Below are 56,328 nucleotides of genomic sequence, written 5' to 3' on the forward strand. Positions count from 1 at the left end.
GCTTACATTTTCTAAGATCCTCGACTCCTTTTCCAGCCGGTCAGATTTTTTCTACACCCTTAAATGCGAAGAGCCCAATTACTTCCCAAGTCAAGCATTGACTCCTGAAAATATTGAAGGGCACAACTCTTCGGAGCTTGAGCTGTTCAAATTGGTCAACGACCGGGAACTGATGGTTCTCAAGCTCTTCGCCCAAGGCAAAACAAACAAGGAAATCGCCACGGGTATGTTTCTTAGCAATAAAACCGTGAGTACTTATAAAAAACGGCTCATGCAAAAACTTAAAGCCAATTCTTTGGTCGACCTCATTGAATTGGCTAAACGCAACGCCCTAGTGTGAGAAACAGGATGCCCATGCGGTTAACGTATTACCTTTATCTGCTCGCAGGACTGCTCCTGTGCGCACCCGTGTTTGCCGAGTTACCCAAACCCGAAAGCTTTCCCCTGCTCAGCCGCTCGGGCACCTATCACATGGAAGTCCCGCTGGATAAACAACAGCGTTACTGGTTACACGAAAAACGTGAATTACAGTTGGGGGCCTCCGCCCCCGATTACCCACCGTTTGACATGACCGTCAGCGGTCAGGATTTCGAAGGCCTGACCGCTGATTACGCAGGCATCCTCGCTAAAGCACTGAATGTATCGATCAAAGTCAAACGCTTCGCGTCTCGCGATGCAGCCATCCAGGCACTGGAAGACGGCAGCATCGACGTGCTGGGCACGTCGAATGGTTTTGAAGCGGCCAATCAAAACCTGCTGCTTTCAGCCCCCTATGCCATCGACCAGCCGGTACTGGTCACCCGTGAGGGGGAGACCCGCTCTCTCTCTGACGGCCTGGCGGGCCTGCGGCTGAGCATGGTCTACCACTATTTGCCACTGGATGAGGTCAAGGCGCTTTACCCCAACGCCATCATCCAGTCTTACCCCTCTACGCAAAACGCCATTAACTCGGTGGCGTTCGATCAGGCCGACGTGTTTTTGGGTGACACCATCTCTACCCATTACATGATCAACAAGGGCTATTTGAAGAACATCAAAATGGCCAATTTTGGCAAGCATGAAGCCCACGGCTTCAGCTTTGCCGTACGCCGCGACAATCCGCAATTGCTCGACATGATCAACGCCACCCTGTTGGCCGTGCCCAACAGCGAACGTGAAAGCATTGCCAAACGCTGGAGCGCAGGCAGCGACCTGCTGCTTACCGATCAAAAACTGCAACTCACTGAGCGCGAAGAGCGTTGGCTGGTCAAGCACCCGGTGGTCAAAGTGGCGGTCAATGAAACCTTGGCCCCCCTGACTTTTTTTGATGCCGACGGCAATTTCCGCGGCATTACCGCTGACCTCCTGGAAGTGGTGCGCCTGCGCACCGGGTTGCGCTTCGAAATCCAGCGCGAGCGCAGCCTCAGCACCATGATGCACATGGTTCAGCAACACGATACCGACATCATTTCGGCCATCAGCCCCTCCGCTTCGCGAGAAAGCGCATTGGCCTTCAGTCGTCCCTATCTCGAAAACTCATTTGTGTTGCTCAGCCGCAAAGGTGCGGAGCAACCCACCAGCCTCGATCAACTGGCCGGCAAGCGTCTGGCATTGACCCACGGCAACCCGTTGACCGACTACCTGGTTGCCGAGTACCCGCAGATCACCCTGGTCGAGACCGATGACATCTACCAGGCCACTGAATTACTGGCCGAAGGCAAAGCTGATGGCGCCGTCAATACGCTGGTCATTGCCAACTACCTGCTCGCCTCGCAACTGTTCCAGGACCGCTTGCAGATCAGCACAACCCTGGGCACCCAACCGGCCATGTTCTCCCTCGCCACAGCCCGGGATGCCACCGAACTCGGCTCCATACTCAATAAAGCCCTGCTAAGCATTGGCCCCGACGAGTTGGGCGTAATCAACAGCCGCTGGCGCGGCTATGTGCCGGCGTCCGACAGTTACTGGCGCAATTACCATCGCCTGATTTATCAGATCATTATTGGCACCAGCCTGCTGCTGTTGCTGTCATTGGTCTGGAATGCGTACATGCGCCGCCAGATCAATCAGCGAAAAAAAGCCGAGCGCGCGCTCAGCGACCAGTTTGAGTTCATGAGTGCGCTGGTCAATGGCACCCCGCACCCCATTTATGTGCGCGACCGCGCCGGCATTCTGCAAACCTGCAACGACAGCTATTTGCAGGCTTTCTCGGCCCGTCGCGAAGACGTGATCGGCAAAAACGTGATGCAAACCCAAAGCCTGCTCAACAATCAGCATGAAGCCCATGACTACGAGGCGGATTACCAGCGCGTAATGCGCGAAGGCACGCCGAAGATCGTTGACCGACCGCTGCATATCGGTGGCAAGACGCAAACCATTTACCACTGGATCCTGCCGTATCGGGACTCCTTGGGCGAAGTCCAGGGCATTATCGGTGGCTGGATTGATATCAGCGACCGACGCCAATTGATGGATGAACTGCGCGCCGCCAAAGAACAGGCAGATGACGCCAACCGCGCCAAAAGCACCTTTCTGGCGACTATGAGTCATGAAATCCGCACACCGATGAACGCCGTCATCGGCATGCTTGAACTCACCTTGAAGCGCGCCGATCAGGGCTATCTGGAACGCCCCTCCATTGAGGTCGCCTACAACTCGGCCAAAGACTTGCTGGAGTTGATCGGCGACATCCTCGACATCGCCCGCATCGAGTCCGGGCGACTCAACCTGAGCACGGAGCGGGTGAACCTGCGCGAGCTGGCCAACTCGGTGGTAAGGGTGTTTGATGGCCTGGCCCGGCAAAAGAACCTCAGCCTGGTGCTGATCTTCGCCCCCGAAGACAATGCCCCCGATGTGCTGCTCGACCCCCTGCGCTTCAAGCAAATCATGACCAACCTGGTCAGCAATGCGATCAAGTTCACCGAGCGCGGCCAGGTCACGCTTGAACTGAAGATGCTGGCGACCGGCATTGCTGACGAGGTGGAGTTGCAGTTAAACGTCATCGATACCGGGATTGGCATCAGCACCTTCGATCAGGCCCGCTTGTTTGAACCCTTTGCCCAGGCAGAAAACTGCGGCCAATTGGCGCTCAGCGGTGCGGGGCTGGGCCTGGTGATTTGCCGCAGCCTGTGCCAGATGATGGGCGGCACTTTGAACTTGAACAGCCAGCCCGACATCGGTACGCAGATCCACATCAAACTCACCGTCAAGACCCTCGCACCGTGCGCCAAAACCGAGGCACAAGAACCGGCCATTGCACCCGCCGTTCGGCAATTGAATGTGCTGGTGGTGGATGACCATCCGGCCAATCGCTTACTGATGTGCCAGCAATTGAGTTACCTGGGGCACCAGTTCACCACGGCGCATAATGGCGCAGCCGGGCTGGAACTGTGGACAGGCGGCGCTTTCGACCTGGTGATTGCCGACTGCAACATGCCCGTCATGAACGGCTACGACCTCACACGTGCTATTCGCCGCCACGAACACGCCGCACAGCACGTGCCTTGCACCATCCTGGGCTTTACCGCCAACGCGCAACCCGAAGAGCGCCAGCGCTGCCTTGAAGCGGGCATGAATGACTGCCTGTTCAAACCCATCAGCCTGACCTTGCTGAGCCAGCGATTAACCGCCCTTGAGCCACTGACCTGCGCAACGGACGTCTTCAACATTGATAATCTCTACGCGCTGTCCGGCCAGGATGACAAGCGGATAAAGCTGCTGCTCGAAGAGCTGTTGCGCACTAACCAGCAGGACCTCAGCACCCTGAGCAAACTGACTGTTGAGGACGGTCTGGAACCGTTTGCCGCCATTGCGCACCGGATCAAAGGCGCAGCACGTATCGTCGGGGCCGTGCAACTGATCAACCAGTGTGAACGTCTCGAACACGCCAGCCAGGCCACTCTCCAGGATTGCAGTCTGGGCGTACAACACGCCATGAGGACGCTTGAGCTGACATTGCTGCGCGAGCTGGCCCAGCGCGCCGCAGCCACCTGACTATTTGTTTGCACAAAACGGCCAATCCACAGGCAGATTGGCCACGGCTTACTATGCTTACAGGCATCAGCGCCCTGATGCCTGCGGAGACATGTCATGCCTTTTACCGTGCCCGCTCATCAGCGGCAGTTTCCGCTGCATATTCATATCAGCGTGGTGTTCACCTTATTGCTGCTCCTGATGGGCGTCGCACTGGGTGTTTTCAACTACCTGCAAAATACCCGCATCATCCTCGATAGCAGCCAGAAGCTGTTCGACCAGATCGAGCAGGATGTGCAACTGGATCTGCTGAACACCTATCAGCCGCTGCGCAACACCTTGAACTTGCTGGCGCGCAACCCGGCGGTGCAGACCGATCAATTTGACGCCCGGATGGAGCTGCTCCCCACCTTCGTCCAGGCACTGGATGACAACCCGGCGTTGTCAGCGTTGTACATGGGCGACAATCAGGGCAATTTTTTCCAGGTCCGCCCTTTGCGCACAGAGGCGATCAAAAATCGGCAAAAAGCCCCCGCCCAAGCCGCTTATGAGGTGTGGTCCGTGCAACGCTCGGGCAAAACCCAGGGCACCGAATCGACCAGGCTTTTTTATGACGAATCGTTGACGCTGCTGGCACAGCGCACCGCCATTAATGACAGCTACGACCCGCGCAAGCGCAGTTGGTATATCCCAAGCCACGCCAGTAACGATCAATCCACTACCAGCCCGTACTTGTTTTTCTCGACCGGTGAAATCGGGACCACCCTGTCCAAGCGCAGCTCGGCCAAGACGGTGATCGCCGCCGACCTGACGCTGTCCGAGCTGTCCAGTACCCTCGCCAAACACTTGATCACCCCCAACACACAAATCGTCCTGTTCGATGAGAGCGGTCAGGCGGTGGCGTACCCGGACACCGCCAAGCTGTTTAGCGCAGAAAGCCCCACGCAGTTGGCCAAGGTCACGTCCCTCAATCCGGCCCTGGAGCGTTTGATCAACCAGGGTGCAGACGCCAATCACCACCTTGATGACGGCCAGCGCCAATGGATCGTGTCGTCGGCCAAGGTGCAGGATGGCGGTTCCAACGGCCTGCAACTGGCGCTCATGGTGCCGGAAGACGAGTTGCTGGCCGACGCCTATCGGCTGCGCTGGCAAGGCACGCTGGTGGCGTTTGCAATGTTGCTGCTGTGCCTGCCATTGGGCTGGATGACCTCACGCTTGTTGGTCAAACCACTGAAAGGCCTGGTGCAGGAGGCGAACGCGATTCGCAGCTTCGATTTCAATTACCCGCTGCAACAGCAGTCCCCCGTGTTGGAGATCCATCAACTGGCCGTGTCGATGCGGCGAATGAAAGAAACCCTCGCCAGTTTCTTTGAGATCACCGCCAGCCTTTCGGCGCACACCCGCTTTGAGCCACTTCTGCAGTCGGTGATGGTTGAAATGATCAAGATTGGCCAGGCTCAGGCAGGCTTGATCTACCTGACTGAAAACGACAGTGCCGACCTGGAACTTAAAGGCCTGATAATCAATGACCAACCGTACGATCTCGCCACCCTGTCCCATGCCGTGATCAACCCGCAAAGCGATCTAACCCCGCAATGGTTGCGCACCCTGAGTCAAGGTCAGGACAGCGTGGTGTGCACCCTGGACCTCGAACACGCGGGGGAACTGGCACCGGTGATGCGCGAGCTCGACAGCCAAAACATCCATGTGATCGGGATTCGGCTGCATAACCGTCACCGCGAAACCGTGGGGGTGCTGGCCTTGATCCTCAACAACAGCGCCCCCCATACCGAACAGGAGCCGCTCAGCGCAGAACGCATTGCCTTTATCAAAGCGGTGTCCGGGGCGGCGGCGGTGTCGATCGAGAGCCAGCGCCTGCAAGAGCGCCAAAAGCAGTTGCTCAATGCCTTTATTCAACTGGTGGCGGGGGCGATTGACGCCAAGAGCCCGTACACCGGCGGGCATTGCCAGCGGGTTCCGGAATTGACCTTTATGTTGGCCAAAGCCGCTGAACAGGACCAAGGCCCGCAGTTTGCCCACTACAACCCTACCGAGGAAGAGTGGGAAGCCCTGCACATTGCCGCCTGGCTTCATGATTGCGGCAAAGTCACGACCCCCGAATACGTGGTCGACAAAGCCACCAAACTTGAAACCCTGTACGACCGCATACATGAAATTCGCACCCGATTTGAGGTGCTCAAGCGCGACGCGTGGATCACCTACTGGCAAGCACTGGCCAACGGCGGTGACGAGCCGCCGTTAGCACAACAGCGTGACGCCCGCCTGGCCGAGCTGGATGATGATTTTGCCTTTGTCGCCCGCAGCAATGTCGGCGGTGAAGCCATGGCCGAGGCCGATTTGCAGCGTTTGGACAGCATTGCCCGGCAAACCTGGACCCGCACCCTGGATGACCGGCTGGGCGTGTCATGGGAGGAAAACAAACGCCAGGCGACCCGCGAAGAGCAGAGTTTGCCGTTGACTGAAAGGCTGCTGGCCGACAAGCCTGAGCACCTGTTCACCCGCAATGAGTCAGAACTGATTGCCAGCGACAACCCGTGGGGCTTCAAGCTGGAGGTGCCGCAGTACAAGTTCAATCGCGGCGAGCTCTACAACCTGAGCATCACCCGGGGCACGCTGACCGCTGAAGAGCGCTACATCATCAACAATCACATTGTGCAAACCATCCTCATGCTCAGCCGCCTGCCCTTCCCCAGCTATCTGGGCAACATTGCCGAGATAGCCGGTGGGCACCATGAACGGATGGACGGCAAGGGTTACCCCAAACGCTTGAACCGTGACGAGATGAGCCTGGCGGCACGAATGATGGCGATTGCCGATATTTTCGAGGCCCTTACAGCCTCGGACCGGCCTTACAAGCGGGGCAAAACCTTGAGTGAGGCGCTTAAAATCATGGCGGGCATGTGCCTTGACGGGCACATAGATCCGCCCTTGTTTGAGCTGTTTATGCGCGAAAAGGTGTTTATGCAGTACGCCCGCCGCTACCTTGAACCGCAGCAAATCGACCCGGTCAATGTCGACGAACTGCTGCTCAAGGCGGGGATCAGCTGACGGATGTTGCGCTGATCAGCAGTCGCTCAAACGCAAGAATATCGCCGCCAACGCTTCAATGCCCTGTTGATCCTGCTCGGTGAAGCGGCCGATGCTCGGGCTATCCAGGTCCAGCACACCGATCAGGCGGCCGTCCTTGATCAACGGCACGACCAATTCGCTGTTCGAAGCGCTGTCACACGCGATGTGCCCGGCAAATGCGTGCACATCTTCAACGCGCTGAGTCAGCCGGGTGGCCGCGGCGGTGCCACACACACCACGGCCAAACGGAATACGCACGCAGGCGATCTGCCCCTGGAACGGCCCCAGCACCAGCTCTTCGTTGCGATTGAGGTAAAACCCGGCCCAGTTCAAGTCTTCAAGCTGGTTAAACAAAAACGCCGAAAACTGTGAAGCGTTGGCAATAAAGTCCCGCTCATCGGCCAGCAAAGACTCCAGTTGCGCCTTCAGCAGTGCGTAGCCGTCCAGACCCTCGCCGGTGGCGTTTAAATCAATCATTCGTCTGCTCCAACAATTTCAAACCAACCCAGTAGCGCGCGAACTGATAAGCACAGCGGCCATTACGATTGCCGCGCCCGGTTGCCCAGCGCACGGCCAAAATATCCAGCGCCTGATCGCGTTGCCACTGCAGCCCGGCCTTGCTGGCCAGCACGTTGATCCAGTGTTCAACCACACTCAGGTAATGTTCTTGAGTAAACGGATAAAACGACAGCCAGAGCCCAAAACGGTCAGACAGGGCAATCTTGTCTTCCACAGCTTCATTGGGGTGAAGTTCACCGTCGACGTTCTTCCAGTTTTCGTTATCGCTCTCTTTTTCGGGCACCAGGTGCCGACGGTTCGACGTGGCGTACAGCAGAACGTTGTCCGGCGCTTGCTCCAGCGAGCCATCAAGGACGCTTTTCAGCACCCGGTAATCGCTCTCGCCCGATTCAAAAGACAAGTCATCGCAAAACAGCACAAAACGCTGCGCCAAACCTTGTAACTGCTCGACCACCCGCGGCAGGTCCGCCAGGTGATCACGCTCGATTTCAATCAGCCGCAACCCTGCGCCCGCATATTCAGCGAGCAAGGCGCGAATCAGTGAAGACTTGCCGGTCCCGCGTGAGCCCCACAGCAAGGCATGGTTAGCCGGTAAACCGTCAAGAAACTGTTTGGTGTTGCGCCCCAGTTGATCGAGCTGTTTATCGACGCCGATCAAGTCCGTCAGGCGCATTTCCAGGCTGACGTCCAGCGGCAGTAAATACCCCGTACGGCCATCACGCTGCCAGCGAGCAGCCAGGCAGGTGTCCCATTCAATCGCCTGGCGAGTCGCGGGCAACAAAGGCTCAAGGCGAGCCAGAACGGCTTCGGCGCGCTCCAGAAAAGCACTCAGTTTAGGATCCATTTCATCTCCACAAACAGCTACACAGTGATTGCGCATTGACACGCCAGACGCTGAACGTTCGTTCGACATGTAGGACGATTCGGTTAATTGAAAAAACCGCACGCCCACCAACAAGTTACCCCGCACTTCGACTATTCTTGCGACCGGTAAGGGAATGGGAACAGGTGCAGCACCCAATGGACATAAAATTCACCCATCGTCTGTCTTTCAAGCAAGCAAGGCTGACAGTGCTGGTCGGGTTTGCTCTGGGGACGATGCTGAGCCTGGTGCAAATCGGCATCGATTATGCCAGTGAAAACGCTGCCATCAACCGGGAAATCCAATCCCTGCTGGACATCAGTCACAATCCGGCTTCGCGCATTGCCTACAACCTCGACACAGAACTCGCCCAAGAGCTGGCCATGGGGCTGCTGCGCTCCCCTGCCATCACCACCGGCGTGCAGATCAGTGACAACGACAAAAACACCCTCGCGCAGGTTCGCGACTCGCCTGAGGGCGGGCGTTATCGTGCCCTGAGCGATTTTTTGTTTGGTGACACCCGAAACTTCGACGACCGGCTGTATTTCAATCACTTACCCGAACAAAGCGTGGGTGAGTTGCACCTTGAGGTAGACACCTACCCCTTTGGTGCGCGCTTTTTGCAACGCGCCGAAGTCACCTTGCTCAGCGGTTTTGCCCGCAGCTTTCTACTGACCTTTATTCTGCTGGGACTGTTTTACGTCATGCTGACCCGCCCGCTGGTGCGCGTCATTGGTGAGCTGAGCAACACCAAGCCGGGCCACCCGAACCCCTCGCGCGTGCAATGCCCGCCGGGCCATAAAGACGACGAAATCGGGGTGCTGGTCGATGCGACCAATCAGCAGTTTGATGCTGTGACCCGAGAAATAGAGCAACGCCGCGCCGCTGAAAACCGCCTCACCGAATACCTCGCGCAACTGGAGAACATCGTTTCGGCGCGCACCCAGGAGCTGGAAGCCAGCAACCTCCGCCTGAGCCACTCCAATGAAGAGCTGGAAGCCGCCCGCAGCACCGCCCTTGAAATGGCCCAGGCCCGGGCTGCGTTTCTGGCCAACATGAGCCACGAAATCCGCACCCCCTTGAACGGCCTGTTGGGCATGCTCGCCCTGAGCCTGGACGGCCCGCTGAACGCCGAGCAGCATCAGCAACTGTCGATTGCCCACGACTCGGGCAAAGTGCTGGTCGAACTGCTCAATGACATCCTCGACCTGTCCAAATTCGACGCCGGCCAATTAGAGCTGGAACACATTGCATTCGACCTCAGCACGCTGATTGAAGACACCGCAAAGCTGCTCTCGCAGAACGCGGCGCCCAGCGTAGAACTGACGTGCCTGATCGACCCGGCCTTCCCGGTGCTGGTCATGGGTGACCCGACCCGCGTGCGGCAAATCGTCAGCAATTTGCTCTCCAACGCGCTCAAATTCACCCGCTTTGGCCGTGTCGATGTGCGCTTGAGCCGGCACGACGACCTGGTGCATATCGAGGTCTGCGACACCGGCATCGGTATCGCCCAAGAAGCCCAGGCACGTATTTTCCGCCCGTTCACCCAAGCGGGTGCCGGTATCACACGCCAGTTTGGCGGCACCGGCCTGGGGCTGGCCCTGACCCGCAGCCTGTGCGAAGCCATGCAGGGGCGGCTGACCATCAGTTCCGAGATCGGCTTTGGCAGCCAGTTCTGCGCCGAACTGCCCTTGCCCTGTCACACCCCGGCGATCCCCTTCAAACCGCTCAACGGGCGGGTGATTGCGGTGAGCGCTTCAAGCAGCGGCCTCAGCGAGCTGCTCAGCAACTACCTGCCGCTGTGGGGGCTGGAATATGAGCGCTACTCACTCGGGCAATCCCTGGAGGGCGTCGACACCGAGTTACTGATCACCGATTGCTCGGAGTGTTTGTGCGAACTGCGCCCGGCCATCAGTGCGCCTATTTTGCTGGTCACCGCCTATGGCAACTTCATGCCCGGCGACCAAGTCAACGCCCTCGCCCCGCTGCAACAAAAAGCCCGCCCCCTGTCGCGCCTGGCGCTGTACCAGTCGGTGCAGCATTTGTTGCAAAAAGAAGGTGACGAAAGCCCCGCCCCCCCGGTCAGCAGCGCCCCGGTGCTGCACCGCGCGCGGATTCTTTTGGTCGAGGACAACCCGGTCAACCAATTGGTGGCCAAGGGCATGCTGAGCAAACTGGGCTGCGAAGTCGTGATTGCGGCCCATGGAGGCGAAGCCCTGGGTCAACTGGAGCACAGCCACTTTGACCTGGTGCTAATGGACTGCAACATGCCGGTGATGGATGGCTACGAGACCAGCCGACGGATTCGCCAGAGCGGACGCTGGCCAGACCTGCCGATTGTGGCGCTGACCGCCAATGCCATGCCGGAAGAGCGCGAACGCTGCCGTGCGGCGGGAATGAACGACTACCTGGCAAAACCGTTTCGCCGCGAAGAACTCGCGGCGCTGCTGGAAAGCTGGGTGCCTGTAAAAGATCTGTAGGAGCGAGCTTGCCTCGCGATCTGTTGATCTTTAAAAGATCGCGAGACAAGCTCGCTCCTACAGAGGTTATTTCAGGAGTTTCTCAATATCGGCCTTGAGGGCGCTGGGCTTGGTGGCCGGCGCGTAGCGTTCGACTTTACCGTCCGGGCCGATCAAAAATTTGGTGAAGTTCCATTTGATCGCTTCAGAACCCAGTACCCCCGGCGCCCGTTTTTTCAGCTCGACGAACAGCGGGTGCGCGTTGTTGCCATTGACCTCGACCTTTTTGAACAACGGGAAGGTCACACCAAAGTTCAATTCACAGAACTCTGAAATCTCCGCTTCATCCCCCGGCTCTTGCTGACCAAACTGGTTGCATGGAAAGCCAAGAATCACCAGGCCCCGATCCTTGTATTGCTGCCACAACGCTTCCAGCCCTTTGTACTGCGGGGTGAAGCCGCATTTACTGGCGGTATTGACCACCAGCACGGCCTTGCCCGAGTAATCCGCCAGGGTCTTTTGCTCGCCGCTGAGGGTGGTACAGGGAATTGTGAGCAATGTATCAGTCATGACAGCACCTCAAGGAATGGGCATTAAGCACGTGGAACCAGATCCAGGCAGACCGAGTTGATGCAGTAGCGTAGCCCGGTCGGCGGCGGACCATCTGGGAATACGTGACCCAAATGCGCATCACATTTGGCGCACACCACTTCGGTGCGGATCATGCCGTGGCTCATGTCGCGGATTTCTAACATCGCGCTCGCCCCAATGGGCTCATAGAAGCTGGGCCAGCCGCAGCCCGAATCAAATTTGGCGCGCGAATCAAACAAAGGTTCATTGCAGCAAATACAGTGATAAACGCCATCGGTTTTGGTGCCGTTGTATTTACCCGAAAACGGCCGCTCGGTGCCTTTAAGACGGCATACGTTGTACTGCTCCGGATCGAGCATGGCCTTCCATTCGTCCAGGGTTTTGTTCAACTTTTCCATGGTTCTACCTCTGCAACTGAAAAACCCCGACCGGTGGCTTTTCCAGGGGGCGGGTGGCACGTATGATTGCGCCTCGTTATGCGCCAGTCTGGCACCCGCTCTGTAAGCATTCAAACGGATTCTTGAGGCCAAGCGGTGTTCGCCAACGCAGAATTTCCCAGTGCACAGGTGCCCACCTTGCCTGGATCGTTCATTTTCGGGATCCCATCGCCATGCAGGTCAGCAAATCAAACAAGCTCGCCAACGTCTGTTATGACATTCGCGGCCCAGTGCTCAAGCACGCCAAACGTCTGGAAGAGGAAGGCCAGCGCATCCTCAAGCTGAATATCGGCAACCCGGCACCTTTTGGTTTTGAAGCGCCGGACGAAATCCTGCAGGACGTTATCCGCAACCTGCCAACCGCCCAAGGCTACAGCGACTCCAAAGGCCTGTTCAGCGCGCGCAAGGCGGTGATGCAGTACTACCAGCAAAAGCAGGTCGAAGGTGTCGGCATTGAAGACATCTACCTGGGCAACGGCGTGTCCGAGCTGATCGTGATGTCGCTGCAAGCGCTGCTCAATAACGGCGACGAAGTGCTGGTGCCGGCGCCGGACTACCCGCTGTGGACCGCTGCCGTAACTCTGGCCGGTGGCCACCCGGTGCACTACCTGTGCGACGAGCAAGCCAACTGGTGGCCAGACCTTGAAGACATCAAGGCCAAGATCACCCCGAACACCAAAGCCATGGTGATCATCAACCCGAACAACCCGACGGGCGCGGTGTACTCCAAGGAAGTGTTGTTGGGCATGCTCGAACTGGCACGCCAACACAACCTGGTGGTGTTCTCGGACGAGATCTACGACAAGATCCTCTACGATGACGCCGTGCACATTTGCACCGCTTCGCTGGCACCGGACGTGCTGTGCCTGACCTTTAACGGTTTATCCAAATCGTACCGGGTGGCGGGCTTTCGTTCCGGCTGGATCGCGATCTCCGGCCCCAAGCAAAACGCCCAGAGCTACATCGAAGGCATCGACATGCTGGCCAACATGCGCCTGTGCGCCAACGTGCCCAGCCAGCACGCCATCCAGACCGCACTCGGCGGCTACCAGAGCATCAATGATCTGGTGCTGCCCAACGGGCGACTGCTGGAGCAGCGCAACCGTACTTGGGAGCTGCTTAACGACATTCCTGGCGTCAGTTGCGTAAAACCCATGGGCGCGCTGTACGCTTTCCCACGCATTGACCCGAAAGTCTGCCCGATCCTCAACGACGAAAAGTTCGTTCTGGACTTGCTGCTCTCGGAAAAACTGCTAGTGGTCCAGGGCACCGCGTTCAACTGGCCTTGGCCGGACCATTTCCGTGTGGTGACCCTGCCACGCGTTGACGAACTGGACATGGCCATCGGGCGGATCGGTAACTTTCTGAAGACCTACCGTCAGTAATTTCTGAACATGCTGTGCGACAAATGAAAAGTCGCACAGCATGTGTCCACTGAAAGAATCTTCATTTGTTAGCTTTCCCGACTTTTCCTGCACACCCGAAAAACCTAAAACCTGGCAGGGCCTTTAATTTATTGGCTTTGAGCCTGACTTTTGCCTGAAGAAAGGGTCTATTCATATTAGGAAATATCTGGCGCAGCGCTCAATTCGACCTGTAGGACACAGTTTGAAATAGTCACTTGGTTGAATAGCCTGAGGCAGCACCTTATATACCCGCATGCGGCAACACCCTTAAGACGAGGAGATTCTTACAACCATGATGCGCATTCTGCTGTTTTTGGCCACTAACCTGGCGGTCGTGCTGATTGCCAGCATCACCCTGAGCCTGTTCGGCTTTAACGGGTTCATGGCGGCCAACGGGGTTGATCTGAACCTCAATCAGCTGTTGGTGTTCTGTGCGGTCTTTGGTTTTGCAGGGTCTTTGTTCTCGCTGTTCATTTCCAAATGGATGGCGAAAATGAGCACCAGCACCCAGGTGATCACTCAACCTCGTACACGCCACGAACAATGGCTGATGCAAACCGTTGAACAACTGTCCCGCGAAGCCGGGATCAAAATGCCTGAAGTGGGGATTTTCCCGGCTTACGAGGCCAACGCGTTTGCCACCGGCTGGAATAAAAATGATGCGCTGGTTGCGGTTAGCCAGGGCTTGCTTGAACGTTTTTCGCCCGATGAAGTGAAAGCCGTACTGGCTCACGAAATCGGCCACGTCGCCAATGGCGACATGGTGACCCTGGCCTTGGTACAAGGCGTGGTGAACACCTTTGTGATGTTCTTTGCCCGCATCATCGGCAATTTCGTCGATAAAGTGATCTTCAAGAACGATGAAGGCCGTGGCATTGCCTACTATGTCGCGACCATTTTCGCGGAGCTGGTACTGGGCTTCCTGGCCAGCGCCATCGTGATGTGGTTCTCGCGCCGACGCGAGTTCCGGGCTGACGAAGCCGGTGCTCACCTGGCCGGGACTGGCGCCATGATCAGCGCTCTGCAGCGCCTGCGCTCCGAGCAAGGCCTGCCGGTGCACATGCCCGACACCTTGTCTGCTTTTGGTATCAATGGCGGCCTGAAGCAAGGCCTGGCGCGGATGTTCATGAGCCATCCGCCTCTGGAAGAGCGTATCGACGCACTGCGTCGTCGCGGCTAACCGCTACGGGCTTACTCAAAAGGGCGACTTCGGTCGTCCTTTTTTGTGCCTGCCATTCGGCGGTATTGCCGTCGCGCCTGCTTCAGGGCGCTTAACCAACCTTCAAATTCGATAAATAAGCGCTAAAACTTATATTGGATTTAGATCAATGATCAGGTTGAAGATAGCGCATCCAAACCTTGAGAACCCTCACCATGCTGCCTAGCCTGTATATCTCGCACGGCTCTCCAATGCTGGCACTGGAACCCGGCGAAAGCGGCCCGGCCTTGAAGCGCCTCGCCGCGCAATTTGCAAAGCCCAAGGCCATCGTGCTGCTTTCGGCGCACTGGGAGAGCGCCGACCTGCGGGTTGCCAGCCACCCTGCGCCAGAGACCTGGCATGACTTTGGTGGCTTCCCACGTGAGCTGTACGCCGTGCAATACCCAGCGCCGGGCGATCCCGCGCTGGCTGCACGGATCGTGCAACTGCTGGCCACACACGGCCTGCCCGCGCAACTGGATGCCAAACGCCCTTTCGACCATGGCGCCTGGGTGCCGTTGTCATTGATGTACCCGGCAGCCGACATTCCTGTGGTGCAGGTGTCGCTGCCCAGCCAAATGGGCCCTGCGGGCTTGAATGAAGTGGGCCAGGCGCTGGCAAGTTTGCGCAGTGAAGGCATTTTGATCATTGGTTCAGGCAGCATCACCCACAACCTGCGCGAGCTGGACTGGCAGGCGGGCCCGGAAAGCGTCGAGCCGTGGGCCAAAGCGTTTCGTGACTGGATGATTGAAAAGCTCGCCGCCGACGACGGAGCTGCTTTGCACCAGTACCGGCAACAGGCGCCGTTCGCCGCCAAAAACCACCCAAGCGATGAACACCTGTTGCCGCTGTACTTTGCCCGGGGCGCGGGCGGCCCGTTCAGCATTGCGCATCAGGGCTGGACCTTGGGCGCACTGGGGATGGACATCTACCGGTTTGGATAATGATGCGCCAAACCTCTGTGGGAGCGGGCTTGCTCGCGATGCAAACAACTCGGTACATCAGTTGCACCTAGTCGATCCAATCGCGAGCAAGCCCGCTCCCACTCCCCTGATCGAGGGATCAATCGCACCTTTAACCGCAGGCAAAAAAAATCCCCGAACCAGTCGGGGATTTTTTAGTGATCAATCACAGCACGCTGTGATTAATCTTCGCGGTAGCGACGCAGCTTCAACTGCTTGCCAGCGACACGAGTGTCTTTGAGCTTGGCCAGCAGTTTTTCCAGGCCTTCTTCCGGCAGTTCTACCAGGCTGAAGCTATCACGCACTTGAATGCGACCGATGGCTTCACGCGCCAGGCCACCCTCGTTGAGGATAGCGCCCAGCAGGTTCTTGGCAGCGATACCATCACGCGCACCCAGCGCGGTACGGCAACGAGCACGGCCTTCAGCCAATGGAGCCGGAGCACGACGCTCGCGATCACCACGGTCTGGACGGTCGCCACTGCGCTCGGACGAACGCTCACGTGGAGCACTGTTCGGCACCAGTGGGCGCTCACGCTCGATAGCTGCCAGGGTCAGAGCCTGACCATTGGTGGCTTTGCGCAACAGAGCAGCGGCCAGAGCACGTGGGCTGCAACCGATATCGGCAGTCAGACGATCCAGCAGGTCGCCGTGAGTCGATTCAGCATCAGCAACCAGTGGCGCCAGGCTGTTGGTCAGTTTCTTGATGCGCGCATCAAGCACTGCCTGAGCATCCGGCAGGCGGACCTCAGCAACCTTTTGACCGGTTACACGCTCGATCACTTGCAGCATGCGGCGCTCACGTGGAGTCACCAGCAACAGTGCACGACCTTCGCGACCGGCACGGCCAGTACGGCCGATACGGTGAACGTAGGACTCTGGATCGTAAGGCATGTCAACGTTGAACACGTGGGTGATACGTGGAACGTCAAGGCCACGAGCGGCTACGTCGGTCGCCACAACGATGTCCAGACGGCCATCTTTGAGGGAGTCGATAACGCGCTCACGCTGGTTCTGGGCAATGTCACCGTTCAGCGCAGCGGCTTTGTAGCCTTTGGCTTCGAGGGCGCTGGCCAGGTCCAGGGTAGCTTGCTTGGTACGCACGAACATGATCAGCGCGTCGAAGTCTTCAACTTCCAGCAGGCTCAATACAGCCGAAGTCTTCTGGTCAGCGTGAACCAACAGGTGAGCCTGTTCGATCGCGGTAACGGTCTGAGTCTTGGTCTGGATTTTAACGTGCTGCGGGTCACGCAGGTGACGCTCGGCAATGGCACGGATCGACTGCGGCAAGGTAGCCGAGAACAATACGGTCTGACGGGTAGCAGGCAATGCCTTGAAGATCACCTCAAGGTCATCCATGAAGCCCAGCTTGAGCATTTCGTCAGCTTCGTCGAGAACCAGGTGGTTCACGGTCGCCAATACTTTTTCGTCGCGACGCAGGTGGTCGCACAGACGGCCCGGAGTGGCAACAACGATCTGTGCGCCATTACGGATTGCTTTCAGTTGTGGGCCCATGGGCGCGCCGCCGTAAACGGCCACAACGTTAACGCTAGGCATTTGCTTGGCGTAGGTTTCGAAAGCGGTTGCTACTTGCAGCGCCAACTCACGGGTTGGCGCCAGGATCAGGGCTTGCGGTTCGCGCTTTGCAGGATCGATGCGATTGAGGATAGGCAGGGCAAAGGCGGCGGTTTTACCCGTACCGGTTTGTGCCTGACCAATCATGTCGTGACCGGCCAAAATGATCGGGATCGATTGCTGCTGAATAGCCGAAGGCTCTTCGTAGCCAGTCGCGATGACGGCTGCAAGAATGTTCGGGTTAAGATCAAAAGCGGCGAAGCCGCCGGTTTCCTGGGTCATGGGTCTGCCTCTAAGTGCATCCGCAAAGACCCATGCTCCAAAGCTGCGCATGCCGTGTAAGACTACAAGAGTCGCCCTGGCTGCTTTGTCGGCGGGGATTTGCGAAAACGTTAAATGAATGGAGCGTTCAGGGTAGTCCGCGAAACGGACGAGCAGCCGAAGCGTACTTCGGGAAGTGCAACACCTAAACGTGGCCCGGCTAAAGGCCGGCGCGCACTATACCGGATTTATCACAAAAAAAAAGCGCTTTTTTAACAGTCGATCGTCTGCAAGCCTCTGTAGACCGGGCTTTTGCGATAATTTGGGCTTCGCAAAACGGGGCGTGGCCCGGCAATTACGGGCCTGTCGCTAAAACGATTCACCGTGGCGCTTCAGGTCGCAGGGCGAATGGCTTTGATCAACGCTTCGAGCGAATAGCCCAAACGCGGCGCCAGCGCCTGTGCGCGAGCGGTCAGTGCGCCGATGTCGAGCGCCTGATCCAGATCGCCGGGCACCAGCAAGATGACGTTGCCTTCTTTGACCGGCAGCTCCCAATAGTGACGATGGAACAAGCCCCGCAACAAGGCGGCGCCCAGCGGTTTACCGTCGTCGGTGGCCCACTGGTTGATCACCAGCCAGCCGTTGGGCTGGAGTTTTTTCTGGCAGCTCTCCAGGAACGTCCAGGCTAAATGACCAGGCGCCGGCCCCAGGTCGTTGTAAAGGTCGACGAAAATCAGGTCGGCGGGCTCGGCGCTGGGCAAGAGCTCCACCGCGTCGCCAATGCGAATGTACAGCCGCGGGTCGTCGTCCAGCCCCAAGTGCTCAATGGCCAAGCGCGGTACATCCGGGCGCAGTTCAATGGCTTCGACGTCTTCCAGAGGCAAAAACTTGAGGCAGGCCTGAGTCAGCGTCCCGGCACCCAACCCCAGAAACAGGGCGCTCTCTGGCGCTTCATGGCACAAGGCACCGATCAGCATGGCGCGGGTGTAGTCGTATTCCAGCCAGCTGGGGTCCGTGGTGAACACGCAGCTTTGCTCGATCGCATCGCCAAATTCGAGGAAGCGGTAGTCTTCCACTTCAAACACTCGAATCATGCCGAAGTCATCATGGACTTCAGCGAGCAGGCGCTCTATGCGCTCCTCAGACATTGCCTCTCCTCGCCGCGCCCGGCACACACGGCCAGCGCGCTAAAAACCACCACTCGATGCCGAGCGCAAAGGCACGATTGTCGGCCATTGCAACGCAACAGGTCACGCACTAATTGCTGCTAACATGCGCCATCCCCTTTCGACACTAGAGTCTGCGATGAGCCAACCCTGGAGCCCTGACAGCTGGCGCGCCCTGCCGATCCAGCAACAACCCCACTACCCTGACGCGGCCCACTTGTTGCGGGTCGAGCAAAGCCTGGCGAGTTACCCGCCACTGGTGTTTGCCGGAGAAGCCCGCGAACTGCGCCGTCAGTTTGCCGAGGTCACCCAAGGTCGGGCGTTTCTGTTGCAGGGCGGCGATTGCGCTGAAAGTTTTGCAGAGTTTTCGGCAGCCAAGATTCGCGACACCTTTAAGGTGTTGCTGCAAATGGCCATTGTCATGACCTTCGCGGCGGGCTGCCCGGTCGTCAAAGTCGGGCGCATGGCGGGCCAGTTCGCCAAGCCGCGCTCGGCCAACGATGAAACCATCAACGGCGTCACGTTGCCGGCGTATCGCGGCGACATCGTCAACGGTATCGGTTTCGATGAAAAAAGCCGCGTGCCCGATCCAGAGCGCCTGTTGCAGTCGTATCACCAGTCCACCGCAACCCTGAACCTGCTGCGCGCCTTCGCCCAGGGCGGTTTTGCCGACCTGCACCAGGTGCACAAATGGAACCTTGACTTCATCGCCAACTCGGCGCTGGCAGAAAAGTACAGCCAACTGGCCGACCGCATCGACGAAACCCTGGCCTTCATGCGCGCCTGCGGCATGGACAGCTCGCCGCAACTGCGTGAAACCAGCTTCTTCACCGCCCATGAAGCGCTGTTGCTGAACTACGAAGAAGCCTTTGTGCGCCGCGACAGCCTGACCAACGATTACTACGATTGCTCGGCACACATGCTATGGATTGGCGACCGTACCCGCCAGCTGGACGGTGCCCACGTCGAGTTTTTGCGCGGTGTGAACAACCCGATCGGGGTCAAGGTGGGCCCGACCATGAACACCGAGGAATTGATCCGCCTGATCGACATCCTCAACCCTGACAACGATCCGGGCCGTCTTAACCTGATCGTGCGCATGGGCGCCAACAAGGTCGGTGACCATTTGCCGCAACTGATCCGCGCCGTTGAAGGCGAAGACAAAAAAGTGCTGTGGAGTTGCGACCCGATGCACGCCAACACCATCAAGGCCAGCAGCGGCTACAAGACCCGCGACTTTGCGCAGATCCTCGGCGAAGTGAAGCAGTTCTTCCAGGTCCACGAAGCCGAAGGCAGCTACGCCGGCGGGATTCACATCGAAATGACCGGACAGAACGTCACCGAGTGCATTGGCGGCGCCAATCCGATCACCGAAGACAGCCTGTCAGACCGCTATCACACCCACTGCGACCCACGCATGAACGCCGATCAGTCGCTGGAACTGGCGTTCCTGATTGCCGAAACGTTGAAGCAGGTTAAACGCTAAAAACCGTACGAGGCAGGTTGTTCGCGATGCAGACGACTCTATTTTTCAGCTAAATCGAGTGGATGACATCGCGAGCAAGCCCGCTCCCACAAGGCCCTGCTCTAACTCACTTCTTCAACGGATCATCCCAAAACGGGCGATAGCTTTCGGTTTCGATGTCTGCCCGGCTCAAGCCCAAATCCTTGAGCCCTGCATCACTGATTCGCCGCAGCGCCGCGCGCTCACGGGACAGTTCATACCAACGCGCAATACGCGCCACCCACACCGTGTATTTTTGACCTTTCATCACCTGAACCCTCCTGGGGGATGGCTCAAGTCTCTGCCCAGGCATAAGATCAATCCAACGAATGTTTCTTATGCGACCCATCTGCGAGATTGATGAATGGCCGGTTTTCCGAGTATCGACACTGACTTGCTGCGCACTTTCGCTGCGATTGCCGATCACGGCGGCTTCACTCGCGCGGCTGAAGCGGTCAATCGCACGCAATCGGCGGTGAGCATGCAAATGAAGCGCCTGGAAGAGGACGTGCTGCACTGCACACTGTTCCAGCGCGATGGCCGTACGGTCAGCCTTACGCCAGAAGGTCAGGTGCTGCTGGGGTATGCGCGGCGCATCCTCAAGCTGCACAGTGAAGTGTTCAATACGCTGAGCCTGCCAAAAATGGTCGGTACCGTGAAAATCGGCTCGCCAGACGATTACGTCATGCGTTTTTTACCCGGCATCCTGTCGCGCTTTGCCCAGGACTATCCGCTGATCAACGTCGAGGTGCATTGCGAGCCATCCGTGCTGCTGTTACAGCGCAACGATCTGGACCTGACCATTGTGACCCGCGAGCCCGGCAAGGAGACCGGGCAGATTCTGCGTCAGGAGCGCTTTGTGTGGATGGTCGCCGAAGGCTTCGCCCCCCACGAACGCACGCCCATGCCACTGGCCATGTTCAATACCGACTGTTTTTGCAGTACTTGGGCGTGCAATGCTCTGGACCTGGCGCAGCGCGAGTACCGGATTGCCTACACCAGCGCCAGCCTGTCGGCGATCAACGCAGTGGTGAGCACCGGGCTGGCGGTGACGGCCCAGTTGCAAAGCCTGCTGCCGGCGGACTTGCGCATCATTGGCGAGGCAGAAAACCTGCCCCAGTTGCCGTCTGCCAGCATCGTGCTGCTGCGCAAACACAACAGCGCGGCCTCGCCAATCATTGAGTGCTTTGCCGAGTACATCGTCGAAGGCTTTAAGCTTTAATCGCCAGCAACGCCGCACACAGAAGCAAAAAGGCGCAGTACATTCCCCGCAGCATGCGCTCTGGCAGCGCATGCGCCAGCTTGACGCCCCAACTGATGCTCAGCAGACCGCCGATGGCCATGGGGATGCCCATCAGCCAGCTAACTTCGTCGTGCACCGCGTACGTCAGCAATGTGACCGCCGTGCTGGGCGCCGCCAGCGCCAGCGACAAGCCCTGGGCCATCACTTGCGTGGTGCCAAACACACTGGTGAGCACCGGGGCCGCGACCACCGCACCGCCGACCCCAAACAGCCCGCCCGTGGTGCCTGCCAGCGCGCCGAGCACCCCGTACCAGGGCCAGCCATAGCGCGAACCGGCCACCGGTTGCGCGGGCGAGCTGTAGAGCTTGATCAGGTTGTACAGGGTGATGCACAGCAAAAAGACGATAAAGCCCCAGCGAATCAGCCGCGCATCGACGCCAACCGCAAGCATTGCGCCCAGCCAGGCAAAACAAAAACTCATTAACACCAGCGGCAATGCCTGGCGCAGGTCAATTTTGTTGCGTTGGTTGTAGCGGTACAGCGCCAGAAACACGTTAGGAACCGACATCACCAGCGCGGTGCCCTGGGCAATTTGCTGGTCCAGACCAAACCACAAACCCAACACCGGGATCGCAATCAAGCCGCCACCGATCCCGAACAACCCGCCCAGCGCACCCAGGGCAAGGCCCAGGGCTGTATACATTGCAAAATCTATAAACATCACCGCCCCTCAATCAGAGCGGCCATGCTAACCAGTCACTGGCAGGGGGCAAAGCTTAAAACCGCACCTTAAGCGTAATTTCATGAATAAAAAACCCGACGTTAAAGTCGGGTTTTTTATCGTGCGGTTTACGCCAGAATTACTTGGCGCGGCCCTTGTAGGAACCACCTTCACGGGTATCGATCTCGATCATGTCGCCGATTTCGATAAAGTCAGCAACGCTCAGCTCGGTGCCGTTTTTCAGTTTGGCAGGCTTCATCACCTTGCCCGAAGTGTCACCGCGAGCGGAGCCTTCGGTGTAGTCAACCTGACGCACGATAGTGGTCGGCAGCTCTACGGAAACCAGACGCTCTTCGAAGAATACGGCTTCGCAAACGTCGGTCATGCCTTCTTCAACGAATGGCAGAACGGCTTCGATGTCTTCAGCGTTCAGCTCGTACATGGTGTAGTCAGTGGTGTCCATGAACGTGTAGGTGTCGCCGCTGATGAAGGACAGGGTCGCTTCTTTGCGATCCAGGATCACGTCATCCAGCTTGTCGTCAGCGCTGTATACGGTTTCAGTCTTGTAACCAGTCAGCAGGTTCTTCAGCTTGGTCTTCATGATTGCGCTGTTACGACCAGACTTGGTGAACTCAGCTTTCTGAACCAGCCAAGGGTCGTTGTCGATACGAATCACTGTACCGGGTTTAAGCTCTTTACCAGTTTTCATTACGAGTATCCGAATTTGGATTGAGATTTACAAAAATCTAGGCCGCGTATCATATCCAATTTCTATAAAACAGTACTAGCGCTTGCGCAAGATCAGCCTGCAATGACTGCTCCAGGCACCATTTCTCGGCGTGTTCGGAGATTTCTGACCAGTGTTCCTGCACGCCATTCCAGCTCGGCGCCATGTCTGAGCCGGCATTCCAGGCATGCCACAGGCCGGTAAAGGCTTGCGCGGCAACGGGCGACAGGCCTTTGATGTACAACGCCAGAAACGCATTGAGTTTGACCCAGTGCGCGTCTTCTTCCTGCTCGTAGATGTGCCACAGCAGCGGGCGCCCTGCCCATTGCGCGCGGACAAACGAGTCTTCGCCGCGCACCGCGTTGAAATCACAGCTCCATAACAGGCGGTCGTAATCTTGTTGTCGGACGAACGGCAACGCCTGCACGGTCAATGACCCGCGCTGCTCCACACACCCCAGCGCCAACTCCTCGATTGCAAGCCAACGCAACAGGTCGCCCATGATTCGCCCTTGCGGCACGAGCAGGTGAATGGCCGTAGTCCCCGACGCCATGGCGTCCAGCCAACTGGCCAGCCCGGTATTTTCGTAGGCAAACAGGGAGATCAGGCGGGCGTTGTCCGCTACCACAACGCCCAGGCTGTGCAAAAAAGCCTGTTTGGCGTGCGAGTCTTGCTCAAAAGCACGGCGTCGGGCCAGCAAGTCAGCTTCGCGCAGCAAACCGCCCGTCCCGGCTTCAAAGCCCGGAAAGAAAAACGTGCGCTTCAACCCATCCGGTCGCAAGGACGCCAGACCGTGGCAACCGCTGACCCAGTCTTCAGCACTTAAATATTCGAGGTTGAGCCACAGCACCGGGGTTTGCCGGGTTCTAATGGCCTGTAGATAGTCGTCGGGCAAGGTGCAGGCAAAGGCCTCGATCACCACGTCGGCGGCTTCGACCGGCTGCCAGTCCTTGGGCCACAGACGCACGTCAACGCCCTGCTGCCATTGCTGGGCAGCGCTGGCATCAGCCTCAGGGCACAGCGGCACAAAGGCCTGCAGATCATCGACCCACAGCCGCACAGGCACCTGATGCTCGGCCACCAGTTGCCGGGCCAAACGCCAGGTCACACCAATGTCGCCGTAGTTATCGACCACACTGCAAAAAATATCCCAGGAGGCTTTCATTCCGGGCTCCACCAGTTAAAGGGCTGATTGTCTGCGCAAATCAACGTGTACAGAAGGCGTGGGCCAAGGCGACAATCGCCGCTCGTTTCCCTTCAAGCCGCCTTTATGAACAAGACAGCTGTGTACCAGCAGATGCTGGAAAAACTCGCCATCGACCTCGACGTGCTCCAGCGGGCGGCGCAAACCGCTTACGAGGCCGCGACCCACGAAGAAAACATCGCCGAGAACAAATACGACACCCTCGGCCTTGAAGCCTCGTATCTGGCCACCGGCCAGGCGCGCCGGGTCGAGGAGATCCGTCAGGCACTGAAACACTGCCAGACCATGACCCTGGCGCCGTTTGATCCCGCTCACGGGGTTCAGTTGGGCGCGCTGGTCAAGCTGGAAGCCGACAACGGCAGTGAACAGTGGCTGCTCCTGGCTCCGGACGCGGCCGGGCTCAAGCTTGCCCATGACGGCCAGAGCGTGACTGTCATCACCCCGCGTGCACCGCTGGGCGCGGCCTTGATCGGCAAGCAGGTGGACGATGAGGTGCAGATCAAGGTCGGCGGTGCAGCACAGGGGTTTATTGTCTGCGAGGTTGATTAGCGCATGCGTATTACTTGGCGGCCATCAGGCGGTTGACTTCACTGCGCACCATGTTGGCGTATTCGGGCGGCGACATGGCGTCCAGCTCCGAACGCACCCATTCTGCCCATTTGCCCTTGCGTTTGGCGCGCTCGCCAAACAGGCGGGCTGCATCGCCTTTGGCTTTGCCCAGGTTGCTTTGCCACAGTTCGTACAGACGGGACTTTTCATCCTCAAGCGCAGCACGCTCAGCGAGTGACTTATTGGCGAGGTTGAAGCTCATGAGATTTTCCTGCTGCGTAAATTAGGCGACATCTTACACCCTCAAAAGAAGTGTCTCAGCCTGGATTTTTACTACGCTCACACCTCGGCTTCACAATGCGTTGAAAAATCGATGCAACTTTTTAGCATTGGGTTGACTCCATTAGTCATCACCCCATTCACCTGCAAGGAGTACCGCAATGGCTCGAAAAAATGCCGTACAAGCCGCTGAAGATCAGATCAAGGATCAGGCATTCAGCGAGCTTCAAGAATTGATCGCCGAATCTGACAAGCTGCTCAAGGACAGCGCTTCGCTGGTAGGCGAAGAAGGCGAAACCCTGCGCGCACAGGTTGGCCTCAAGCTCAAGCAAGCCCTGGACTCGGTCAGCAACGTACGTGAGCGCAGCAAGCCGGTGGTCGATGCGACCGAAAACTATATCGGTGGCCACCCATGGCAAACCGTAGCGATCTCGGCCGGTGTCGGCCTGGTGGTCGGCCTGCTGCTGGGCCGTCGCAACTGATCCAGCGCTAGCACGGTTACCAAAGCCCCGCGTTGTCATGACGCGGGGCTTTGTCGTTTAAAAATCAAAATTCTCGACATATTCAGTGACATCTCGCGCAGGCATTCCGGATACTTCACGCCATTCCACTCTTGCCAAAGAGACAGTCAATGTCCGAATCACCTGCTGCCACTAAACCTTTAAGCACTGCCCTGATCCTCCTGATGGCGGTTGCCACCGGCCTTGCGGTCGCCAGCAACTACTACGCCCAACCGTTGCTGCACACCATCGCCCAAGAGCTCGGCCTGAGCATGGAAAGCGCGGGCACCGTGGTGATCACGGCGCAACTGAGTTACGGCGCGGGCCTGTTTTTGCTGGTGCCGCTGGGCGACCTGTTTGAACAGCGCCGCCTGATCGTCACCATGACTGTGCTCAGCGCGGCCGGCCTGTTGCTCAGTGCCTTTGCGCCGTCATTGACTTGGCTGCTGATTGGCACGGCGGTCACCGGGATGTTTTCGGTATCGGCGCAAGTGCTGGTACCGATGGCCGCCAGCCTCACCGACCCGCAAAGCCGTGGCCGTGTAGTCGGCACGCTGATGAGCGGCTTGCTGCTGGGCATTCTGCTGGCCCGCACCGTGGCCGGGGCGTTGTCCTCGGCCGGTGACTGGCGCAGCATTTACCTGCTGGCCGCAGGGTTGATGTTTATCAGCGCCATTTCGCTGTTTTTTGCCTTGCCCAACCACCATCACAGCGCAGGCCTGAGCTACCCGAAACTGCTGGGGTCGGTGTTCAAGCTGTTTGTCGAAGAACCGGTGCTGCGCCTGCGTTCCGTACTCGGCCTGCTGACGTTCTCGCTGTTCGCCTTGTTCTGGACACCACTGGCGTTTCTGCTGGCCGTACCGCCTTACAACTACTCCGACGGCGTGATTGGCCTGTTTGGCCTGGCGGGCGCGGTGGGTGCCGTGGCGGCCAACTGGGCCGGGCGCATGGCCGACCGGGGCCGCGGGCAAATGGCGACCACCGTCGGCCTGCTGGTACTGCTGGCCTGCTGGCTGCCGATGGCGTTTGCCGGTCACTCGCTGATCGCCCTGCTGATTGGCGTGCTGGCGCTGGATTTCGCCGTACAGCTGGTGCACGTGAGCAATCAGAACGCGGTGTTCCAGGTGCGCCCTGCGGCCCGCAATCGACTGAACGCCGGGTACATCACCTGCTACTTCATTGGCGGCGCATTGGGCTCGTTGATCGGCGCACAAACCTATCCGGTGTATGGTTGGGACGGCATTGTGGTGGTCGGCGCCGTGATCGCGACCCTGGCGTTGGCTATCTGGGGCTTTATGCTGCAGCGTGAAAGCAAGCTGCAACCTGTGGGCTGATGGCACTTTTCATCATAGTGTGAAGTCGCTAGCATGCGAAAAACGCCCTGACGACGGTCTGCCCCCCGCAGACCGCCCTAACGATCCGAGACGCCATATGATCCCAAAAGAATCCCGTAACGAACTGGCCCTGGATACCTTCATCAAGGCGCACCCGCATCTGCTGGAAGAAATGAAAGAGCTGAGCGCCGAGGACCGCCAGCAGCAAATCTTGTGGGCCTTCGAAGACGAAGCCGAAAGCCGTGGCCTTGAGGCCTGGGAACTGGCGCTGGAACTGATTGCCCGCAGCCCCGAAGAACTCAAAGCCATGCGCCTTGAAGTGCATCAGGAAGTGGCCGAAGCCCTGGAGATGAGCTGGGAAGAGTACTGCGGCTTTAACGACATCGCTGTCTGACCTTACCTGACGTAGCGGTGCCAACCCCACCGCTACGCCATTAACGTTTTACTCAGGCAATACTGCGCCATCACCTTTGTGATGTGCCGAGACCAGCCTTTTGGCCATGTCCAGGTGCATTTGCAGCTTGGGCAGGTACTTTTCGGCAAAGGCCTGAAGCTCGGGTGAGGCCGGGTCATCAATCTGCTGTTTATACAGCTCGATCGCCTCCTCGCTGGCCTTGACCTGGTTAGCCGCATAGGCGGCATCAAAGGAATCGCCTTCCTGCACTTGCAGCATCAATTTTTTGGCTTTGCTGAGGATTTCTTCTTGATCAGCGACCTTCAAGCCCTGCTTTTGCGCGATGTCTTTTAAATCACGATTGGCATCGGTGTAGTCCTTGATCACCTCTACCGCGTAGCTGCCGACGTCGGTTGAAGACGATTTACTGATCGCCATGCGGCTGGTTTCAATCGCCGCAATGCCTGCCGCAGACGATTCGTCGACAAAATCTGCCGGGCTTGCAGCGACCGCGCTGCCGATCACAAACAGGGCGTAGGCCAAGGCACATCCAGCCATAAAGCGTTTAGGGGCCATCAGGGGTTTCATTGCGTCCTCCAGTAAAAGGCAGGTTTATGTCCTGCACAGAATCTGAAGGCCCATGACGGCAAAGGTTTAGATGAGATGTGATTTTCTGACGAGTGGGGCCGCTTATCGCCGCTCGTGACAACGGCTACAATCCGCCACAGAAGTAAGAAACCTCCTACATAACAATAAACCCGCCCTACCCTTCTGGCGTAGAAGGCCGTTGCGGAGCAAAGCGTCATGCGTCAACTGCCGTCGCTCAACACGCTGCGCGTCTTTGAAGAAGTCGCGCGCCATCGCAGTTTCAGCCAGGCGGCGTTAAGCCTTAACGTCACCCAAGGGGCTGTCAGCCGACAAATCAAACAGCTTGAAGACTACTTGGGTGTGGCGCTTTTCGTGCGCACGCCACAAGGGTTGTCGCTGACCGAAACCGGCGTGAGGTTGTCGCCGCAGTTGGCCGAGGCGTTCGATCACATGGAGCGCGCCTTGCAGGCCGTGCGCGTGCCGAACCTGCGCCAGCGTCTGCGTATTGTGGTGCCGCCCACCTGGGGCACGCGCTGGTTGTCGGCGCACTTGCGCGCGTTTTGCGAACGTTACCCGGACATCAGCCTGAGCGTGACCAACACCAGCGCTCACGACAGCCTGGCTGAAGTGGACTGCATCATCCATTGGGGCCTGGAAGCGGACAGCCATTGCAGCAGCCAGTTGCTGGTGATGGAGCGCCACATTGCCGTCGCCAGCCCGGAACTGTTCGTCAACGGCCAGCCGCCGGATGTGCGCACCCTGCCCTTGCTGCACATCCTGCACGATGGCAAACGCTTGAAGGTCTGGGAGAACTGGCTGGCCGCCATGGGCCGTGACGACGTCGATGCAGCCCGCGGGCTGGAGTTCAGCACGCTGGACCAAGTGATCCACACCGCGGTTGCCGGGGGCGGACTGGCTGTGATCGACCGCCAGATGATCGAAAAAGAATTGGCCAACGCCAGCCTGCTGCCGATCACCCCCGTCGAAGTCATCGGCCCGTATGGCTATTGGCTGAACGTGGCGCATGACAAACAAGGGTTGTCGAAAGTGCGGCTGTTTACTGAATGGCTGGGGTTGGTGAGTAACCCCTAAAACAGGGATGCCTGACACGTGCAGGAGCGAGCTTGCCTCGCGATCTTTTGATTCGTTAAAAGATCGCGAGGCAAGCTCGCTCCTACGGTTTGGATTAAACCGGCGCCACCACCTTGACCGCCACCGGCGCGCTTTCTTGCACAGGGCTGTGCGCCTTGCACGCCTGGCTCAAGGTCAGAGATTTGGTCTCGGGGGCCCATGCCCATGAGATCAACGCACCAAACGCCAGGATCGCCGCCAGGATGCCAATGGTCGGGCTCATGCCAATCCCCACCACGCTCACCGGCAACAGGAAGGTGCTCACCGCCGAGCCCAAGCGACTGACCGCAGTCGCCAGGCCAATACCGCTGGCGCGCACTTCGGTCGGGAAGCTTTCGGCCGGGAACACGCCCACCAGGTTGCTCACGGCAGACAGCACCAGGGTGAAGATGCCAAACGCCAGCACCATCAAGAACGCCGCGCTGCTGGGCAGGATTGCGAGAATCAGCAACGCCACCGCCAAAATGATGAACGAGTTGATCAGGAAGCCCCGGCGCGAGAATTTCACCGTGCACCAGATACCGATCAATGCGCCGACGATCAGCAGCAGGTTGAGCATCAGTTCAGTGCCAAAGCCTTCAGCCAGGCCCATGGTTTTGAGGATGGACGGCAGGAAGGTGTAGATCGCGAAGTACGGCATCACGATGCACACGAAGAACAGGCAGTTAAACGCGGTGCGCTTGCGGTATTCGCGGCTGAACAGCACGGCATAGCCTGAGCGGGTTTCGCCGGACGGGACTTCATCCAGCTCGACGTTGTCACCCAGATGCTTTTTGACGATGGCGCGCGCCTCGGCAATGCGCCCCTGATTGACCAGCCAGCGCGGCGATTCCGGGGTGCCGATGCGGGCGATCAGTATTAAACCCGCCGGAATCGCCGAGGAAGCCAGCATCCAGCGCCAGGCGTCATCGCCCAAACCGAGCATGGCGGTGCCCACAAAGGTGGCCGCCACGTAGCCAAAGGTCCAGATCACGCTGAACGAACCGAGCATTACGCCGCGATGTTTTTTGGGGGCAAACTCGGCCAGCATGGCGTGGCCCACACTGAAGTCACCGCCCAGTCCGATGCCGATCAAAACCCGACACAAAAACAGCCCCATCGCCGTTTCGGCGTAGAACTGCATGACCGACGCCACGGTGATCAGCACAAAGCTGACCAGGAAAATCTTCTGCCGACCGACCTTGTCGGAAATCCAGCCAAAGAACAGGCTGCCGAGAAACAGACCGATCAGCGCTGAAGCACCGATCAACCCCTGCCAGAACGCATCCAGATGCATTTGTGGGCTGATCAGGGTGAAAGCGATGCCAATCAAACCCAGGATGTAGCCGTCTGTGAAGTGGGCGCCAAAGGTCAGCCCGGCGATTTTAAGGTGAAAGCGCCCGATGGGCAGGTCGTCGATTTTTACAGGTTGAGCGGACATGTTCGTCTCCAATTTTTTTTATTGACGGAGAAACCGATTGCTCTAGCTTTTATATGAGTGCCTTGTGAGGGAGCGAGCTTGCTCGTGAAAACGACAGATCGCCTTCGCGAGCAAGCTCATTCCTACAGAGGTAGTGCCGGGCTCAAAGACCGCCCATCAACAGGTACTTCAGTTCCAGGTAATCATCCAGGCCGTATTTGGAACCTTCACGGCCCAGGCCCGACTCCTTGATGCCGCCAAACGGGGCGACTTCGGTCGAGATAATCCCTTCGTTGATCCCGACCATACCGGCTTCCAGCCCTTCGGCCATGCGCCACACCCGGCCAATGTCACGGCTGTAAAAGTAAGCCGAAAGACCGAACGGTGTGTCGTTGGCCAGCGCCAGCACTTGGGCTTCATCCTTGAATCGAAAGCACGCCGCCACGGGGCCGAAGGTTTCTTCCTGGGCGATCAGCATGTCGTTGCTGGCCTCGGTCAGAATGGTCGGCTCAAAGAAGGTCCCGCCGAGGGCGTGACGACGACCGCCGCACAACACCTTGGCGCCCTTCTCGACGGCATCACCGACATGGGCCTCGACTTTGGCCAACGCTTGCACATTGATCAGCGGGCCTTGCTCGGTGTCACCTTGCAGGGCATCACCGACGCGCATGGCCGCGACGGCTTCGGCCAACTTGGCGGTGAAGGCGTCGTACACGCTGTCTTGAATAAAGAAGCGGTTAACACAGACGCAGGTTTGCCCGGTGTTACGGAATTTGGAAGCCATGGCGCCTTTGACGGCTGCGTCCAGATCGGCATCGTCAAACACGATAAACGGCGCGTTGCCGCCGAGTTCCAGCGAGACTTTTTTCAGCGTGTCTGCCGCCTGGCGCATCAGCAGTTTGCCGGTGCGGGTGGAGCCGGTGAACGACAGTTTGCGCACAATGCTGGACGCTTGCAGCGCCCCGCCGATGGCCACGGCGTCCCCTGAAACGATGTTGAACACACCGGCCAGGATCCCCGCCTGTTCCGCCAGCACGGCCAAGGCAAAGGCCGACAGCGGGGTTTCTTCCGACGGTTTGAGGACCATGGTGCAACCGGCTGCCAGCGCCGGGCCGACCTTGCGGGTGACCATCGCCAGCGGGAAGTTCCACGGCGTGATGGCCGCCACCACACCAATGGCTTCCTTGACCACAATGATCCGCGCATCCGCCTTGTGGCTCGGGATCACGTCGCCATACGCACGCTTGGCTTCTTCAGCAAACCATTCCAGAAAGCTTGCGGCATACACCACTTCGCCCATGGCCTCGGCCAGCGGCTTGCCTTGTTCGCGGCTGAGCAGAGTGGCCAGGTCCTTCTGGTTGCTCAACATCAGTTCACCCCAGCGCTTGAGGCGCTGGCTGCGCTCTTTGGCGGTCAGCTTGCGCCAGGCCGGCAAGGCGCGATTGGCCGCATCAATGGCCAGTTCTGTTTCTTCAGCGCCAGCCTTTTGCACGTTGGCGACCAATTCACCCGTGGCCGGGTTGAGCACCGGGTAAGTCGGGCCACCGCTGGACCATTGGCCATCGATGAAATTGCCGTGACGGATCAGCGCGCTCATGCCACCGCCTCCGTCAGGGTGAAACGTTCGTGGGCCGGGCGGGCCGAGCGCAGGATGCGCTTACCGGCGGTGTAATCATTGATCACGTCGCACGGGGTGTAATTGCGCTCCAGTTCGTACAGTTCATCGGCATCTAGCTGGGTGTCCAGTGCAGCCAGGGCGCTGTCGAACTGCGCCGTGGTGTCAGCCCCCACCAGCATGCAATCGACACCCGGATGGTTGGCGACCCACGCCTGGGCGATTTGGGCATTGGACACACCCCGGGCACGCGCCACACGCTGCACCGAATGGGCGATTTGCCAAGACGCCTCGTCGCTGTACATCTGTTGCGTAAAGAAGTCGGTCTGGTTGCGCGTCGATTGCGCATCGCCGGTCAACAGGCCACGGGCCAGCGGGCTGAACACCGAGACGCCAAGGCCCTGATCACGGCAGAACGGGATCATCTCGCGCTCTTCTTCACGATAGGCGCAGTTCAATTGCAACTGCATGTTGATCGGTTTGACCCAACCGTTGCGCTCACAGGCCATGAGGATCTTCGCCAACTGCCCGGTGAGCATGGTCGAGACGCCGATGTAGCGGGCTTTGTCGGAGCGCACGATGTCGTTCATGGCGCTCATGGTTTCTTCAACCGGGGTGTTCACATCGAAGTAATGCAGCATGAACACGTCGACGTAATCCATATTCAGACGCTTAAGGGAGGCGTCGATGCTGTCCATGATGTGCTTGCGCGAATGGCCGCTGGCATTGATTCCGGTGCGGGTGCCGTAACCCACCTTGGTGGTGATAACCAGGTCTTCACGACGGGCCAGGCGCTTGACGATACGGCCGACCACTTCTTCACCCACGCCAGCCGAGTAGAAGTCCGCCAGATCGATGAAGTTGACCCCGTTATCCAAGGCGTGCGCGACAATCGGCTCGCTTTGCTTTTCATCGAAAATCCACGGTTTCCAGTCCGGGGTGCCCATGTTCATGGTGCCCAGGCACAGGCGGGAGACTTCAAGGCCGGAGTTGCCCAAACGAATGTATTGCATGGCGCAGACCTCAGGCTTTTGGCGTGTAGAAAGGGTTGGAAATGTGCTCGACCACGTCCGCCAGTTGCGAGGTGTACGGCAGGCCGGTCAGCGCTGCACGAATCGCCGTGCGGCAAGCGTTGTAGTTGTTCAGGTACACCGCATCCAGGTCATCACACGCCGGGTTGACCCAGTTGGCGGTGACGATGGCCCACTCGTCTTCGGCTTCCGGTGGCAAGGTGCCGTCCAGCAGCGCTTCGAGTACCGCTTTGGCGATCCCGGCCTGGGACGCGCCCCACGTCGCGTTGCCATGCAGGTCACTGCTAATCTCGGCTTTGTTGACGTACAGGGTCATTGGCTTGACCGGGATGTTGGGTTGCGCAATCACCATGAACGGGCAATGCCCTTGGCTCGGCGACGCCAGGCTATTGGCGAAGGCCTGACCCGCCGGGCCGTTGCGCGGCCCGATCAAAATGTTGATGTGCGCGGCGTTCACGCCAGGGCCTTCGAAACCTTCACCGATGTACAGGTCGAGTGCTTTCATGAGTCATTACTCTTTGGACGATGCGTTATTGTGGGATCAGTCGTGCAGGCCGGTCGGACGACAGGCAAGGCGAACAGGGACAGTCAAAGAGCGCAGCGCAGGGCTGGCGAGAAGGGATTCAGTCATGGTTGCAGCGCTCTTTTTTGTTGTGGTTGAGCTGTTGCTGCAATTTTTAGCACTGGCGCAGGCGCGGGCTGTAACCATTAAAAGTCATGGGGGTATGCATTTAGGTCATAGCCTGCTGGCCATGGAATGCAGGAAGGAAGGCGGGGGATGAAAGAGGATGAAAATGGGTAGGAGCGAGCGATCTTTTAAAGATCAAAAGATCGCTCGCTCCTACCGTCGGGATTACAGCGAAATGCCAGCTGCCTTGGCCCGCGCTGCGTGCAGTTTTTTGTAGCTGTCGATCAGGCGCAAGTGCCGGTCCAGACCTTCCAGCTTCATGCTGGTCGGGGTCAAGCCATAGAAGCGCACGCTGCCGTCAGCCGAGCCGATGGCAGCGTCCATGCGCTCGTTGCCGAACATGCGACGGAAGTTGACTTCGTAGTCTTCCAGCTCCAGGTCTTCGTCCAGGTACATCTCCAGCACCGCATTCACCGCTTGGTAGAACAAACCACGCTCGACGGTGTTGTCGTTGTACTGCAAGAACATTTCGACCGCCTCTTTCGCCTCTTCGTATTGCTGCAAGGCGAGGTAGATCAGCAGTTTCAACTCCAGAATGGTCAACTGACCCCACGCGGTGTTGTCGTCAAACTCGATGCCGATCAAGGTGGTGATGTCGGTGTAATCGTCCAGCTCACTTTCCACCAGACGCTCAACCAGGTCTTTAAGCGCCGCCTCATCCAGGCTGTGCAGGTTGAGGATGTCTTCGCGGAAGAACAGCGCCTTGTTGGTGTTGTCCCAGATCAGGTCATCCACCGGGTAAATCTCGGAGTAATCCGGCACCAGAATGCGGCACGCCTTGGCGCCGAGGTGCTCGTAAACCGCCATGTACACTTCTTTGCCCATGCCTTCGAGAATCCCGAACAGGGTCGCGGCCTCGTCGGCATTGGCATTTTCGCCCTGGCTGGTGAAGTCCCACTCGACAAATTCGTACTCCGCCTTGGCACTGAAAAAGCGCCACGACACCACACCGCTGGAGTCAATAAAGTGCTCGACGAAGTTGTTCGGCTCGGTCACCGCGTGGCCCGCAAAGGTCGGCTGCGGCAAATCGTTGAGGCCTTCAAAACTGCGGCCTTGCAGCAGCTCGGTGAGGCTGCGCTCCAGCGCCACTTCAAGGCTTGGGTGGGCACCAAACGAGGCGAATACACCGCCGGTGCGCGGGTTCATCAAGGTCACGCACATCACCGGGAACTCACCACCCAGCGACGCATCCTTCACCAATACCGGAAAGCCCTGCTCTTCCAGCGCCTGAATGCCCGCCAGTATGCCCGGATATTTCGCCAGCACTTCGGCCGGTACGTCCGGCAGCGCGAACTCACCTTCAATGATTTCGCGCTTGACGGCCCGCTCGAAAATTTCCGACAAGCACTGCACCTGCGCTTCAGCCAGGGTATTACCAGCACTCATGCCGTTGCTGAGATACAGGTTTTCGATCAGGTTGGAGGGGAAATACACCACCTCGCCGTCCGACTGACGCACAAACGGCAGTGAGCAAATGCCGCGCTCTTCATTGCCGGAGTTGGTGTCGATCAGGTGTGAGCCGCGCAGCTCGCCATCGCGGTTGTAGATCTTGCGGCAGTAGGCGTCGAGGATCTCAGCGGGCAACTCATCTTTGCGGCCCGGCTTGAACCAGCGCTCTTCCGGGTAATGCACAAACGGCGCATTGGCGATCTCTTCGCCCCAGAACTGATCGTTGTAGAAGAAGTTGCAGTTAAGCCGCTCGATAAACTCGCCCAGCGCCGAGGCCAACGCGCCCTCTTTGGTCGCGCCCTTGCCGTTGGTGAAACACATCGGCGATTGCGCATCACGGATATGCAGCGACCAGACATTCGGCACGATATTGCGCCACGACGCGATTTCGATCTTCATGCCCAAGTCGGCCAAAATGCCCGACATATTGGCGATGGTCTGCTCCAGCGGCAGGTCTTTGCCCGCGATAAACGTGCCACCCGAAGCAGCGGAGCTGGACGCCGGCATCAGCAACGCCTGAGCATCGGCGTCGAGGTTTTCGACCTCTTCAATCACAAATTCAGGCCCGGCCTGCACCACCTTCTTCACCGTGCAGCGGTCGATGGAACGCAAAATGCCCTGGCGATCCTTCTCGGAAATATCGGCGGGCAGCTCGACCTGAATTTTAAAAATCTGGTTGTAGCGGTTTTCCGGGTCAACAATATTGTTCTGCGACAGACGAATATTCTCGGTCGCAATATTGCGCGTCTGGCAGTACAGCTTCACAAAATAAGCCGCGCACAACGCCGACGACGCCAGAAAATAATCGAATGGACCCGGCGCCGAACCATCGCCCTTGTAGCGGATAGGTTGATCGGCCACCACCGTGAAATCATCGAACTTGGCTTCAAGTCGAAGGTTGTCGAGAAAGTTGACCTTAATTTCCATGAGGGAATTACCAGAATAACGGGCTAAAAAATATGGGCGCCATTATCCGATTTTTCAGCAGGAAGTCCCGCCCTTTTCCCAAATGCCTGCCAGGCCACCGTTTTGTAGGGCGAGCTGGCGTCGTGATGTTTTGGTCTTAAATGGGCGGGGAAGTGACGCGACGGGAGGTGTTTTCAGCTCCCCTCAGGCCTTGCCCTCAAACAGATCCATAATTTCAGCATCCAGGCCGTCCGAAGCATCGATATTGAATGTCACCCCCGGCAGCATTCCGCGTCGCGCGCGGGCGGTAATGGGAACGAGCTTGGCCACAGGTTTACCAGATTTGGAGATGATGATTGTTTCTCCGCCTGCAGCTGCATCAACAAGCTGCGAAAAATGCTTTTTCGCTGCATAGATTGTATGAGTTTGCATGTCGCTTCCTCCCAGTGGTTTGTTAATGCCGAAAGGCTGACCCACCTGATGGCCAAACATAACGCACAACCTGTTCTCTATCAGCGCATTCCAACACGCCCGAGGTTCTATCCCCCCCACGGGAACTGTTGGAGGTAACAGAGCCGGATTTTAAAGTGATCTGCCAAGGGCATACAAAAGACCGCAACAACAGAGGTGACGCGCCTGCTGCACTCAGGCGCGTGCTGCTTAGTGCGTCGTTAAACCGTCCAGCGATTTGTCTACATACGCTTTGGCCAGCTCCACCAAATGCATGACCGACAACACCAGATGGCGCGGGTGCCCGCTCAAACCATTCCCCGCCTCACTCGCCGAAGCACCCGCGCAGCGCAACAAGTCTGACGCTTGGGCCAAAGCCGCTTCTAAATTGACGCTGTCCGGGATGGCATACGTGGCCTGATCCACGTGCCGTGGAGGCTTATGGTTGAGCAGGTAGTAATCGAGGGCGCGATCCGTGGCGGCACGGTCTAACGACAATGCATCGCACTGAGCAGCATCTTGCAGGGTGGTTATGGGTGGATCAGGGACTAGCTTTTTCATTGATACAACTCCCAGGGTCTCTTAAGGAGCTGTCACTTATCGCTACTAAACGAATGGGTGGCAGCCGTACGCAGGTTAGTAGACCGGTGCCCCAGGAACCCGGCGCGCCACAAGGGCGCCCTGCGCACGGCCACCATAAAACGCTGGCCGAAAAAAAGCGCCTCGCGGAGGTGGCGCCTTGCGCCTGGGGGAACACGGGCTACTAAACCCGACCGCTGATTTTCAGCGATGGGCCGAGACTATTCCCCGAACTGCACAGGCACAAGCGAATGGAAGTTTCTAGGATGTTTCACCGGATTGAAAGGGAAGCGTCGTACGAAACGGCTGATTTTGAGGCTGTACGCTACCGTGAAATAGCGCTGCGTTCGTCTGAAGTTACCAGAAGCTGCTGTTCTAACGATTGCCCAGGGTTTACAGTTTTTGAATTCGTATACGGTGTATACATTTGAACTTAGGAGCCAATCATGGCATCGCCTGTGTTGTCATTCCGTGTTGAAGAAGGATTGGTCGAACAACTTGACCAGCTTTCACAAGCCACTGATCGCGACCGCCAGTACCACCTCAAACGTGCGTTGGCCCGTTACATTGAGGCCGAGTCCTGGCACATCAAAGCAATTGCCGAAGGCATAGCCGACGCCGACGCGGGCAAATTGACCGATCTCAGCACCATCAAAGCCAAGTGGGTGGACCGTGCCAAACATCGCACTGACAGACAAAGCGAGCAGTGATCTTGACTCAATTCACGAATATTACGAGTCACGCTTAGGTGCTGCTGCAGCGGATGCCGTGCTTGGCCAGATCATCGAAACACTGGAGCAACTGCAAACGTTCACCGGCCTTGGGCGCCCTTCACAGACGCCCGATGTTCGGGAGCTGATTCTGGGCAAATTCCCGTTTATTGCGCCGTACCGGCTGATGAATAGCGAGGTGCAGGTATTGCGTATTCTTCATCAGAGGACTGAGCGGCCAGATGATTGGTGAGGCTGCTACGGCCTTGGAAAGATTAAAAATCAAAAAAGCCAGGTTGACTGGAACAAGTGAACGGATATTTCCAAGATGTTTCGCCAGATTGAAAGGGAAGCGTCGTACGAAACGGCTGATTGTGTGCCTGTAAGCTACAGCGGGTAAATCTTGGTGAGGTGCAGATGCTGCCGACCCGTCATCAGAGATAAAACCGGCCTGAACTTGGGTGTACTGTGGACCTGGAACTTATAAAGACTAATCTCTTGGGCTGGCTTAAAGCCATAACGTCGCAGGCTAAGTGCGCTTCAGCAGGGCAGACACAGCAGCACATCGCTGTAGTTGACATCTGCAAAATCTATGGCAAGATCCACGCACTACTCAGCCCCGTACGCAGTGATTCAGTTCGCTGGCCGTTGGGGCGAAAAAACCGACTTAGCGTCGGTTTTTTCGTTTTTAAGGGCTGACTATCTTGAGAACTGCGTGCTTTGTCGACGGTTACAACCTGTTTTATGGCCTGCTTGCAGGTACAGAGTACAAGTGGCTCGATCTTCCAGCCCTGTTGGCGCACATTCTGCGCATTGAGAATCCTGACAACGTATTGGCCACCGTCAGTTTTTTCACTTCCGGTGTGAAACCCTCTCTTGCCAGTCGCGGCATCCTCTCAAAAGAAGCCCAAGACAGTTATCTGCGTGCCTTGATCGCACGCGGGGTGAGCGTTACTTACGGACGCCACCAATTAGAATCTGGCAAGGCTCCACGATACGTCGACAAGAACACACCAGCATCCAGACTTGATCAGGTCGCTATCTGGAAACTTGAAGAAAAACAAACAGACGTTCATATCGCTATCAGTATGTACAGGCTTGCAACTCGCCAAGCGGGCTTGATGCCCCATGAGCAAATCCAGCAGCTTGTATTGGTTTCTGCAGACACGGACATGACCCCTGCCTTACAAGCCCTGCGAGAAGACTTCCCAGACCTGCGAATAGGGGTGATTTTACCGCACCGTGAAGGTATCAAGCGGACAGCACCGGGCTCTCTCAAGGCCTATTCGCACTGGATGCGCCACCTCGTGACCACGCAAGAACTTGCCAACCATCAATTCCCCACTCGCGTGCCGACACTCAAAAAACCAGCGATTAAACCTGCGTATTGGTAATTTTCTGGGGAGTTAAGCAGAGCCTGCTCGTTGAACAAACTGGACTAACCCGCAAGCGGCTTTTCCATAATGATGGTGCGCTCAGCCCCATAAAATTCGTCCCGGATTGTTTGATAACCCAACGCCGCATAAAAGCTCTGCGCTGAAATCGACGATGGCACTCGCAATGCGCCAACACCAGCGCTGACAGCAGTCGCGTGAATGACATCCATCAACAATCGGCCGATACCTCTCCCTTGGTGGGCAGGATCAACGAAAACACTTCTAACTACATTACCGTCGAGGCTTGCAGTGCCGGCAATAGTCTCGCCCAGCAAGGCCACGAAAACCTTGCGCTTGCCGAGCAGTGCGCTGACAGCTTCAGGGGCAAAGCTGCGCTCAACTTGGGCAATGATCTCAGGCGAATAATCCTGTGAATTTGTACCACGCAGAGCGGCGATCACAACACGGCTTATCGCAGCTGAATCGTCCAGGGTTGCGGAGCGAATCTGACAGTCCATTTGGAAACCTCGATCGTTAACGATCCAGCTTAGCTCAAGGCAATGCGCCTTCACCTAAGGCTAACCCTCAAACCTTTTTCCAGACACCAAAAACCACAAACCCCCGACTTTCTCTTCGAAAGTCAGGGGTCTGTGTTTACTTAATGTGGCGGTGAAGGAGAGATTCGAACTCTCGATACAATTTCTTGTATACACACTTTCCAGGCGTGCTCCTTAAGCCACTCGGACACTTCACCGTATCTCTTCAAACATGTTCTGTCTGTCGAGGCGCGCTAATGTAGTCGAAAGCTTTCGATATGACAAATGTTTTTTTCAGAATTTTCATGCGCTTACGGGTTTTGCTGGTTTTTTGGCACGACCGGACCCGGCGATTCTGCCATTTTCAAGCCTTGGCACCGCGGCGCCAGCACGTTGAAGCTCAGGCACGCTGGCGTCTATATAGAAGGTACCGGGCTTTTGGCTGACTGGTCAGTCAGTCACGGCGCTTTACCTGCGCCGTGGGGCTGGGTAACGTCTGACTCACTTAAATACAAGGAATTGCGCCATGAGTGACTTGATTGCTTATCACCTGGAAGACGGTATCGCGACGCTGACGCTGAGCAATGGCAAGGTGAATGCTATTTCCCCGCAGGTGATCACTGCCTTTAACGCGGCGCTGGACCAGGCTGAGTTGGATCGTGCAGTGGTGATTATCACTGGCCAGCCAGGGATTCTGTCGGGCGGTTATGACTTGAAGGTGATGACGTCCGGTCCTGAGCAGGCGATTGAGTTGGTCAGGCAGGGCTCGACGTTGGCGCGTCGCTTGTTGGCGCACCCGTTCCCGGTGGTGGTTGCGTGCCCGGGGCATGCGGTGGCCAAAGGCGCATTCTTGCTGCTGTCGGTGGATTACCGAATAGGCGTCGAAGGCCCGTTCAGTATTGGTCTGAACGAGGTGCAAATCGGCATGACCATGCACCACGCCGGTATCGAGCTGGCCCGCGACCGCTTGCGCAAGTCGGCTTTCCATCGTTCGGTAATTAACGGTGAGATGTTTAACCCGAGCTCCGCGGTCGATGCTGGCTTCCTGGACCAGGTGGTCAAGCCTGAAGAGCTGCACGCCACAGTGCTCGAAGTGGCTCGCCAGTTGAAGAAGATCAATATGAAGGCACACAAGAACACCAAACTTAAAGTGCGCAAAGAACTCCTGGAAACCCTCGACAAGGCAATCGAGCTGGACCAACACCACGCGCTCTGACCTTATCGCTTGATCGGCATCCCGATTGCACGGAGCAGTCGAGATGCCTCCCTCCCCCGCGCCTCACCGCAGCAGCGTCAGCACCTCTGGCTGGCACTTATCAGCCTTTGTTGAAACATATGCTTAAACATCAGCAATCTCCTGCGTGTATCGGGGTAATTGCCGTTTACAGTGCACGTCCGTACACTGCGCCACCTTTTGTTTTGATGAGCCTGTAAATGCTACTTTCGTTTCGCATGGTGTTGATGAGTGTGCATTTTGTGGTTGCGGGTGTTCTCGGCGTGCTGCTGGGCATGTGCCGCCCTTTCAATCCTGATAACAGTCGGCTATGCGCACGGCTGTATGCGTGGCCTTCAAAATGGATTTTGGGCTACAAGCTCAAGACTGAAGTCGGCCCGCTGATGGACAAGCCACAAAGCTGCGTAGTCATCGCCAATCATCAATCCAACTACGATCTGTTTGTGTTCGGCAACGTCGTGCCGCGCCGTACGGTGTGCATTGGTAAAAAGAGCCTGAAATGGGTACCGCTGTTCGGCCAGTTGTTCTGGTTGGCGGGCAATGTGCTGATCGACCGTGGCAACGCGCAAAAAGCACGCAAATCAATGCTGACCACGACACGCACCCTGCAGGAAAAAGACACGTCGATCTGGGTCTTCCCGGAAGGCACGCGCAACTTGGGCAAGTCGTTGCTGCCGTTCAAAAAGGGCGCGTTCCAAATGGCAATTACTGCCGGAGTGCCAATTGTGCCAGTGTGTGTCAGTACCTATAGCCAGCACCTCAAGCTCAACCGCTGGCACAGTGCCGATATTCTGATCCGTTCTTTGCCTGCAATTCCTACGACGGGCTTGACCCAAGATGACCTGCCACGGCTGATGGAACAGTGCCGCGAGCAGATGCTCGCCTGCATCGAGGCCATGGACCGCGAACTGCTGGCTCAGCATAAGCTGCCTCAGCCTGCACTCCCCGCCCGCAAATCAACGGCGTCTAACCCGAACGTCTGAACGTTTGTCACGTCAAAGTGGTTGATTGCACGCTAAGCTGCACCTTCGTGCCATAACCCTTTGATGAAGAAGCGATTAGAACTATGGGGAGAGTTGTTGCTGCTGCGGTGTACAGCGAAGGCAAAAAGGTCACCGATATTACGCTGGACGAAGGGAGCGACTGGGCTGCAAAGCCCGGCCACTTCGTCTGGATCGGCCTGGAGCAGCCCAACGCACAAGAGCTGAGCAATTTGCAGCGCCAGTTCAATCTGCATGAACTGGCCATCGAAGACGCCTTGGAGCAACACAGCCGGCCAAAGCTCGAAACCTTTGGCGACGCACTGTTTATCGTCACGTACTCGCCGATTCGCCATGAAGGCAAATTAGAGTTCGTTGAAACGCATATCTTTGCCGGCAATGGCTACATCATTACCAGCCGCAATGGTCATTCCGCCTCATACCGCTCTGTGCGCCAACGCTGCGAGGCCCGCCCGCTGCTGCTGGAGCACGGCGAAGACTTTGTGCTGTATGCCTTGCTGGACTTTGTGACCGAGAGCTATCAGCCCGTCAGTGAAGCCATTCACGCCGAGATCGAGCAGCTGGAGCGCACGATCATGGGCAATACGCTGAATGAAACCGACATCGTCAAACTTCATGATTTGCGCCGTGATGTGCTGCGATTGCGGCGCTATGTGGCGCCCATGGTTGAAGTCAGCGAAGAGCTTCAACGCCTCGACTTCCCGTTTATCGACAAGAACATGCGCCCGTATTTTCGCGATGTGCAAATTCATGTCACCCGGCAGATGGAAGACCTGACCACCCTGCGCGACATCGCCAGCCAAACCATTGAAATCGTGGTGCTACTGGAGTCGTCTCGGCAAAGCATCGTGCAGCGCAAATTCGCCGCCTGGGCAGCCATCCTGGCCTTCCCTACGGCGGTGGCGGGCATTTACGGGATGAACTTTCAGAACATGCCGGAGCTGACCTGGCATTACGGCTATTTCGGCGTGCTGGGGTTTATTGCGGTGGGCGTGACGGGGCTGTGGACGAGCTTCAAGCGTTCGGGCTGGCTGTAGAGATCGAAAACTGTAGGAGCGAGCTTTTAGAAGATCAAAAGATCGCGAGGCAAGCTCGCTCCTACAGTGCGATGTCAGGCCGACTCAGTCGTGGGTTTGTTCGCCACAAAGCGCATCATCCACTCGGCAACAGTCTTGCCATGGTGGTCGTGTTCGAGGCTGTCGATGCCTTTTTTGTAAACCTGTTCGCCCAAATGCTCCTGGCGCAGGTCGAGCAAGGCTCGGGAATAGTCGTGAATGAACTCAGGGTGGCCCTGGAAGCACAGCACTTGGTCATTGATGTGGTAAGCCGCAAACGGGCAGAACTCACTGGAGGCCACCACTGTGGCGTTTTCCGGCAAGGCGGTGACTTGATCCTGATGGCTGATCAACAGTGTCAGGTCTTCAACCACAGGGCTCATCCACGGTGCCTTGGCAGCCAGTGTGTATTGATGGGTGCCCACGCCCCAGCCTTTGGTCGCCCGCTCACTCTTGCCACCCAGCAGTAGCGCCAGCAATTGGTGACCGAAGCAAACACCCAACAGCTTGTCACCCCGCTCATAGCGCGTCAGCAGGTACTCTTTAAGGGTTTGAATCCAGGGATCAGTGCCAAAGGAATCGGCCTTGCTGCCGGTCACCAGGTAGGCGTCGAACACTTCATCATCCGACGGATATTCGCCATTCACCACGTTATAGATGGTGAACTCTGCAGGAATGGGCTGCTGGGAGAACAGGCGCTTAAACATCTGCCCGTAGCCTTGGTAGCGATCAATAAATTCAGGACGCAGGATGTCCGTTTCCAAAATACAGATGCGTAGCGACATAAAAATACCTGGCACGATAAAGGCGAAAATAATGACGACAACTCGCTAGAGCCTGCCCTGAAACAGCAATTGATGGCAAGTACTGCGCGTACTGAAACCTTGGACAATCACCCACCGCTCGCAATGTACAGGCAAAATAATTTCCCGGACGAACGGTAGGTGACTAATGATTTTAAACATCAGGGGGTCGATTGCGTCTAGCAACGGCCTCGCAGGGCATACACAAATTGTCTAATAGCGTTTTAAAAACTTAATGCACTTGGATGATTTGAAAAGGTTCTAAGCCGCGTGTTATGCGGCCTCTAAGGTTAAGCCTGTCAACGGGCAAGACGCTTTTCAAGGATATGAGCCCTTACCGTGGAGCAATGCAATTCAGGAATAACAAAAAAAGGCAGGTCGCCATGTTCAAACACACGAAAATACGTCAAGCCGGGCTTATCCTCTTCGCTACAACTTTGCTGTTGATTTTGCCGAACCTGACCAAGGTCATCGGCTAAGGTGTCGCTTTTGTGTGCGAGTCCTCGGCACTTAAACGATCTCAATCCACAGAAACCAAAACGGCTAGCCCCAAGGCTAGCCGTTTTTACATCCGCAACTGACGTCAGTTCAGCAGGCCACGCACCTCCTGCTTGATGCCCCAGCCTTCAACAATGCCACCCAGCGGCGCTACAACCGCTTGGAAGTTCTGCTCAAAATCTCCGATACCGCCATAAGTCGCGTGCATCACCTTGCTTAACTCAAGGTGCCAGGCGCCGTCCTCACCCACATTGATCTGGGCATTCAAGGACTCACCACAAAATTTGCCTGCTGCTCTGCGCGCCCGCTCCTCATCCGGGAAGATTGCGTAAAACTCAATGGGATGGATACGTGCAAAATCAAAACCGCCTTCTTTCATGCGGCGCAGCACAAAGCTGCTGAGGTCTTCTTGATGGGCTGTGCTCATGAAACGTCCTCCTCGCAATGGATAGACATTCAGCGCTCTCGTCACACCAGCAGATGTGCCGGAGCAGAGAGAATAAGCATGTAGCGAACAAGATCAGAGCCAGTCGAATACTTCGCTGGTCTGGGTGCAGAGTAGACCTTACGGATAATCTCTGCCAAGGGGGAAATTTAAATTTTGTGCATTTAAATGAATGACCTTCGCACTCAAAAACACAGAGCACGGCACCTGGACAGATGCGCTGTCCAGGACCAGCCCTATGGCCGTACGGGCCGCGTGTTACTTCTCAGCGCGCTCTTTGAGCCCCTGAAGGGTTTTGAACGGTGCATCCACCACGAACTTGTTGGCAATCAGGGCCGGGACGCTGCCACCTGGCTCGGTGTGCACCTGGTAGGTGACTTCAGTCAGGTTGTCGCCTTTAGGGACCAGTTTCCAGAAACCGTCCACCTGAGCCACCCGCACGAAGCCTTTTTCTTCAGGCTGATAGGTCGGTACGCCTTTGAGGGTACGGGTCAGCGTGCCGTCCGGGGCAACCGATGAGGTGACCTCCAGAATCGAGTCACGCGGGGTTACAGGCCACGGCGTATTGAATTGGGTGTAAGTCCAGCTCTTGTCACCTTCGTGCTTGAGCAGCTTCTGGGTTTTGCATTCGTGAATCCAGGCACACGCCCCCGCCACGTCTTCTTGCAGGCCCTGAATTTTGGCCAGCGGCGCCTTGATCAGGGTCACACCCTGGTAGGCCTTGTAAGCGGAGCCCGGCACTTCACTCAATGAGACTTTGATGCCGTCTTCGTTTTTCGCCACTTTCCAGTCTTCTGCCTGAGCCGCGCCCACCAGCAGAACACTCAAACCACACGCCATTGCCACTCGATGTAACGAACCCATTGTCTTATTCCTTATTGTTAAAGGTCTGTTCACTGAACACGAATGCACTAAGCCGCCGTCACCTGTTCCCACCAACCGATCAGGTTGATGGCCTCTTGCTGACTGCTGCCGCATACCTCGATGTCAGCCTTGAACGAACCGCACACGGCGGGACGCTCTGGTTGGCCGAACAAACCACACAAGTAATCGACAGACAGATGCAGGCAGCGTTCCCCCGCGGGTTTGCCATCAGGCATGCCAGGGATCGGTGTACTGATGGAGGGTGCTATACAACAAGCGCCACAGCCTTCACGGCAATTCATGACGTTAGCTCCTCGTTAGGGGCAAAGTGCATTGATGACAAGGGATAGTACTCGCTGGAACGGGCGTTTGAAATTGACCGTTCAGCAGAATATCAGTGACTGATTAGTCAGTTTAGAAGTCCGTTTTCGACGCTGGGGCACTTATTGTTTGAATTCAAAATCGAGGGCGGCACCATCGATTTCATTCTGTCGCGCCTCGTTACGTAACTGCAGGCCCATTTCATTGCTGAGCAGGCGCCCGTTCAATTGAAAAGGGCTCTCCTCGGCCTGCTTTTCAACAAACATATTGGGCAACAACGGTTTGTGCGCAGGCATGGGGACGGCGCCTAAAGGGCGCAACTGCCGGACCATCTCGGGCGGCAAGCTCAAATCAACTTTGCTGGTCGGCACACGCTTTTTAGTGGCCTTCGCAGGTGATTTGGGTTTCGCAGGCGGGGTTTTCTTGGCCGGTGCTTTTTGCGCTTTAGCCGCAGGATTGGCCGGGGAATGAGCAGCTTTAGGCTGGGCAGTGACTGTTTCGGGTGCCGACGGGTTCGCTGGCGCAGCCATCGCGCCAAACGCAGTCAACACGCCTGCCAACACGAGTCCTACACAATATGTCGCTCTCATAACTCCCACGGTTTTCTTCGTTCAGGCACGCATGCTCGCGCTTTAAGCCGGCCGAGACAAGCCGAATGTAACCAAATGGCCATACCACACAGCCTGTAGCCTCTTAATAGAGGCCTGCTGTCTCCTGGCACAATTGGTTAGCAAGCATGCCCAACGTCATCAGCGCCCGCTCGGCTTCTTTGTTCCAAGGTGTGCCACAGTTGAGCCGGATGCAGTGATTAAACTGCTCGGTGTTACTGAAAATCAGCCCCGGCGCGATGCTGATGCCCTGCTGCAAAGCACGCACATGCAGCTCTTGGGTGTTCACCCGGCCCGGCAAACTGACCCACAAAATAAACCCGCCACTGGGGCGCGACATCTGCGTGCCTTCCGGGAAATACTGCTGAACGGCCAGTTGGAATGCGCTGAGGTTTTTCCGGTATTCCTGCCGGATGTAGCGTAAATGGCGGTCATAACCGCCGTTTTCAAGGTAAGCCGCCACCCCCATTTGCGTCACGCTGCACGCCGAATGAGTGGTGAACGTTTGCAGACGCTGGATTTCCTGCTGATATTTCCCCGCAATCATCCAGCCGATTCGTACGCCCGGTGACAAGGTTTTAGAGAAACTCGAGCAATAGATCACGCGATCGAGGCGATCGTAGGCTTTCAAGGCTTTGGTGCGCCCCACCTCAAACATCAATTCACCATAGATGTCGTCTTCAACGATCTGGATATCGAAATCTGACGCCAGGCGCAGCAGGTGTTTTTGCCGCTCTTCCGGCATGGTGCCGCCCAGCGGGTTGCTCAAGCGCGTGGTGAGTACCAACGCTTTGATCGACCATTGATTAGCCGCCAATTGCAGGGCTTCAAGGCTCATGCCGGTGGCCGGGTCGCTGGGGATCTCGATGACTTTCAAGCCTAGCAAATCGGCCAGTTGCAACAAGCCGTAATAGGTTGGCGATTCGGCCGCGATCAGGTCACCCGGACGGGTCAGCGCCCGCAATGACATTTGCAAGGCATCCACACAACCGTGGGTGATGATCACCTCCGAAGGGTCGACCACCACGCCAGCATCCCGCATACGGATCGCCACCTGACGGCGCAACGGCTCAAAGCCGGGGCTGAACATGTAGCTAAAAGCACGCGGACTATGAAAACGGGTGACCTTGGCCAATTGCTGGTGCAGCGCGCGCACGGGCAAGTAATCGACACTCGGCACCGCAGCACCCAGCGGAAACACGCCTTCGCGCCGCGACTCGACCAACACCTGCTGAATGATGCTGCTGCGTGTCACCAGACCTGGACGCTCAACACGCGCGATGTCCGGTGTGGGCGCCGTCAGGGCCGGGGTTTGGTGCACGTAATAACCGGATTGCGGACGCGCCCGGATCAAGCCTTGGTCTTCAAGATTGGCGTAGGCCTGCAACACCGTCGCATGGCTCACATTCAGCTGCGAACTCATCTTGCGCACCGAGGGCACACGCTCCCCCGGCTGGTAGACGCCACGCCGGATATCCTCAGCCAGCTGCTGAGCAATACGTTGATAAAGCAAAAGGTTGGTCATGGCGCGGCACTCGATGTTCAGGCATTTTTTTTATAGGAAGCATTTTTGTGATGAACAATACCGGAACAGTTTAGAAGTGTACGGGCACAGTTGCCACTATTCTGAGCCGTACAGTGCAGACCGCGGGTTAACTGTATGGGTGAGCGGCATAGAACCTGTAGGAGCGAGCTTGCCTCGCGACCTTTTGATCGTTTAACAGATCGCGAGACAAGCTCGCTCCTACAAGACGGTGTTGCGCTTAGCGAGCGGCGCCCAACTGGCCTTTTTCGTCAGAGAAGACGATTTCAACCCGACGATTCTGCGCCCGGCCGCGCTCGGTGGCGTTGACGTCCACCGGGTACTGGTCGCCATAACCAGCCACTTGAATGCGCTTTTCGTCGATCCCCAGGTCGACCAGCGTATCGGCAACGGTCTGAGCCCGCGCCAGCGACAGGGTGAGGTTGTCTTCTGTACCACCGGTGTTGTCGGTGTAACCCTCAATGCGCACGATCCGCTTGGGGTTCAGTTGCAGAAACTGCACCAGTTTGAGGACTGTGCGGTTAGCCGAGTTTTTCAAATCCGCTTCGCCGGTATCAAACAACACGTCGCCCAAGGTCATGACCAAACCACGGTCAGTCTGCGTGGTCGCCAAGCTGATGATTTGTTCTTCCAGCCACTTGCCCTGCTGCTGAACACTCAGCAACTTGGCTTCGCGCAAGGCCAGTTGCAGGCGCTGGCGCTCCAGTTCGAGCTTGGCCGCGCGCTCCTCATTGAGCACTTTTTGCGTGTGCTCACGGGCAATTTCGCTATAACGCTGGCTGAGGTAGGCGTAGTGCACCACATCTTCGCCACTGCCCCAGTAGCTGGACAAACGGTCGGCGCGGGCCAGCGATTCACCGGCGCGAATCACGTCTTTAGGCGCGATGCGCAAGACGTTGCTGTCTTCTTTGACCGCCTGGAAATCGCTGTTGGCCTGCTGCAAGGCCTGCTCGCCGCTGTGATGCCCGGCGCAACCGGCCAGGCTGATGCTGCCTAACAACATGGCACTGCTGAACACACTGGACTTAAAGCTCATTGGGCCTCCGCCAGTTGTTTGCGCAAGCGGGTAATGCGGGTGTTGAGCACGTTCAATTGTTCCTGGCTTTTTTGCGTCAGAACCCGCGCCTCGGCCAGGCGAGCATCAAGCTCAGCCTGCTCGGCCTGCAGGCGCGCGTCTTTGTAGGACTCTTCAAGCATATCGGCCTGAGCATGGGCCAGTTTGTCTTCAGCCTGTTTGAGTTCAGGCATATCGTCGGCATTCGCACCGACCGCACGGGCTTGCTCCAAGGCTTGTTCGCTCAAGCGTATTTGTTGATTCGGTGCAGGGTCGTTCGCACACCCCGCCAGAGCCATAACAGCCAGGGCTGCGAAAAGAGGTCGAATCGTCACTAAAAATTCCTACTGTTTTGGGGCGCTGAGCGGTTGCTGCAGTTGCGATTTCCACCGCTCCAGATTGCGTTGCAGAGCGGCCTCGGCCATGCCGGAGGCGGGCAATTCTGTCATCTTTTTGGCGAGCTGTCCGCGCAACCACGGCTCATTGCACGCCGAGTCATGGGAGACCGCCAAAAATAGACCCGGCTGATCAATCGGTTGCGAATGCGCTTGCAAGTCATCAGCGATACCCAGGGTTTGCGCAGTCGCCATGCCGGCATAACGACCGGCCAGCACGTATTCGACCTGGCCCAGCAACAGCTTTTGAAACGCCTGGGTCAGGCTGGGTTGCGGCTTGAGGGTTAGTTGCCGTTGTGCAAAAGCATCAAAAGATTCGGTCAGCCGGGCCTTCTCGGAGAGCGCGCCGGTATGCCCGTGCAAATCGGCCGGCGTTTCGTAGTGCAAGGCCGAGTCTTTGCGCGTCCACACCAGGTAATCGTTACGCACCAGCGGCGGGTGGATGTAATCCAAAGAGTTCAGCCCGGCCAGGGTCAGCGGCGCATCAAGCAGCATGTCCATGCGCCCGGTGCGCACTTCGTCCTGAGCCTGTGAACGCTTGCCGGCATAAAGCACCTCAACCTTGATGCCCAGCTCTTCGGCAGCGTGCTGTAACAGATCAGCGCTGGCCCCAATCAAATGGGTCGGATTGGCGGGGTCGCGCCACAGATACGGCGGCGCATCGGGGCTGCCGGTCACGATCAGGCGCTCGCATTTACCCGCAGCTTCGGACAGCAAAGGTATCAATGCCAACCCCAACAACAACCTGCTTACCTTACGCACATCCATATTCCTACGCTCCACGTGGATCATTCAAACGCATAAAAAAACCCGGTCATTCAGGCTGTTAAGAGAAAGCTGAACACTGAATGCTCTGCCCTTCCTGACAGCCCGGATAACCGGGCTCTTTATAAGTGAAGCGACTGGATTAAACCAGTTTCTCCAGCTCAGGTACTGCTTCGAACAAGTCCGCCACCAGACCGTAATCGGCTACCTGGAAGATCGGCGCTTCTTCGTCCTTGTTGATCGCAACGATCACTTTGGAGTCTTTCATACCGGCCAAGTGCTGAATCGCGCCAGAGATACCAACGGCGATGTACAGCTGCGGCGCAACGATTTTGCCGGTCTGGCCGACCTGCATGTCGTTGGGTACAAAACCTGCGTCAACTGCAGCACGCGAGGCGCCCACAGCAGCGCCCAGCTTGTCGGCCAGAGCGTACAGGTGTTTGAAGTTGTCACCGTTTTGCATGCCGCGACCGCCAGAAACGACGATTTTGGCTGCAGTCAGCTCAGGGCGATCCGACTTGGCCAGCTCTTCGCCAACGAACGACGAAGTGCCTGCATCGTGAACCGCTGCCACTGCTTCAACAGCGGCCGAACCACCTTCAGCAGCAACCGGGTCGAAACCGGTCGCACGCACGGTGATCACTTTGACTGGCGCAGTCGACTGCACGGTCGCAATGGCGTTACCGGCGTAGATTGGGCGAGTGAAGGTGTCAACACTGACCACCGAAACGATCTCGGAGATCTGGTCAACGTCCAGCTGCGCAGCAACGCGCGGCAGAATGTTTTTGCCGTTGGAGGTCGCGGCAGCCAGGATGTGGCTGTAGCCTTTACCCAGCTCAGCCACCAGCGGAGCAACGTTTTCTGGCAGTTGATGCGCGTAAGCGGCGTTATCTGCCACCAGCACTTTAGCCACGCCAGCAATTTTTGCGGCCGCTTCAGCGACTGCGCCAATGCCTTGGCCTGCTACCAGGACGTTGATATCGCCACCGATTTTGGCAGCGGCGGCTACGGTGTTCAGTGTGGCCGGAGCCAGTACTTTGCCGTCGTGTTCTGCGATTACCAAGATAGTCATTGTCAGATTACCTTCGCTTCGTTTTTCAGTTTCTCGACCAGTTCAGCCACCGACTTGACCTTGATGCCCGCGCTGCGTGCAGCCGGTGCTTCAACTTTCACGGTTTTGTTGGTCGAAGCCGTCGAAACGCCCAACGCGTCTGGCGTCAGCACTTCCAGCGGCTTCTTCTTGGCTTTCATGATGTTTGGCAGAGACGCGTAGCGCGGCTCGTTCAAACGCAGGTCGGTGGTGACGATGGCCGGCAGGCTCAGCGAAACAGTTTGCGCGCCGCCGTCGATTTCACGGGTCACAGCAACCTTGTCGCCCGACACTTCTACTTTCGAAGCGAAGGTACCCTGACCGTAACCGGTCAGCGCAGCCAGCATTTGGCCCGTTTGGTTGTTGTCGCTGTCGATGGCCTGTTTACCCAGGATCACCAACTGAGGCTGTTCCTTGTCGACCACAGCCTTGAGCAGCTTGGCCACGGCCAGCGAGGTCAGGTCTTCGGCGGATTCGACGAGGATGGCGCGATCGGCACCCAGAGCCAGCGCGGTGCGCAGTTGCTCTTGAGCGGTAGTCGGGCCGATGGAGACGACGACGATTTCAGTCGCAACGCCTTTTTCTTTCAGGCGTACGGCTTCTTCCACAGCGATTTCGCAGAAGGGGTTCATCGACATCTTGACGTTGGCGAGGTCAACGCCGGAATTGTCCGCCTTGACGCGTACTTTAACGTTGTAATCGACCACTCGTTTGACAGCTACAAGAACCTTCATGGATTCCTCGTTACTCTCCGGTGAAAAGAAAGTCGCCTAGGCGAACCTGGCGGTTGATGCTCATCAGCACAAGGGCACCTCCAAAGATCGTTGCTGTGCCCTTCCCGTGCGACCGTCTGTCAGGTGTGACTACCAAGTCATCCACCAAAAGGACGTGTAAACTCCGCTCAAAAAATGTCAGGCTCCTGCAAGTTTGTGCCTGTGCCCTGTCTTTAGAGGTGCTCTTGAAACCAACAATCAGCCTACGGCGAGCGCAAAACCGCCCGTATCTTGACCGGAACGCCATTTGCGGTCAATACAGCAAATCGGCCACTTTAGAGCCGCGTGTCATTGATTTGTCTGGCTTGCAGCGAATTCAAACAAACGTTTGTATTGGACGCTGCTAGTGGTGTAGATATAATGCGCGCCCATAGAGAGAGCGGCGCCTCATCCATTGCGTCTTCGACTGCCAAGCGAGGGAATAATGGATGAAACGCCAAACCTCCAATTAGAAAACACCGTTGAGCCTTGAGTAGGAGATAGCCTGTGGAACGCGAATACATGGAATTCGACGTGGTCATCGTCGGCGCCGGCCCTGCCGGTTTGTCCGCCGCCTGCCGTCTTAAGCAGAAGGCCGCCGAAGCCGGTAAAGAAATCAGCGTCTGCGTGGTTGAAAAAGGCTCCGAAGTCGGTGCTCACATTCTGTCCGGTGCGGTATTTGAACCTCGCGCCCTGAACGAATTGTTCCCGGACTGGAAAGAACTCGGCGCACCGCTGAACACGCCGGTGACCCGTGATGACATTTATGTACTGCGCAGCGACAGCGCAGCGACAAAAGTACCTGACTTCTTTGTGCCTAAAACCATGCACAACGAAGGCAACTACATTATTTCCCTGGGCAACCTGTGCCGCTGGCTGGCGCAGCAGGCCGAGAACCTGGGCGTAGAAATCTACCCGGGCTTCGCCGCCCAGGAAGTACTGTACGACGAAAACAACGTGGTTCGCGGGATCATCACCGGCGATCTGGGCGTTGACCGCGAAGGCAAGCCGAAAGAAGGCCTGTACACCCCCGGCATGGAACTGCGCGGCAAGTACACCTTGTTCGCAGAAGGCTGCCGCGGCCATTTGGGCAAGCAACTGATCGAACGCTTCAAGCTCGACAGCGACGCCGACAGCCAGCACTACGGCATCGGCCTGAAAGAAATCTGGGAAATCGACCCTGCCAAGCACCAGCCTGGCCTGGTCGTGCACACCGCTGGCTGGCCGCTGGACATCACCAGCAACGAAAACACGGGCGGCTCGTTCCTCTATCACCTGGAAAACAACCAGGTCGTGGTCGGTCTGATCGTCGACCTGTCCTACAGCAACACCTTCCTGTCGCCGTTCGATGAGTTCCAGCGCCTCAAGCACCACCCGGTCCTCAAGCAGTACCTGGAAGGCGGCAAGCGCATCAGCTACGGCGCACGCGCACTGGCTAAAGGCGGCCTGAACTCGCTGCCAAAAATGGTCTTCAACGGTGGCGCACTGATCGGTTGCGATCTGGGCACCATGAACGTGGCCAAGATCAAAGGCAGCCACACCGCCATGAAGTCCGGCATGCTCGCTGCCGACGCCGTGGCCGACTCGCTGTTTGCAGGCTCCGAAGGCGGTGATGCACTTAACACTTACGTTGAGTCTTTCAAAGCCAGCTGGTTGTACGAAGAACTGTTCGCCAGCCGCAACTTCGGCCCGGCGATGCACAAGTTCGGCCCGCTCATGGGCGCGGGCTTCAACTGGGTCGATCAGAACTTCTTCGGTGGCAAGCTGCCGTTCACCCTGCACGACACCAAGCCAGACTATGCTTGCCTGAAGCTGGCCAAAGACTGCAAGAAGATCGACTACCCGAAACCGGACGGCAAACTCAGCTTCGACAAACTCAGCTCGGTCTTCCTCTCCAGCACCAACCACGAAGAAGAACAGCCGTGCCACCTCAAGCTGCGTGACGCGAGCATTCCGATCAACGTTAACCTGCCGCTCTACGACGAACCTGCCCAGCGTTACTGCCCGGCTGGCGTGTATGAAGTGATTACTCAGGAAAGCGGCGAGAAACGTTTCCAGATCAACGCGCAAAACTGCGTTCACTGCAAAACCTGTGACATCAAAGACCCGTCGCAGAACATCACCTGGGTAACCCCGGAAGGTGCCGGCGGCCCGACTTACCCGAACATGTAAGTCCGTAGGAGCGAGCTTGTCTCGCGATCTTTTGAACGCTTAAAAGATCGCGAGGCAAGCTCGCTCCTACAGCCCAAGCTGTCAACACACCGAGCTTTCACACCCCGGGCTGCGCTCAAAATAGCGTTTGTACTCGCGACTGAATTGCGAAGTGCTTTGGTAACCCACCCTCTCGGCCACTTGCGCCACACCCAAGCCTTCATTGCTTAACAGCAACTGCTGCGCCCTCAACAGGCGCAGGCGCTTGAGGTACTGTACCGGCGACAACAACGTGCTGCGCTTGAAGTGCTCATGAAAGGTCGACGCGCTCATATTCGCGCAACGGGCCAAGGTCTCGACGTTGAGCGGCTCGGCAAAATGCTCGTGCAAATGGGTCAGCGAGGCCGCTACCCGGGCAAACTGCCCTTGCTGCTCAACCAATGCCCGCAACACACTGGCTTGAGGCCCGCGCAAGGCGGCAAACAGGACTTCGCGCAAGCGGGCCCGGCCCATGATCCGGCACTCCAGCGGGTCATGCAGGCAGCGCAATAAACGCTCAACCGACTGACGCATTTCATCATCCAGCACCGCCGAGGTCATGGACTCCGGGGTCTGGGCGATGCTGCGCTCAGGATCCAGGCCCATGGCCAGCACCAACTCTCCAAGCACCGCCCGGTCAATGCTGATCGCGACCCCCAGCAGCGGCATCTCTTCAGACGCAAAGGTTTCGCACTCAAACGGCACCGACAAGGCCTGCACCAGGTAATGCCCGGCGCCGTACTCCATGGTCCGGGTGCCCAGATAGGCCACCTTGCTGCCCTGGGCGATGACCATCAGGCTCGGCTCATAGATCTGCGGCATCCGCGCCACGGTGTTGCAGGCCGACACCACGCGCACCTCAGGCATCAGGGTAGGTACAAAGCCCAGGCGGTTGGCCAGCGGTTTGATAAGGGACACCAGCGTGGCGTTCTCATCGCGGTGACGCGTTAAAAGCATGGAAATAATTCACAGCAGTAATAGATCGCCGCATCTTCGCAGAATTGATCAATAAAGCGACAGTTGCTCCGCGAGTTCGGACGAATAGGCATGACACGCGGAGGAATCGTCATAGTCCTGCAAGGTCTGCGGGCGCACACTTGTGCCCTGTTCACAGCTATCGCTATTCGAGGTTTCCCATGTCTAACGTCACTTACAACGCCATCGGCTATGCCGCTCAAACCTCTTCAGCGCCACTTGCTCCGATGCAGTTCAACCGCCGCGCACCGCGCCCGGACGACGTAGCCATCGAAGTCCTGTACTGCGGCGTCTGCCACTCCGACATCCACCAGGCGCGCAACGAGTGGGGCTTTGCGGTGTACCCGGTGATGCCGGGCCACGAGATCGTCGGCAAAGTCACCGCCATCGGCGACAAAGTCACCAAGCACAAAGTCGGCGACCTCGTTGGCGTGGGCTGCATGGTTGACTCGTGCCGTGAGTGCTCGGCCTGTAAAGAAGACCTTGAGCAATACTGCCTGGAAGGCGCAACCATGACCTACTGCACGCCAGACCGGGTCGACGGCACCAACACCATGGGCGGCTACTCAGACAGCATCGTGGTGAGTGAGCACTTTGTCGTGCGCATCCCTGAAAACCTCGACCCGGCCAGCGCTGCTCCGCTACTGTGCGCCGGTATCACCACCTACTCTCCGCTGCAGCACTACGGCGTAGAAGCGGGCGATAAAGTCGGCGTTCTGGGCATGGGCGGCCTGGGCCACATGGGCATCAAGTTCGCCAAGGCCATGGGCGCAGAAGTGACCCTGTTCACCCGCTCGGCGGCCAAAGCTGAAGAAGCCTACAAACAAGGTGCCGACCACGTGATCGTGTCCACCGACCCGGAGCAAATGAAAGCCGCTGCCGACCGCTTCGACTTCCTGCTGGACACCATCCCGGTCCCCCACGATCTTAACCCCTACCTCGAAACCCTGCGTTTTGACGGCGTGCACATCCTCGTGGGCCTGATCGAACCGGTTGACCCGGCACTGGATGCGTTCAACCTGGTGTTCAAGCGTCGCGTACTGGCCGGCTCGTTGATTGGCGGCATTGCTGAAACCCAGGAAATGCTCGACTTCAGCGCAGCCAACGGCATCACCTGCGACATCGAAATGCTCGACATCAAAAACATCAACGAAGCGTTCGAGCGCGTGGTGAAAGGCGACGTCAAATATCGCTTTGTGATCGACATGAAAACGCTGAAGGCCTAACCACCGCCCCCTTGTAGGAGCGAGCTTGTCTCGCGATCTTTTGATCGTTAAATGATCGCGAGGCAAGGACTGGGGTTTAGTCCGGCTCCGGGCCGATGACGAAGAATTCGCCGCTGCTCC

General features: G+C 57.4%; 56 protein-coding genes and 1 tRNA gene (1 of these 57 only partly in view). 23 read left to right on the top strand and 34 right to left on the bottom strand.

The window, feature by feature from the left end:
* The 3 genes from GHO32_RS19350 to GHO32_RS19360 form a co-directional block, all read left to right on the top strand.
* On the top strand, positions 1–340 hold a 340-nt coding region (locus GHO32_RS19350), incomplete at its 5' end, for a response regulator transcription factor (RefSeq protein ID WP_256678619.1).
* Positions 341–348: 8 nt separating this feature from the next.
* Positions 349–3,972 (top strand): transporter substrate-binding domain-containing protein, encoded by a 3,624-nt coding sequence (locus GHO32_RS19355; protein WP_153334215.1) that lies wholly within the window; start codon positions 349–351, stop codon positions 3,970–3,972.
* 96 nt (positions 3,973–4,068) lie between these two features.
* Entirely contained in the window at positions 4,069–7,020 is a 2,952-nt protein-coding gene (locus tag GHO32_RS19360; protein WP_153334213.1) for an HD domain-containing phosphohydrolase, read from the top strand.
* 15 nt (positions 7,021–7,035) lie between these two features.
* Here the strand turns inward: GHO32_RS19360 and GHO32_RS19365 are convergent, their stop codons facing one another.
* Both GHO32_RS19365 and GHO32_RS19370 read right to left on the bottom strand, forming a co-directional pair.
* The gene (locus tag GHO32_RS19365; RefSeq protein ID WP_048368734.1) at positions 7,036–7,518 is read right to left on the bottom strand and encodes a GAF domain-containing protein; all 483 of its coding nucleotides are present in this window, start codon (positions 7,516–7,518) and stop codon (positions 7,036–7,038) included.
* Positions 7,511–8,404, bottom strand: coding sequence for an ATP-binding protein (locus GHO32_RS19370; RefSeq protein WP_153334211.1), 894 nt, complete (start codon positions 8,402–8,404; stop codon positions 7,511–7,513). Before GHO32_RS19370 ends, GHO32_RS19365 begins: the two co-directional genes overlap by 8 nt.
* A 176-nt stretch (positions 8,405–8,580) precedes the next feature.
* Between GHO32_RS19370 and GHO32_RS19375 the strand changes: the two genes are divergently transcribed.
* Positions 8,581–10,902, top strand: coding sequence for a response regulator (locus GHO32_RS19375; RefSeq protein ID WP_153442965.1), 2,322 nt, complete (start codon positions 8,581–8,583; stop codon positions 10,900–10,902).
* Positions 10,903–10,968: 66 nt separating this feature from the next.
* Here the strand turns inward: GHO32_RS19375 and GHO32_RS19380 are convergent, their stop codons facing one another.
* On the bottom strand, positions 10,969–11,451 hold the full coding sequence (locus tag GHO32_RS19380) for a glutathione peroxidase (RefSeq protein ID WP_153334207.1): 483 nt from the start codon (positions 11,449–11,451) through the stop codon (positions 10,969–10,971).
* Between the two features lie 23 nt (positions 11,452–11,474).
* Complete coding sequence (gene msrB, locus GHO32_RS19385) at positions 11,475–11,870, bottom strand: peptide-methionine (R)-S-oxide reductase MsrB (RefSeq protein ID WP_153334205.1); 396 nt, start codon at positions 11,868–11,870, stop codon at positions 11,475–11,477.
* A 212-nt stretch (positions 11,871–12,082) separates the two neighbouring features.
* Between msrB and GHO32_RS19390 the strand changes: the two genes are divergently transcribed.
* The 3 genes from GHO32_RS19390 to GHO32_RS19400 all read left to right on the top strand — a co-directional run bounded on the left by GHO32_RS19390 (position 12,083) and on the right by GHO32_RS19400 (position 15,457).
* Positions 12,083–13,294, top strand: coding sequence for a pyridoxal phosphate-dependent aminotransferase (locus GHO32_RS19390; protein ID WP_048368739.1), 1,212 nt, complete (start codon positions 12,083–12,085; stop codon positions 13,292–13,294).
* Positions 13,295–13,607: 313 nt separating this feature from the next.
* A complete protein-coding gene (gene htpX / locus GHO32_RS19395) occupies positions 13,608–14,495 on the top strand; it encodes a protease HtpX (protein ID WP_048391298.1) in 888 nt (295 codons plus the stop codon).
* Positions 14,496–14,689: 194 nt separating this feature from the next.
* Positions 14,690–15,457 (top strand): class III extradiol ring-cleavage dioxygenase, encoded by a 768-nt coding sequence (locus tag GHO32_RS19400; protein WP_153334203.1) that lies wholly within the window; start codon positions 14,690–14,692, stop codon positions 15,455–15,457.
* Positions 15,458–15,657: 200 nt separating this feature from the next.
* Here GHO32_RS19400 and GHO32_RS19405 read toward each other — a convergent pair whose 3' ends face one another.
* Both GHO32_RS19405 and GHO32_RS19410 read right to left on the bottom strand, forming a co-directional pair.
* On the bottom strand, positions 15,658–17,331 hold the full coding sequence (locus GHO32_RS19405; protein WP_153334201.1) for a DEAD/DEAH box helicase: 1,674 nt from the start codon (positions 17,329–17,331) through the stop codon (positions 15,658–15,660).
* A gap of 371 nt (positions 17,332–17,702) precedes the next feature.
* Positions 17,703–18,458 (bottom strand): spermidine synthase, encoded by a 756-nt coding sequence (locus GHO32_RS19410; protein ID WP_153334199.1) that lies wholly within the window; start codon positions 18,456–18,458, stop codon positions 17,703–17,705.
* Between the two features lie 157 nt (positions 18,459–18,615).
* Between GHO32_RS19410 and GHO32_RS19415 the strand changes: the two genes are divergently transcribed.
* Positions 18,616–19,962: a class II 3-deoxy-7-phosphoheptulonate synthase gene (locus GHO32_RS19415; protein WP_153334197.1), complete on the top strand. Its 1,347-nt coding sequence runs from the start codon at positions 18,616–18,618 to the stop codon at positions 19,960–19,962.
* Positions 19,963–20,068: 106 nt separating this feature from the next.
* Here GHO32_RS19415 and GHO32_RS19420 read toward each other — a convergent pair whose 3' ends face one another.
* Positions 20,069–20,248, bottom strand: coding sequence for a DUF1127 domain-containing protein (locus GHO32_RS19420; protein WP_153334195.1), 180 nt, complete (start codon positions 20,246–20,248; stop codon positions 20,069–20,071).
* Between the two features lie 96 nt (positions 20,249–20,344).
* On the opposite strand from GHO32_RS19420, the gene GHO32_RS19425 reads away from it, so the two are divergent.
* On the top strand, positions 20,345–21,202 hold the full coding sequence (locus GHO32_RS19425; RefSeq protein ID WP_123750220.1) for a LysR family transcriptional regulator: 858 nt from the start codon (positions 20,345–20,347) through the stop codon (positions 21,200–21,202).
* Here GHO32_RS19425 and GHO32_RS19430 read toward each other — a convergent pair.
* The 3 genes from GHO32_RS19430 to earP all read right to left on the bottom strand — a co-directional run bounded on the left by GHO32_RS19430 (position 21,192) and on the right by earP (position 23,836).
* The gene (locus GHO32_RS19430; protein WP_048368747.1) at positions 21,192–21,944 is read right to left on the bottom strand and encodes a sulfite exporter TauE/SafE family protein; all 753 of its coding nucleotides are present in this window, start codon (positions 21,942–21,944) and stop codon (positions 21,192–21,194) included. The two genes, GHO32_RS19425 and GHO32_RS19430, sit on opposite strands and share 11 nt — an antisense overlap.
* Positions 21,945–22,083: 139 nt before the next feature.
* Complete coding sequence (locus GHO32_RS19435) at positions 22,084–22,653, bottom strand: elongation factor P (protein WP_048368748.1); 570 nt, start codon at positions 22,651–22,653, stop codon at positions 22,084–22,086.
* A 49-nt stretch (positions 22,654–22,702) separates the two neighbouring features.
* A complete protein-coding gene (gene earP, locus GHO32_RS19440) occupies positions 22,703–23,836 on the bottom strand; it encodes an elongation factor P maturation arginine rhamnosyltransferase EarP (protein ID WP_153334193.1) in 1,134 nt (377 codons plus the stop codon).
* A gap of 105 nt (positions 23,837–23,941) precedes the next feature.
* Between earP and GHO32_RS19445 the strand changes: the two genes are divergently transcribed.
* Complete coding sequence (locus tag GHO32_RS19445) at positions 23,942–24,424, top strand: GreA/GreB family elongation factor (RefSeq protein ID WP_153334191.1); 483 nt, start codon at positions 23,942–23,944, stop codon at positions 24,422–24,424.
* A gap of 10 nt (positions 24,425–24,434) precedes the next feature.
* On the opposite strand, the gene GHO32_RS19450 is transcribed toward GHO32_RS19445, so the two are convergent.
* Complete coding sequence (locus tag GHO32_RS19450; RefSeq protein WP_048368751.1) at positions 24,435–24,686, bottom strand: hypothetical protein; 252 nt, start codon at positions 24,684–24,686, stop codon at positions 24,435–24,437.
* A 178-nt stretch (positions 24,687–24,864) separates the two neighbouring features.
* Here GHO32_RS19450 and GHO32_RS19455 point away from each other — a divergent pair, with 178 nt between their 5' ends.
* The 3 genes from GHO32_RS19455 (at position 24,865) to GHO32_RS19465 (ending at position 26,931) form a co-directional block, all read left to right on the top strand.
* Positions 24,865–25,185, top strand: coding sequence for a YqjD family protein (locus tag GHO32_RS19455; RefSeq protein ID WP_048368752.1), 321 nt, complete (start codon positions 24,865–24,867; stop codon positions 25,183–25,185).
* Positions 25,186–25,334: 149 nt separating this feature from the next.
* Positions 25,335–26,537, top strand: coding sequence for an MFS transporter (locus GHO32_RS19460; protein WP_123750216.1), 1,203 nt, complete (start codon positions 25,335–25,337; stop codon positions 26,535–26,537).
* Between the two features lie 97 nt (positions 26,538–26,634).
* Entirely contained in the window at positions 26,635–26,931 is a 297-nt protein-coding gene (locus GHO32_RS19465; protein WP_123750215.1) for a DUF6388 family protein, read from the top strand.
* 48 nt (positions 26,932–26,979) lie between these two features.
* Here GHO32_RS19465 and GHO32_RS19470 read toward each other — a convergent pair whose 3' ends face one another.
* Positions 26,980–27,519 (bottom strand): DUF4142 domain-containing protein, encoded by a 540-nt coding sequence (locus GHO32_RS19470; protein ID WP_153335585.1) that lies wholly within the window; start codon positions 27,517–27,519, stop codon positions 26,980–26,982.
* A 216-nt stretch (positions 27,520–27,735) separates the two neighbouring features.
* Here GHO32_RS19470 and GHO32_RS19475 point away from each other — a divergent pair, with 216 nt between their 5' ends.
* Entirely contained in the window at positions 27,736–28,611 is an 876-nt protein-coding gene (locus tag GHO32_RS19475; protein WP_153335584.1) for a LysR substrate-binding domain-containing protein, read from the top strand.
* 94 nt (positions 28,612–28,705) lie between these two features.
* On the opposite strand, the gene GHO32_RS19480 is transcribed toward GHO32_RS19475, so the two are convergent.
* From GHO32_RS19480 to fae, 4 genes are all read right to left on the bottom strand, one after another.
* Positions 28,706–30,070, bottom strand: a complete 1,365-nt coding sequence (locus GHO32_RS19480; RefSeq protein WP_153329949.1) for an MFS transporter — start codon at positions 30,068–30,070, stop codon at positions 28,706–28,708.
* A 142-nt stretch (positions 30,071–30,212) separates the two neighbouring features.
* Positions 30,213–31,646: an NAD-dependent succinate-semialdehyde dehydrogenase gene (locus GHO32_RS19485; RefSeq protein ID WP_153442967.1), complete on the bottom strand. Its 1,434-nt coding sequence runs from the start codon at positions 31,644–31,646 to the stop codon at positions 30,213–30,215.
* Positions 31,643–32,677, bottom strand: coding sequence for an aldo/keto reductase (locus GHO32_RS19490; RefSeq protein ID WP_153335582.1), 1,035 nt, complete (start codon positions 32,675–32,677; stop codon positions 31,643–31,645). The genes GHO32_RS19485 and GHO32_RS19490 overlap by 4 nt, the downstream gene beginning before the upstream one ends.
* A gap of 10 nt (positions 32,678–32,687) precedes the next feature.
* On the bottom strand, positions 32,688–33,200 hold the full coding sequence (gene fae, locus GHO32_RS19495; RefSeq protein ID WP_048368760.1) for a formaldehyde-activating enzyme: 513 nt from the start codon (positions 33,198–33,200) through the stop codon (positions 32,688–32,690).
* Between fae and GHO32_RS19500 the strand changes: the two genes are divergently transcribed.
* The gene (locus GHO32_RS19500; protein WP_153335581.1) at positions 33,199–33,477 is read left to right on the top strand and encodes a hypothetical protein; all 279 of its coding nucleotides are present in this window, start codon (positions 33,199–33,201) and stop codon (positions 33,475–33,477) included. The two genes, fae and GHO32_RS19500, sit on opposite strands and share 2 nt — an antisense overlap.
* A 71-nt stretch (positions 33,478–33,548) precedes the next feature.
* Here GHO32_RS19500 and GHO32_RS19505 read toward each other — a convergent pair whose 3' ends face one another.
* From GHO32_RS19505 to GHO32_RS19515, 3 genes are all read right to left on the bottom strand, one after another.
* On the bottom strand, positions 33,549–35,759 hold the full coding sequence (locus tag GHO32_RS19505; RefSeq protein WP_153335580.1) for an OsmC domain/YcaO domain-containing protein: 2,211 nt from the start codon (positions 35,757–35,759) through the stop codon (positions 33,549–33,551).
* 183 nt (positions 35,760–35,942) lie between these two features.
* Positions 35,943–36,230, bottom strand: a complete 288-nt coding sequence (locus tag GHO32_RS19510) for a type II toxin-antitoxin system Phd/YefM family antitoxin (protein WP_256670994.1) — start codon at positions 36,228–36,230, stop codon at positions 35,943–35,945.
* A gap of 168 nt (positions 36,231–36,398) precedes the next feature.
* The gene (locus GHO32_RS19515) at positions 36,399–36,749 is read right to left on the bottom strand and encodes a DUF6124 family protein (RefSeq protein ID WP_153329957.1); all 351 of its coding nucleotides are present in this window, start codon (positions 36,747–36,749) and stop codon (positions 36,399–36,401) included.
* Positions 36,750–37,213: 464 nt separating this feature from the next.
* Here GHO32_RS19515 and GHO32_RS19520 point away from each other — a divergent pair, with 464 nt between their 5' ends.
* The 3 genes from GHO32_RS19520 to GHO32_RS19530 all read left to right on the top strand — a co-directional run bounded on the left by GHO32_RS19520 (position 37,214) and on the right by GHO32_RS19530 (position 38,871).
* Positions 37,214–37,477 carry a CopG family ribbon-helix-helix protein gene (locus GHO32_RS19520; protein ID WP_048368765.1) on the top strand — a complete coding sequence of 88 codons (264 nt, stop codon included), beginning with the start codon at positions 37,214–37,216 and terminating at the stop codon, positions 37,475–37,477.
* A complete protein-coding gene (locus GHO32_RS19525; RefSeq protein WP_082158066.1) occupies positions 37,440–37,730 on the top strand; it encodes a type II toxin-antitoxin system RelE/ParE family toxin in 291 nt (96 codons plus the stop codon). Before GHO32_RS19520 ends, GHO32_RS19525 begins: the two co-directional genes overlap by 38 nt.
* 451 nt (positions 37,731–38,181) lie before the next feature.
* The gene (locus GHO32_RS19530) at positions 38,182–38,871 is read left to right on the top strand and encodes an NYN domain-containing protein (RefSeq protein ID WP_153335579.1); all 690 of its coding nucleotides are present in this window, start codon (positions 38,182–38,184) and stop codon (positions 38,869–38,871) included.
* Positions 38,872–38,915: 44 nt separating this feature from the next.
* Here GHO32_RS19530 and GHO32_RS19535 read toward each other — a convergent pair whose 3' ends face one another.
* On the bottom strand, positions 38,916–39,371 hold the full coding sequence (locus tag GHO32_RS19535; protein WP_153335578.1) for a GNAT family N-acetyltransferase: 456 nt from the start codon (positions 39,369–39,371) through the stop codon (positions 38,916–38,918).
* 146 nt (positions 39,372–39,517) lie between these two features.
* Positions 39,518–39,607: transfer RNA gene (locus GHO32_RS19540), tRNA-Ser, on the bottom strand.
* Between the two features lie 308 nt (positions 39,608–39,915).
* Between GHO32_RS19540 and GHO32_RS19545 the strand changes: the two genes are divergently transcribed.
* The 3 genes from GHO32_RS19545 (at position 39,916) to GHO32_RS19555 (ending at position 42,661) form a co-directional block, all read left to right on the top strand.
* A complete protein-coding gene (locus GHO32_RS19545) occupies positions 39,916–40,605 on the top strand; it encodes a crotonase/enoyl-CoA hydratase family protein (protein WP_153335577.1) in 690 nt (229 codons plus the stop codon).
* Positions 40,606–40,823: 218 nt separating this feature from the next.
* Positions 40,824–41,606 carry a 1-acyl-sn-glycerol-3-phosphate acyltransferase gene (locus GHO32_RS19550; protein ID WP_153335576.1) on the top strand — a complete coding sequence of 261 codons (783 nt, stop codon included), beginning with the start codon at positions 40,824–40,826 and terminating at the stop codon, positions 41,604–41,606.
* 83 nt (positions 41,607–41,689) lie between these two features.
* Positions 41,690–42,661, top strand: coding sequence for a magnesium and cobalt transport protein CorA (locus GHO32_RS19555; RefSeq protein ID WP_153335575.1), 972 nt, complete (start codon positions 41,690–41,692; stop codon positions 42,659–42,661).
* A gap of 74 nt (positions 42,662–42,735) precedes the next feature.
* Here GHO32_RS19555 and GHO32_RS19560 read toward each other — a convergent pair whose 3' ends face one another.
* The 11 genes from GHO32_RS19560 to GHO32_RS19610 form a co-directional block, all read right to left on the bottom strand.
* Entirely contained in the window at positions 42,736–43,464 is a 729-nt protein-coding gene (locus tag GHO32_RS19560) for an amidotransferase (RefSeq protein WP_153335574.1), read from the bottom strand.
* 601 nt (positions 43,465–44,065) lie between these two features.
* A complete protein-coding gene (locus GHO32_RS19565) occupies positions 44,066–44,407 on the bottom strand; it encodes a ribonuclease E inhibitor RraB (RefSeq protein WP_153335573.1) in 342 nt (113 codons plus the stop codon).
* Between the two features lie 276 nt (positions 44,408–44,683).
* On the bottom strand, positions 44,684–45,289 hold the full coding sequence (locus GHO32_RS19570) for an START domain-containing protein (RefSeq protein ID WP_153335572.1): 606 nt from the start codon (positions 45,287–45,289) through the stop codon (positions 44,684–44,686).
* Between the two features lie 47 nt (positions 45,290–45,336).
* Positions 45,337–45,591 (bottom strand): YkgJ family cysteine cluster protein, encoded by a 255-nt coding sequence (locus GHO32_RS19575; protein ID WP_153335571.1) that lies wholly within the window; start codon positions 45,589–45,591, stop codon positions 45,337–45,339.
* Between the two features lie 141 nt (positions 45,592–45,732).
* Positions 45,733–45,960 (bottom strand): hypothetical protein, encoded by a 228-nt coding sequence (locus GHO32_RS27075; RefSeq protein WP_282364281.1) that lies wholly within the window; start codon positions 45,958–45,960, stop codon positions 45,733–45,735.
* A 343-nt stretch (positions 45,961–46,303) separates the two neighbouring features.
* The gene (locus tag GHO32_RS19585) at positions 46,304–47,743 is read right to left on the bottom strand and encodes a PLP-dependent aminotransferase family protein (protein ID WP_048368777.1); all 1,440 of its coding nucleotides are present in this window, start codon (positions 47,741–47,743) and stop codon (positions 46,304–46,306) included.
* A gap of 238 nt (positions 47,744–47,981) precedes the next feature.
* A complete protein-coding gene (locus GHO32_RS19590) occupies positions 47,982–48,797 on the bottom strand; it encodes an OmpA family protein (RefSeq protein WP_153335569.1) in 816 nt (271 codons plus the stop codon).
* Entirely contained in the window at positions 48,794–49,150 is a 357-nt protein-coding gene (locus tag GHO32_RS19595) for a DUF4398 domain-containing protein (protein WP_048368779.1), read from the bottom strand. The genes GHO32_RS19590 and GHO32_RS19595 overlap by 4 nt, the downstream gene beginning before the upstream one ends.
* 9 nt (positions 49,151–49,159) lie before the next feature.
* Positions 49,160–49,978, bottom strand: coding sequence for an ABC transporter substrate-binding protein (locus tag GHO32_RS19600; protein WP_153335568.1), 819 nt, complete (start codon positions 49,976–49,978; stop codon positions 49,160–49,162).
* Between the two features lie 139 nt (positions 49,979–50,117).
* Positions 50,118–51,047 (bottom strand): electron transfer flavoprotein subunit alpha/FixB family protein, encoded by a 930-nt coding sequence (locus GHO32_RS19605; protein ID WP_153335567.1) that lies wholly within the window; start codon positions 51,045–51,047, stop codon positions 50,118–50,120.
* Positions 51,048–51,049: 2 nt separating this feature from the next.
* Complete coding sequence (locus GHO32_RS19610; RefSeq protein WP_048368782.1) at positions 51,050–51,799, bottom strand: electron transfer flavoprotein subunit beta/FixA family protein; 750 nt, start codon at positions 51,797–51,799, stop codon at positions 51,050–51,052.
* Positions 51,800–52,324: 525 nt separating this feature from the next.
* Between GHO32_RS19610 and GHO32_RS19615 the strand changes: the two genes are divergently transcribed.
* A complete protein-coding gene (locus GHO32_RS19615; RefSeq protein ID WP_368668368.1) occupies positions 52,325–53,989 on the top strand; it encodes an electron transfer flavoprotein-ubiquinone oxidoreductase in 1,665 nt (554 codons plus the stop codon).
* Between the two features lie 81 nt (positions 53,990–54,070).
* Here the strand turns inward: GHO32_RS19615 and GHO32_RS19620 are convergent, their stop codons facing one another.
* Complete coding sequence (locus tag GHO32_RS19620; RefSeq protein ID WP_123750201.1) at positions 54,071–54,964, bottom strand: AraC family transcriptional regulator; 894 nt, start codon at positions 54,962–54,964, stop codon at positions 54,071–54,073.
* Between the two features lie 179 nt (positions 54,965–55,143).
* On the opposite strand from GHO32_RS19620, the gene GHO32_RS19625 reads away from it, so the two are divergent.
* Complete coding sequence (locus GHO32_RS19625; RefSeq protein WP_048368785.1) at positions 55,144–56,208, top strand: NAD(P)-dependent alcohol dehydrogenase; 1,065 nt, start codon at positions 55,144–55,146, stop codon at positions 56,206–56,208.
* 76 nt (positions 56,209–56,284) lie between these two features.
* Here GHO32_RS19625 and GHO32_RS19630 read toward each other — a convergent pair whose 3' ends face one another.
* Positions 56,285–56,328: the 3' portion of a DUF1285 domain-containing protein gene (locus GHO32_RS19630; RefSeq protein ID WP_153335566.1), read on the bottom strand. 523 nt of this gene lie beyond the right edge of the window; only the last 44 of its 567 coding nucleotides appear in the window; the start codon falls outside the window, past its right edge — the gene reads right to left on this strand; the stop codon is at positions 56,285–56,287.

This window comes from Pseudomonas sp. FSL R10-2189 (assembly GCF_009600325.1).
In the GTDB taxonomy this organism is placed as follows: Bacteria; Pseudomonadota; Gammaproteobacteria; order Pseudomonadales; family Pseudomonadaceae; genus Aquipseudomonas; species Aquipseudomonas helleri.

Coding starts and splice junctions, on each gene's coding strand:
- GHO32_RS19420 (WP_153334195.1), bottom strand. CDS start 20,248: ATGAAAGGTCAAAAATACACGGTGTGGGTGGCGCGTATTGCGCGTTGG.
- GHO32_RS19575 (WP_153335571.1), bottom strand. CDS start 45,591: ATGAATTGCCGTGAAGGCTGTGGCGCTTGTTGTATAGCACCCTCCATC.
- GHO32_RS19445 (WP_153334191.1), top strand. CDS start 23,942: ATGAACAAGACAGCTGTGTACCAGCAGATGCTGGAAAAACTCGCCATC.
- GHO32_RS19355 (WP_153334215.1), top strand. CDS start 349: ATGCCCATGCGGTTAACGTATTACCTTTATCTGCTCGCAGGACTGCTC.
- GHO32_RS19590 (WP_153335569.1), bottom strand. CDS start 48,797: ATGAGCTTTAAGTCCAGTGTGTTCAGCAGTGCCATGTTGTTAGGCAGC.
- GHO32_RS19470 (WP_153335585.1), bottom strand. CDS start 27,519: ATGAAACCCCTGATGGCCCCTAAACGCTTTATGGCTGGATGTGCCTTG.
- GHO32_RS19610 (WP_048368782.1), bottom strand. CDS start 51,799: ATGAAGGTTCTTGTAGCTGTCAAACGAGTGGTCGATTACAACGTTAAA.
- fae (WP_048368760.1), bottom strand. CDS start 33,200: ATGAAAGCACTCGACCTGTACATCGGTGAAGGTTTCGAAGGCCCTGGC.
- GHO32_RS19410 (WP_153334199.1), bottom strand. CDS start 18,458: ATGTCTGAGGAGCGCATAGAGCGCCTGCTCGCTGAAGTCCATGATGAC.
- GHO32_RS19425 (WP_123750220.1), top strand. CDS start 20,345: ATGGCCGGTTTTCCGAGTATCGACACTGACTTGCTGCGCACTTTCGCT.
- GHO32_RS19545 (WP_153335577.1), top strand. CDS start 39,916: ATGAGTGACTTGATTGCTTATCACCTGGAAGACGGTATCGCGACGCTG.
- GHO32_RS19505 (WP_153335580.1), bottom strand. CDS start 35,759: ATGGAAATTAAGGTCAACTTTCTCGACAACCTTCGACTTGAAGCCAAG.
- GHO32_RS19380 (WP_153334207.1), bottom strand. CDS start 11,451: ATGACTGATACATTGCTCACAATTCCCTGTACCACCCTCAGCGGCGAG.
- GHO32_RS19485 (WP_153442967.1), bottom strand. CDS start 31,646: ATGAGCGCGCTGATCCGTCACGGCAATTTCATCGATGGCCAATGGTCC.
- GHO32_RS19365 (WP_048368734.1), bottom strand. CDS start 7,518: ATGATTGATTTAAACGCCACCGGCGAGGGTCTGGACGGCTACGCACTG.
- GHO32_RS19360 (WP_153334213.1), top strand. CDS start 4,069: ATGCCTTTTACCGTGCCCGCTCATCAGCGGCAGTTTCCGCTGCATATT.
- GHO32_RS19375 (WP_153442965.1), top strand. CDS start 8,581: ATGGACATAAAATTCACCCATCGTCTGTCTTTCAAGCAAGCAAGGCTG.
- GHO32_RS19390 (WP_048368739.1), top strand. CDS start 12,083: ATGCAGGTCAGCAAATCAAACAAGCTCGCCAACGTCTGTTATGACATT.
- GHO32_RS19510 (WP_256670994.1), bottom strand. CDS start 36,230: ATGTTTGGCCATCAGGTGGGTCAGCCTTTCGGCATTAACAAACCACTG.
- GHO32_RS19555 (WP_153335575.1), top strand. CDS start 41,690: ATGGGGAGAGTTGTTGCTGCTGCGGTGTACAGCGAAGGCAAAAAGGTC.
- GHO32_RS19370 (WP_153334211.1), bottom strand. CDS start 8,404: ATGGATCCTAAACTGAGTGCTTTTCTGGAGCGCGCCGAAGCCGTTCTG.
- GHO32_RS19400 (WP_153334203.1), top strand. CDS start 14,690: ATGCTGCCTAGCCTGTATATCTCGCACGGCTCTCCAATGCTGGCACTG.
- GHO32_RS19415 (WP_153334197.1), top strand. CDS start 18,616: ATGAGCCAACCCTGGAGCCCTGACAGCTGGCGCGCCCTGCCGATCCAG.
- GHO32_RS19515 (WP_153329957.1), bottom strand. CDS start 36,749: ATGAAAAAGCTAGTCCCTGATCCACCCATAACCACCCTGCAAGATGCT.
- GHO32_RS19480 (WP_153329949.1), bottom strand. CDS start 30,070: ATGTCCGCTCAACCTGTAAAAATCGACGACCTGCCCATCGGGCGCTTT.
- GHO32_RS19455 (WP_048368752.1), top strand. CDS start 24,865: ATGGCTCGAAAAAATGCCGTACAAGCCGCTGAAGATCAGATCAAGGAT.
- GHO32_RS19600 (WP_153335568.1), bottom strand. CDS start 49,978: ATGGATGTGCGTAAGGTAAGCAGGTTGTTGTTGGGGTTGGCATTGATA.
- GHO32_RS19605 (WP_153335567.1), bottom strand. CDS start 51,047: ATGACTATCTTGGTAATCGCAGAACACGACGGCAAAGTACTGGCTCCG.
- GHO32_RS19475 (WP_153335584.1), top strand. CDS start 27,736: ATGCGTCAACTGCCGTCGCTCAACACGCTGCGCGTCTTTGAAGAAGTC.
- msrB (WP_153334205.1), bottom strand. CDS start 11,870: ATGGAAAAGTTGAACAAAACCCTGGACGAATGGAAGGCCATGCTCGAT.
- earP (WP_153334193.1), bottom strand. CDS start 23,836: ATGAAAGCCTCCTGGGATATTTTTTGCAGTGTGGTCGATAACTACGGC.
- GHO32_RS19535 (WP_153335578.1), bottom strand. CDS start 39,371: ATGGACTGTCAGATTCGCTCCGCAACCCTGGACGATTCAGCTGCGATA.
- GHO32_RS19405 (WP_153334201.1), bottom strand. CDS start 17,331: ATGACCCAGGAAACCGGCGGCTTCGCCGCTTTTGATCTTAACCCGAAC.
- GHO32_RS19520 (WP_048368765.1), top strand. CDS start 37,214: ATGGCATCGCCTGTGTTGTCATTCCGTGTTGAAGAAGGATTGGTCGAA.
- GHO32_RS19585 (WP_048368777.1), bottom strand. CDS start 47,743: ATGACCAACCTTTTGCTTTATCAACGTATTGCTCAGCAGCTGGCTGAG.
- GHO32_RS19465 (WP_123750215.1), top strand. CDS start 26,635: ATGATCCCAAAAGAATCCCGTAACGAACTGGCCCTGGATACCTTCATC.
- GHO32_RS19550 (WP_153335576.1), top strand. CDS start 40,824: ATGCTACTTTCGTTTCGCATGGTGTTGATGAGTGTGCATTTTGTGGTT.
- GHO32_RS19435 (WP_048368748.1), bottom strand. CDS start 22,653: ATGAAAACTGGTAAAGAGCTTAAACCCGGTACAGTGATTCGTATCGAC.
- GHO32_RS19560 (WP_153335574.1), bottom strand. CDS start 43,464: ATGTCGCTACGCATCTGTATTTTGGAAACGGACATCCTGCGTCCTGAA.
- GHO32_RS19430 (WP_048368747.1), bottom strand. CDS start 21,944: ATGTTTATAGATTTTGCAATGTATACAGCCCTGGGCCTTGCCCTGGGT.
- GHO32_RS19460 (WP_123750216.1), top strand. CDS start 25,335: ATGTCCGAATCACCTGCTGCCACTAAACCTTTAAGCACTGCCCTGATC.
- GHO32_RS19450 (WP_048368751.1), bottom strand. CDS start 24,686: ATGAGCTTCAACCTCGCCAATAAGTCACTCGCTGAGCGTGCTGCGCTT.
- htpX (WP_048391298.1), top strand. CDS start 13,608: ATGATGCGCATTCTGCTGTTTTTGGCCACTAACCTGGCGGTCGTGCTG.
- GHO32_RS19570 (WP_153335572.1), bottom strand. CDS start 45,289: ATGGGTTCGTTACATCGAGTGGCAATGGCGTGTGGTTTGAGTGTTCTG.
- GHO32_RS19500 (WP_153335581.1), top strand. CDS start 33,199: ATGAGTCATTACTCTTTGGACGATGCGTTATTGTGGGATCAGTCGTGC.
- GHO32_RS19490 (WP_153335582.1), bottom strand. CDS start 32,677: ATGCAATACATTCGTTTGGGCAACTCCGGCCTTGAAGTCTCCCGCCTG.
- GHO32_RS19625 (WP_048368785.1), top strand. CDS start 55,144: ATGTCTAACGTCACTTACAACGCCATCGGCTATGCCGCTCAAACCTCT.
- GHO32_RS19565 (WP_153335573.1), bottom strand. CDS start 44,407: ATGAGCACAGCCCATCAAGAAGACCTCAGCAGCTTTGTGCTGCGCCGC.
- GHO32_RS19620 (WP_123750201.1), bottom strand. CDS start 54,964: ATGCTTTTAACGCGTCACCGCGATGAGAACGCCACGCTGGTGTCCCTT.